Genomic DNA, 56,115 nt, shown 5'->3' with positions numbered 1-56,115 from the left:
GCATTGATCCTCGTCCATGATCAATACACCTTCCAGCCGCCCGGGGAACACTTTCAGCTGCAATCGCGCCTGCTTTTGCTCTACGCCATTGACGCTGCACAGACCGACGTGGCGCAGCGTGATCGTCCCCGAATATTCCGCACCTGGACGCTTAGCCGTTTTCCCGAGATTTCCCGTTATTTCCCATTCGTGCAGATAGCCGATTTGCCCGCTGGCGGAGTAGGATTGCGCCCGAGCGGCAGGGGCTGCAGCAAGCAACGCAAGTGTCGCCACGACGATCGCGCGCATTGTTTCCGCCCGCGGCATGATTACGGCAACTCCCGCACGACGCGAAAGCCGTTGGCGTAGTAACGCACGTCTACGTCGTAGCGAAACCTCGCCGAAGATCTGACGTCGTTGGCCTTGCTGAGGAAGTTGCCCCCGCGCAGCACTCGCAGACGGCAGTCGCCCGACGTCCAAGGCGACGCGTCCTTTGGCGCATTCCGATAGGAATCGTTCCAGCAATCCTCGACCCATTCCGCAGCATTGCCAGAAGTATCGTAGAGCCCGAAGCCATTTGGCCGGAACGAGCCCGTTGGCACGACCTGCTGCTTGATCGGACTGCCACAGCCGTCGCACTGCGCATGACCCGCGCCTGCCTCTCTGCCCCACCAGAACGGCGTTCTGGTTCCCGCGCGCGCGGCATATTCCCATTCCGCTTCGCTGGGGAGACGGTATTTCTGCCCGGTCTTCTGCGACAGCCAGGCGACGTACAGCTTGGCGTCTTCCCAGCTGATATTGATCACTGGGCGGTCGCCGCGCCCCCACCCGTGATCCTCGGGCCGCACTTTGCACGCGCCGGCATCGGCGCACGGATCCCACTCCGCGAACGTCACCTCGCGGCGCCCGATGGCGAAGGGCTTGCGAATGCTGATCAGGTGCTCGGGTTTCTCATAGGGCGTGTCATTGGATCCCATCACGAAGTCTCCCGGCGGCACAACCACGAGCTCAGCGCAGTTATCGCAGTCGCGAAACAGTTCTCCCGGATCCAGACTGGCGCCCTGTTGTTGAGCCATTCTGGTGTCGGATGGCGCGGACGGCTGGTCGACAGACGGGCCGCTGCTCAGCCCTCGCTGCGCGCTTGCCGCAGCACTTGCAAAAAGCGCTGTGAGACAAATCACAGTCAGAACGGCGAAATTCATATTGTGATCTCCGGTCGGCTCGAACGATCGGGAGTATGCACACGTCACATTCAATGCCGCATAGCATGCTTCATTCGACCGCGACCGGCAAGGTGCAGTCGCGCCGCGGGATTTTGGTTTACATTGGGCGGCAAAGGAATATCGTTTTAATCGTTTCATCCCGTCCGTTTGGACGGGCATATTATCGATGCTTGCAATTAATCAGATTCCCCCGGGCCCTCGGTCCAAGTTGTGCTCTGTGCATTGGGAAGATTGCGATGATGCAACGATTGCTGATATCCATTCTAGTTCCATTTGTCGGCGGTTTGATGCACTGCCACGCCGCACAGGCCCAAGCCCAGACGGGCGGACCGACGCCTTCGCCGCCCGGGGCGGCCGTCTATTTCATCGGCTTGAAGGATGGCGACACACTGCCAACCAAGACCACTTTACATTTCGGTCTCCATGGCATGGGCGTTGCGCCGGCAGGTTCGGACCGCGCCAACAGCGGTCACCATCATTTGATCGTCGACTCGCCACCCCCAGCACTGAACGCTGAAATTCCGAACGATTTCCAGCACCTCCATTTCGGCGCGGGGCAGACCGAGGCAGAGGTTTCGCTGACGCCCGGCGAGCACACGTTGCAGCTGGTGTTCGCTGACAAGAATCACGTTCCGCATTCGCCGCCGGTGATCTCGGAGCGGATCAGGGTCAAGGTCGCTGACCAAACTGGCCCCGCGGTAGCTCAAGCCGCTCCTGCGGCGAGCGGACGTCGTCCCGCGCCGAAGGATGCCAAGGTCTATTTCATCTATCCGAAGAACGGTTCCTATATTTCTCAGACCCCGGTTATCCGCTTTGGTTTGTTGAACATGGGCGTGGCGCCGGCGGGCTACGACAAACCCAACACCGGCCATCATCATTTGCTTGTCGATGCCGAGTTGCCTCCGCTCAACCAACCGATCCCGAACGACTTCAACCACCTGCACTTCGGCGCGGGCCAGACCGAGGCGAAAATCACACTCCCGCTCGGCCAGCACAAGCTGCGCCTGCTGTTCGCCGATTTTGCCCACGTGCCGCACGATCCAGCTGTGTTCTCCGAAGTCATCAACGTAACAGTGACGGAGAGCGGCCAGCCGCCGAGAAAACGCAAGTACCGCCAACGCACCTGGCGGAGTTACGGATATTGATGCAGCGATGAAACCGCGCCGGCATATAATCTACGTCCTCTGCCTCATCGTCAGCGCGTTGTTCGCCGATGCGGCTGCAGCAGAACGACGGGTCGCGCTGGTGGTCGGAATCTCCTCCTATACGAACGCACCGAAGCTGACCAATACTGCCAACGACTCCAAAGCAATCGCCGCGCTGTTCAAATCTATCGGTTTCGACGTCGTCATTTCGCGCAACGATCTCGGCGTCGTCGACCTCAAGCGCGCTGTGCGCGAGTTCCTCATTACTGCAGAGAACGCCGATGTGGCGGTGGTCTATTACGCCGGTCACGGCATCGAGATCGGCGGCATGAATTATCTGATACCGATGGATGCCAAGCTGAGCCACGACTACGACATCGACGATGAGGCTATCGCGCTCGATCGCATCATCTGGGCGCTGCAACCGGTACGCCGCCTGCGGTTGATACTGCTCGACGCCTGCCGCGACAACCCGTTTGCGGCCAAGCTGCGGTCCGCGAGCCGCTCGCCGACCAGAGGCGGGCTTGCGAAGCTTGATGAAATCAGTGCCGATACGCTGGTGGCTTTCGCGGCGAAGGCCGGCTCGATTTCCTATGACGGCGACGGCGTGAATAGTCCTTATGCAGCCGCTCTGCTCCGACACCTTGCCGAGCCCGGTATCGACATTCGGATCGCGCTTGGCCGCGTGCGCGATGAGGTCATCGCCATGACCGGTGGACGGCAGGAGCCTTTCATCTATGGCTCACTCGGCGGCGCGACCATCTCCTTAGTGCCGCAGCTCGGTGCAACCAATGTCGCGCCGGTACCGCCCCCTCCGCCAGTTTCGGCGCCGGCCCTGCCGAAGCCGGCCGTAGTCAATCCGACGCCGCCAAGCGTGCCGCCGGCGGTGAAGGCGGAACTCCCCAAGCCGCCGCTTCCGGCGGAGCCGGCCCCCGAAATCACGGATCCCTGTATCCGCGAGGAAGCGAGGCTGGCGCGTCTGCGCGCCAACCCAGCGCCGGACGAGATCACCAACTTCCAACGCGAGGTCGCCTGCAAGCGGCTGCGTTCGCAAGTACAGCGTCTATTTGAGAGTGTTGGCAGCAATGCCGCTCTACCTTCCGGCGGAAATGCGGCGCCGCAAGCGGCTCCGAAGCAGCAGGCACAGAACGAGTCTGTCCGTTCCGAAGATACCTGCACCCGCGACATGGCGCGGGTGCAGACCCTGCGCGCTGAACCAACGCTTGAGGCGATCACCAAGTTCGAGAGGGAATTGGGCTGCGAGCGGCTCCGGTCCCAGCTCCGGCGATTGCGCGAGAGCCTCGGTCCTTGATCTTGTCAGGACACAGCGTGATATGTCCATGACATTTCTTGATTGAAATTTGCGCCCCCACAGCCGGGAGCAGTCGACCGACGCGTCGCTGTTAAGATCAGTCGCGTTCGAAGATTTTGGCACCAGGGTAAGCTCGCCGGGCGTACGTAACGACCAGCTCCCGGTCCTGAGTCTCCAGGAAGGGAGTTCGGAGCTGGCACGCCCCGACGACAAGGTGCCACAGGCCATTAAGTCTTTTAATCACGATGTTCATGGTGTGCTCCTCGAAGAACAGCAAGCAACTGATCGACACGACAATCTTGCAGGTCACGCGTTAGCGCCGTGATCCTCATCACATATTGGAGAGCACAACTCGATGGGGCATGCTTCGATCACCGTTGGAGCGCCTGCGATGTACTCATCCAAGCTTCAAGCATCACTTCGAAGATGAAGCCTGTACGCGTCGCCGTGTGCAGCATGGACGAGCTGAGAGAGTGCGGGACCGAGAGCGCCGATCGCATCCGATGCCTTACCGGTCTAGTGCTTCATGCAATCACCATTGCAGCAAGACCGCGCCTACTTGCCGTTGTCACTGCAGGTTGGTGCCTAGCAGCCTGTGTCCAGGATCGACGCACCATCCCGAGATCGCGCGAGATGAAGAGGTAGGCGAGCCTCAGCTCGCGCTGTAGATCGACCAGAAGGTTGAGAATCCGTGCCTGCCCGACATGTCGAGCGCGGAGACCGGCTCGTCGACAACCAGCAGCTTCGGCCGCAACATCAATGCGCGCGCGACCGCGATGCGTTGACGCTGGCCGCCCGAGAATTTGTGCGGAACGGCGCATCTGGCCGGTATCAAGAACCGTCGGGGGTACGCGCTACGACAGCGGATAGGGATACGCGCTATGATGACACCGAACCTACGACGGCGGGACACAATCTGAACATGTGGTCGAAGTTCCAGTGACGCGCATCACGGTCGTTGACGTTGGGATCGGCTATCTCGGGCGTGTGTTGCAAAGCAAGTTTGCTGAGACAACCGTTACCATTCATTGAACCTGGAGGTTAAATGACTCGGATTAGAATTTCCCATAGCTGGCGGACCATTCGGGGTGCGCATATCCGTATCGTTCACCGGCGTAAGGTTGCGGTCAAGTCGGGCTCAAGCATTCTCCAATCGGCACGTCAGGGAATGGCCACTTATGGCGACGAAGGGGCCACCATAAGGGTGAAAGTATCGCCATCATCGTGATCGCCATCCTTCAGCGGGTGACGAGGGCAGTTAGGCCGCCTTGGTCGGCGGCCTCTTTTGTTTCAGTTTGCATCAACCGTCGGCGGCGTGTCGCCAGAGCCATGCCAACTATTCACCACCGAGCATCATCAACGAGCCTTGCTGGCGAAGCCCCTACACGGGCGGCTGCAAGTTTTCATTTCGACGCCTTCCGCCTCGGTCGTCTCCGCCAGACGCGACTTCGACCCCCGTCACCCGCCTCGCGTGCGCGGAAATTCGGGCGACGAAAGGTTTCAAATACAGGAGGCAGGAAATGAGTCTTCTTTCGGTTATCGGCTGGGATATTATTGGGTGGAATAACCTCACGCCACAGGGCATTCGGTTCGGCATTGCGGCCATCCTTGCGCTGTTAGCGGTAGGCCGCCCTGGGCCGTCGATCTTTGAACTCTTTACCGGACTAATCTGCGTCCTGGGTGCTGGCCTCATGGTGGCGCAGGCAATCTCGCTTGGTTGAATCCTCACTGCCGGGTTTTCACGTACGCACTGGCCGCCGGGTCGCGAAGCTCGGCCAGACTGTCCGCAGCCGCCAGCGCCACGTCCGTCTCGGGACCGACAAGAATGCCGCCGCGTTCGCGCAGAATCCTGGTGCGGCGATATCGATCGCCGGCGGCACGCTCCGCCCGCTCGACCGGGACATCGTCGGCGAGGCGGCCGTAAACATTTTCGCGGGCTTGCAGGCCGACTATGGCATCGTCGGCGTCGATCAGGATGGCTCACTCCTGGACTTTCACGTCGGCGAAGTCCAGGCGCGCCAGTCCATCGGCGCGAATTCACGGATGACCGTGCTCGTTACCGACACCACCAAGTTCGGCCGCGGCGCGACCGTGCGAGGTGGCCAACTCGAGGATTGCCGGCGCACAAGGGCCCGAACCTGAGACCCGCTGATTAAGAGCTGGTCGGTCCCACCCGTCGCGTCATTGATAAAATAGCTTGCAAGTAGCTGCGCGAGTGCAAAGAAGCTGCGCTTTCCGCGACCAATCTGCCTGCTTCAAAACGCCTGCTCACGTTGGCCTGCGCAGGATTTATCTTGATCTCCCGGTGCACACGTCGCGCACACGCCGCCTTCTAACCGGTTGAAAAACCTATACACTCGCTCCAATCCATCATGGGCCAATTTGATAGCGCCAACCAACAAGATCGAGGCTGATCAATGGTGGTCAGCTTTGCGCGCAAGGCGGGCAGTCACTCCGACTTGAGCTACTCCGACATCTGAGCAGCTCCAGCCGGACGGACAGCTTCCGATCTCGAGCTAGCGAAGACTTCCATTGCCCCTTGCATGCACAGATCGCCTACAGCAACCGTACGGTTGAGGTGGCATGGCGCCGCCGAGTTAGATGAAGCTGGCAAATGCGTCCCGTTGCGCCACCGTCAGATGCAGGCCATGTTTGGTGCGCCGATCCAGAAAGTCCTGAGGTTCCTTGGCCCACTCGGTCTCGCGTAGAAACGCAGCCTCACGTTCGTAAAAGTCTCCACCGAAATGCCAACCGAGATCGGCCGAAACGCGGGCCGAGCCAAGCAGTTCGCGCGCCCGCGTACCATACAGGCGCGCATAGTGGTGGATTAGCTTGCGCGGAAGGTCGGGATAGGCGCGCGCAAGTTCCGTGACGAAATGATCGAAGGGGCCATTGATGTCGCCGCCCGGCAGCGGCGTGCCGGCCGTCCATGCTGGCGATACCTTCGGAAACCAGGCTTCCAGGCGGCCGAGCGCCTGCTCCGCGAGCCGGCGATAAGTCGTGATCTTGCCGCCGAAGATCGACAGCAGTGGGGGCACCTTCGGCGTGCCGTGAACCTCGAAAACGTAGTCCCGTGTCACCGCCGAGGGGTTCTCGGCATTGTCGTCGTACAGCGGCCGAACCCCGGAGAAGGCATGGACGACCGCGCTCCGGTGCGGCGGGGCCCTGAAGTAGCGGCTCAAGACGCCCAGCAGATAGTCGATCTCGCCCTCGTCGATCGCGACATCTTCGGCGCGGCCGCCATAGGAAATATCCGTGGTGCCGATCAGCGCGAGATCGTCCTGGTAAGGGTTGACGAAGATGACGCGGCGATCTTCGTTCTGGAGCAGATAGGCCTGCGGCCCGCTCCAGAATTTCGGCACCACCACATGACTTCCCTTGACCAGCCGGACATTGTGCGAAGAGTTCAGCGCGGCGACGCCCTGCACGACGTCCTGCACCCAGGGGCCTGCCGCATTGACAAGAGCGCGCGCACGGACAACCTGCGTGCCGTCGTCCCCGCTCTGCATGTCAAGGCGCCAGACGTCGCCTTCCCGGCGCGCGCTCACCGCGCGGGTGCGGGGCAGGATTTTGGCGCCGTTGCTTGCGGCATCGATCAAATTGAGGATCACGAGCCGGGCATCGTCGACCCAGCAATCCGAATATTCAAAGCCGCGGCGGAATTCGGCACGCAGTGGCGCGCCCTCCGGCGCATGCGCGAGGTCGAGCCCGCGACTCGGCGGCAGGCGCTTGCGCGCGCCGAGATGATCGTAGAGCAATAGACCCGTGCGGACCAGCCAGGCCGGCCGCTGCTCTGGCGAGTGCGGCAGCACGAAGCGCATCGGCCAGATGATGTGCGGCGCCGACGCAAGCAGTACCTCGCGCTCGATCAGGGCCTCGCGGACCAGGCGAAACTCGTAATATTCAAGATAGCGCAGTCCGCCATGCACGAGCTTGCCGGAGCGCGACGAGGTGCCTTCGGCGAAATCGTCCTTCTCGCACAAGAGGACCTTCAGGCCGCGTCCCGCCGCATCGCGGGCAATACCGGCGCCATTGATGCCACCGCCGATGATGGCGATGTCGACAAGCCCGTGATCCCTGCCCGCGTCAGGCGCAGCGCCCGTCATCGCCTTCCACTGTGCTTCTTCTCGACCCGTTGCCGTGCCGCCGCCTTCGCAGTGCGCGCCTTTGCCGGCTTGGGATTCGACTTGGCCTTGGGCTGCTGCAATCCGTAAGTCGAGAATCCCTTTGCCGTGTCCGCAATCTCCGCCTCGCTGAGAATATGCGGCGCGCCGAGCGCGAGCGAGAGATAGTATTGCCGTGCGATCGTCTCGAGCTCGACCGCCAACCACATCGCCTTGTCGAGATTGGCGCCGACCGCGATCATGCCGTGATTGGCGAGCAGGCAGCCATGGCGCCCTTCGAGCGCTTGCAGGGCGAGTTCGGATAGCTCCGCAGTACCGTAGCGCGCATAGCCGGCGCATCGGATGTCGTTGCCGCCGAACGCAGCCATCATGTAATGGCAGGCGGGAATCGATTTGCGGGCGATCGCAAGCACAGTCGCGTAGGTCGAGTGCGTGTGGACAACACCACCGATATCCGGCCGCCCGCGCATGATATCGAGATGAAAGCGCCATTCGGTAGACGGGTGCAGCGGTCCTTCCCAGGAGCCGTGTTCGCCCTCGAGCGGCATTGAAGCAATCATCTCCGGCTTCATCGCGTCATAGGGCGTCGCCGACGGTGTGATCAGCATCCGGTCCTTGTAACGGGCGGAGATGTTGCCTGACGTTCCCTGGTTCAGACCCGAGGCGTTCATCCACCGGCATTTGGCGATGATCGCTTCGCGTAACTGTCGCTCCTCGCGGGTCATGTCAAAACACCTTTCGTCTTCAGCAAGGGTTGAGCGGCGGCTCGCCGGCAAGATAGCGGCGAACCTCTTCCGCTGCCTGATCGGCAGCAATGGTGACGGTGCGCAAGGAGGCGCCGGCGATGTGCGGCGTCAGCGTGACGTTCGGCAGTTGCAGTAGCGGCCAATCCAGCGGCACCGGTTCGACGGCAAACGTGTCGAGCATGGCGCCCCCAAGGCGTCCCGAGGACAACACCTCAAAGAGCGCCTTGTAGTCGACCAACGGACCGCGCGCGGTGTTGATCAGCAACGCGCCGGGCTTGACCCGCTCGAGCGCCGCGCGATCGATGAAGCCTGTAGTCTCACCGGTGACCCGCGCGTGCAGGCTGATGACGTCAGCACGCGCCAGCAGATCCGCTAGGCCGACATGCTCGACGCCGTCATTGCGGTCCTGCGCGCTGAGCTGGACGTATGGGTCGGCGACCAGGATCTTGCAGCCGAACGCCTTGAGCAGCTTGACCACGCGGGTGCCGATCGCGCCATAGCCGACGATGCCCACCGTCATCTCGCAGAGCTCGCGGCCGGTGCGATCGGCACGATAGAGATCGCCGCGCCATTCACCGCCGCGCAGAGATTCGTGCCCGCTGCGTATCAGGCGCGTCTCGGCGAGGATGGCGCCGATGGTAAACTCGGCCACCGCGCTCGCGTTGCGGCCGGGAGTGTTGACGACGATCACGCCGTGATCGCGCGTGGCCTGCATATCGATATTGACGGGACCGCCACGCGAGACCGCAATGAATTTCAGGTTCGGCAAGCGCTCCAGCATCGATCGCGAGATCGGCGCGAGGTGCGTCACGAGCAGCGCTGCGTCACCGATGAAGTCGGCGACCTCGTCCGGATCGCCCATGAACTCCTTCAGCCCATCGAGCTTCGAGCCGGCATAGCCGTGCTCCATCGGCCGGTCCGGCCAGGGCTGCTCCAGAAGGCGGAGGTCGACGCCGTTACCGCAGGCAGCTGTGATCTTCTCGGCGAACACCGACGGCAGCATGAAGCGGTCACCAACGATGGCGATGGAGCTAGCCATGACGAGCTCCCGCACGCAGTGCCGCAAGCTGCTTCCAGACCGGCCGCGCCGCGAGCCTCGCCTCCAAATAGGCCGGGAACATCTTTGCGTAGCGCGCGGCCAACGCCGGATCCGGCGTTTGTGGTTCGTTCAAATACGGTCTCACCCAGTCCTCCGCGCAGGCCGTCATATCCGGATAAAGTCCGGTTGCGACGGCCGCGATCATCGCAGCCCCTCCAGCCCCGGCTTCGCCGCGGCTACAGACGCGCACATTGCACTCGAGCGCAGCCCCAAGGATGGCCCCGAGCGCGCGGCTGCGCGCTGCGCCGCCGGTGATCCGCACCTCGCTCGGCAACGCGCCCATCGCGGCATAGCAATCGCGCGCGGCGAAGGCGAGCCCTTCCATCACGGCGCGCATCAGGTCCCAATAGCCGTGGCGCGACCGCAGACCGATGAGTTGCGCGCAAGCCTCATGCGCAACGAAGGGCCCGCGCTCGCCGGCATCGGAGATGAAGGGATGAAACAACAGCTCGCCGGCTTTTGCCTCCAGCACCTTTTCGTCGAGGCGGCGGATCAGGTCGGCCCGCGAACGCACGATGCCTTCGGCGGCAAGGAGATCGCGCGCGAGATCGAGTAGCCAGTCGATGTTGAGCGTCGCGGCCATGTTGGACTGCATCTGGGTGTAGTGACCGGCGACCGGGAACGGCATGGTGTAGCCGGTCGCCTCCGTATTCAGCGTGACCGCGTCGGCGCTGGTCGCGAGCCGCATGTGCATGCCAGTGGACCCGATGATGGTGCAGCCGACATCGGGTGAAGGATCGTAGAGGCCCGCGCCGAGCGCATTGCAGACCACGTCGACGTAGCCGAGCGAGACCGGCACACCCTGCGGCAGTCCGGTCTCCATTGCAGCGGCGGCGCTCAGCGGATGCGTCGTCGCGACCCCGTCGACGACCTCAGGAAACAGGGCCGCGCAATCGGAGATGCCGATCAGCCGCGCGGTCTCCGCGTCAAAGCGGCGCTTGCGGAAATCGCCGCAGGTAAAGGTGGATTCCGACGGATCGGTCGCACGCTGGCCGGTGAGCAGGAAGTAGAGCCAATCCTTGCAGTGAAAGGCTGTCTTTGCCCGCGACAAAGTCTCGGGCGCATGCGCCTGCAACCAGGCGAGCTGGGGCCCCTGCTGGCAGGCGTTGAGTCCGGACCCGGTGCGCCGGTAGAGTGCGGCGTTGCGCTCGCTTGAGCGGATCCCGTCGACAAGGCTGGCGGCGCGGGAATCCAACCACAGCAGCGCCGGCGAAGCCGGGCGGCCGTCATCGTCGATCAGCCAGGTGCCATCGCCCTGCCCTGTGACCGCGACGGCAGCGAGGCGCTGGGAAATATCCGGCACGGCCGACACCAGCCCGTGCAATGCGGCGACCGTGTCGCTCCAGGTCCGCGCCATGTCTTGCTCGACGTGGCCACCGGACGAAGTCGTATATGTATTGGGCAGAGAAAAATCGCCGAGCTGTCGCCCGTCGCGCGTGAACGCCACGGTCTTGATCAGAGACGTGCCGGCATCGATGCCGATAATGACGTCGCGCTGCGGCGAGGTCTGCATGGTCAGCCCCCCTCCGCATGGCGAATGCAGGTGCCGTCGGCCCCGAAGATGTGGAGGTGACGCGGCTCCAGCGCGAGCGGGATGACGTCGCCCGGCCGCGCCGCGATCCGGCTCGGTGTCACCGCGATCAGGAGGTGGCCGGCGCATTCTCCCGCGACATGCGACTGGTCGCCGAGCCATTGATTAGACACGACGCGCACGCGGACATCGCCCGTTCCGACCGCAATCTTCTGTGGGCGGATGCCGACCCGGACTCCTCTCGTCTGGCCAAGTGCCTGCCGCGCAGCCTGATCGAGCAATTGGCCTGGAATTTGGAACGCGATATCGGAGCCGACCGACAGGCGGAAACCGCCATCGGCGGGGGCAACCTCTGTCTCCAGCTGATTCATCGGCGGCTCGCCGATGAAGCTGGCGACGAAGAGATTGGCCGGGCGGTTCTTCAATTCCTTTTCGCAGGCGAATTGCTGGAGGACGCCGTCCTCCATCACCGCGATGCGATCAGCGAGCGCGCTCGCCTCGGTCTGGTCATGGGTGACGAAGATCGCCGTCATGCCGCGCTCGGCCAGCAGACCCTTGATCCGGCCACGCAGCACCGCGCGGAGTTGCGGTTCGAGCTGGCCCATGGGCTCATCGAGCAGGTAGAGGTCGGCGTCGCGCACCAACGCGCGGGCGAGCGAAACGCGCTGCTGCTGCCCGCCCGAGATGGCGCGCGGAAAGCTGTCGAGAATATCTTCGATCTCGACCAGCCGCGCGATCGCTTCGACCCGGCGCGATATCTCGCTGCGCGAGAGTTGCTGCGCCTTGAGCGCAAAGGCGATGTTTTCGCGCACCGTCAGCGGCGGATAGAGCGAATAGCCTTCGAAGGCCATCGCCACTTTGCGCCTCGCCGGCGGCAGCTCGTCGATCCGTCGCTGCGACAGCGCGATCGCGCCCGAGGTCACGCTCTCGAACCCCGCGATCATCCGCAAGGTCGAGGTCTTGCCGCAACCAGAGGAGCCTAAGAGAGCAACGATCTCGCCTTTCTTCACTTGCATGTTGAGTGCGCGGACGGCATGCACCGGCGGCTTGCCGCGGCTGCTATAGACCTTATCGACATTCTTGATTTCGAGCATGGCCATGGGTCCGCTCTCCTCACGCCGCCTGACGCCGGTGCGGCAGACCAACCCGGAGCCCGGTCGCACGATCGAACAACAGCGCCACCTCCGGCGCGAAACGGACGAAGACGCCGTCGTCAGCGCTCGCCATCGGTGAATCCGGCGGCAGCGCCGCGAGCCATTCAGAGCCATCGGCAAAGCGCAGCAGCAGCACGGCTCTTTCGTGCATCGGTGTGACCGCGACGACGCGCGCCGGGATCGCGCCCTCGCTGGCGGCACGCGCGATTGTGAGATCGTCGGGACGGACGCCCAGCCAGCATGCGCCATAATCGGCCGGCTGCCTGTCGGGGGACTCGAGACGCATACGCGTCCCGGCCACTTCGGCTGTCAGCGCGCCCTGCTCGGCCTGCGGCGTGACTTCGGCGAGATTGATGCTGGGGTCGCCGAACAAGCGCGCTACCGCAACCGATGCCGGCCGGGCGTAGATCTCTTCGGGGCGCGCGACCTGGACAAGACGGCCCTCGATCAACACCGCGATGCGGTCCGCAATCGCCATCGCTTCGCGATAGTCCTGGGTAACATAGAGCACAGCGGCGGAGCTGCGCCGCAACAGGCTCGGCAGCTCCAGCCGCATTTCATAGCGAAGTTTTGCATCGACGTTGCGCAAGGGATCATCCAGGAGCAGCACCTCCGGATTGCCGATCAGCGCACGCGCGAGCGCCGTTCGCTGCTTTTGCCCGTTGGACAATTCGCGGGGCATGTGGCTGAGCACATCCTCGATCTTCAACAACCGGCTGATCGACGTGACCCGCGAAGCCAACTCTCCGCCCTTGGCCTTCGTCCGCAGGCCGCTCGCGATATTGTCCCGCGCGCTCATATGCGGGAACAGCGCAAAGTTCTGGAAGGCCATGCCGATGCCGCGCTGCTCCGGCGGCGCGCCGACGATAGATCGGCCGCCGACCAGGATGTCGCCCTCATCGGGCTCGAACATGCCCGCGATCATGCGCAGCAGCACGGTCTTGCCGCTGCCCGAAGGCCCGAACACCGCGACGATCTCGCCGGGCTCGACAGCGAGCGAAAGGTTGTCGGCGCAACGTACCGCGCCGAACGCCTTGCCAACGGAATTGAGTTCGAGACGCGCCATCCTGTCAGCCTTTCACCGCGCCGAGCGACAGACCCTCGACCAGATAGCGCTGCGCATAGAGCGCGAGCAGCAGCGTCGGCGTGACCGAGAGCACGATCGCGGCTGCGATCTGGCCGTACTGGATGCCGGAGGCCGTGACGAAGGCTAGCGCGCCTACGGTCACCGGCTGTTTGTCGGCGGAGGCCAGGATCAGCGCGAAGACGAAGTTGTTCCAGCAGAAGATGAAGGACAGCAGACCCGCCGCCGCGATCCCGGGACCGGCAAGCGGCACCGCAATGCGTGTAAAGGCCTCGCGCCAGGAATGGCCGGCGAGCCGATAGGCGTGCTCGATGTCCGGACTGATGTCCTCGAAATAGCCGCGGACGATCCACAGGATCAACGGCAGCGCGATGAGCTGATAGACCCAGACGATGCCGAAATAGGTGTCGCTGAGCCCGAGCTGCTGATAGTAGAGCGACAGCGGCAGCAGCACGAGCAGAGGCGGAGCGAAGCGGAACGAGAGCAGCGTGAATGCGATGCTCTCGCCCAGACGGAACTTGAACCGCGCAAAGGCATAGGCCGCGGGCACGCCGAGCAGCAGTGCCAGGACCACCGCCGCACTCGACAGCACGAAGCTGTTCATGAGGTTGCGCATGAAGGAGATCTCAAGATTTCCGGCCGTGGTGCGTAGTTGGCCCGAGATCAAGGCCTGATAGTTGGAAAGCGTCGGCTCGAACAGGATGTGCGGCGGAATCCGCAGGATCTGTTCGTTCGTCTGGAACGACATCATGAGGATCCAGACGATCGGGAACATGAAGAAGACAAGCACCAGCGCCAAAGCCACGCCCCGGAAGATGCGACCTGCGAGACTGGAATGATCCATCGCCGCCTCCTCAGCCGTGACCATGGGCGCGTGCGCGCAGCCGCAGCCAGTTCTTGATGAAGATGTTTGACAGGATGTTGGTGATCAGCCACAGGATCATCAGCAGCGCCGCCGAGCGGCCGACATTGGTGTACTGGAAGAATTCGAGATAGGCCTGGACCTGGAACACCATCAGCCGGTCGCCGGGCCCGCCTTGCGTCATCGCATAGATGATGTCGAACTGCTGGATGGAATCGAGCAGGCGGAACAGCGAGGCCGTGATGATGTAGGGCGCAAGCATCGGCAGCGTGATGCGGAAGAACACGAAGCTTGCCGGAACGCCGTCGAGCGCCGCCGCCTCGAACGGCTGGCGCGGCAGCGAGCGCAGGCCCGCAAGCAGCAGAATCATGATGAAGGGCGTGTAGACCCAGACGTCGACCAGCACGACCGTGAACAGCGCGCTCGACGGGTCCGACGCCCATTTGAAATCGTGCACGCCGAACAGGCTGACCAGATAGGACAGGATGCCGAAGCTCGGATTGGTCATCAGCTTCCACATCAGCGCGGCAATCGCGGGTGCCGTCATCAGCGGCAGCAGAAGCACGATCGACACCGCATTGTGGAAGCGCGTCGGCCGCCGCAGGAGCAAGGCGATACCAAGGCCGAGCAGAAGCTCGAGTACCACGGTCAAGGCGGTATAGACGAGCGAGATGCGCAGCGTATTCCAGAATGCGGGGTCGGAGAGGAAGTCGATGTAATTGTCGACACCGATGAAGCCGCGCAAGTACGGCAGGTTCAGCCGGTAGCGCTGGAGCGAATAGACCGCGGCCGTCACGAATGGCACCAGGATTGCGATGCAGACGAGCAGAGCCGGCAGGCTCAGCAGGTAAGGCAGCATGCGCCCGCGCAGCCTCGTGGTGCGGCGCGGAAGCGCGGAGGTCTGAAGGAGTTGAACCATGCTCATGATGATACGGGATCACATACTCACTGCAACACCGCCGGCCCGGATCGGGTAGGCGTTCCGAACCGGCGGGTTGTCGTGGCGCGGAGGAATTAAGACACCACGAAAGGCGTCAACCGAGGCTAGTTCATCCAAGACCTATTCAACCAAGACCTGCCTGTTTGAGCTGACGGTTTATGCTGTCAGCGAGCTTGTCGAGGCCTTCGTCGACGCTGATCTCCTTGGCGACCATCTTCTGGAGCGAGGCCGCCCATTCGGTGGTCAGGTCGAAGAACAGCGGCTGCGCTGTGAAGTAGATCTTGGCGCCCGGGGCAGAGACGTCATGCTGCTCCAGATAGCCGGGATAGGACTTTGCGATGCGGTCGCGGAACTCCGAGTCCTTCCAGACCGAGGCGCGCACCGGGTTGACGAAGTCCATCTTGCGGGCACCGAACAGGCCGTGCTCGGTCGAGGCCGCCCATTGCATGAACACCCAGGCCGCGTCCTTCTGCTTGGAGAAGCTCGACATTGCGAGCGACCAGATCCAGACGTTCGGCGTCGGCGCCTTGGCCGCCGGGTTGGCGGCGAAGGGTGCGTAGCCAAGATGGCCCTTCTCCTTGTTATCGCCGCCGTTCATGAAGTAGCCGAGAATGTCGGCGTCGAAGATCATGCCGGACGCGCCGGCGCCGAGATCGGTGCCGACCTGGTACCAGGTGTAGGTCGACCAGTTCTTCGGACCCGAGCCCTGGATCATCTTGACCCACTTCTCGTGGAAATCTTTCGAGGCCTTGGTGTTCATCGCGGCCTTCAGCTTGCCGCCTTCCATCGCAAAGTCCTTCTGGCCGAAGTTCGAATAAGCCGAGAGGAAACCGGGATGGATAGTTGCCCAGGAGCGCGAGCCGCGCACGCCGACGCCGTAAGGCCCGCCCGCGTCCTTGGTGATCTTCGCCGCTACCTCAAGCATTTCGTCGAGGTTCTGCGGCGGCTTGACGCCGACCTTGTCGAAGATGTTGCGGTTGTAAGCGATGTTGTTGAGCTCGTAGCCCCAGGGGATGCACCACTGCTTGGCCTTGCCCGAGCCGAGCTCGGAGCCCGCAATGCCGTCCCAGGCGGTCGAGGACCGCAGACCGGGCAGCACGTCGTCCCAGGCGAAGGCCGGGTTGGTCTTGGCGGGATCCTTGATGTAGGTGTTGAGGTCCTCGATCCAGCCGGCCGGACCATAGGTCCAGGTCATGTAGGCGCCGGTCATGAAGGCGTCGTACTGATCCGACTTCGAGGACAGCGCCGCCGTCACCTTGTCGAAATAGACGTCCTCCGGGAAGATATCGTAGGTGACGTTCATGCCCGTCAGCGTCTTGAACGCTTCGAGGTCGCCGATCATCGCATCGACGTAGGGATGCTTGTTCAGCAGCAGCTTGACGGACTTGCCGCTATAGGCCTTCCAGTTGAAGTCCGCGGCCATCGCCCGCGACATCGCGGAGGCGAAGGCTGCGTTGGCCGCTGCGCCGGCGATGCCGAGCTTGGCGGCTCCGTCCAGTAAATCACGCCGGCTGATGCGTTTGGCGGCGTAGGAATCGAACAGATTCTTCTCGCGATCGTGCATTGTAACCTCCCATGGTGCGCGTTTACTTTCCCTTCCGACCTTTGTTCTTGATTTTGCCGGATGTTGCCTCCGGCTTGTCGGTAGCGAGTGCCTGCGCTGTCACCTCATCGATGATGAGGCCGTGCAGGAGGCCACTGCGCAAAACTGCGCGCAGCGCCGTGACCTTGACCAGTCCGCCGCCGATGGCGACGATGCGGTGCTTCCGCAAATCCGCCGCCTCCATCGAGGTGGCGCGCGCCGACAGATCGATGTCGAGCATCTCGCCATCGGCATTGAAGAAATGGCCGAGCAGGTCGGCGCAGGCGCCTTCCCGCTTCAGTTCCACGACCTCGTCCGGCCTGATCATGCCGCTCGAGACCAGAAAGCCCTCGGCATGGATCTGGCCGATGCCGACGAACAACAGCGAGGCCTTGCGGGCGAGCGCGAACACATCGGCTATGCCGTACTGCTGCATCAGAACGGCGCGGTCGGCGACAGAATTGGCGAACACGGGAACCGGCAGAAGATAGGCCTCCGCACCGGTCCGCTCGGCCAGGCGATGGATGACGTCGAACGGATTGGCGGCGAATTTCCGCGTCAGCCCTCCAAGCAGCGACACGAATTGCACGCCGCGCGCCGGCGTCTGCGGCAATTGTTCCACCATCGCGGCGAGCGTGCGGCCGTGGCCGACGCCGATGATCATGTGCTCGCCGCGCTCGAGGATCTGCCGCAGGAAGCTGGCACCCTCCAGTGCCAGCGCCTTCAGCGGCAGGTCGCCCTCGCCGAGATCGGGCGCGACACGGCAGAAGGAGAGCCCGTAGCGCTCGACCAGCGTGTTCTCCAGCGCGACGCATTCGGCGACCGGCCCTTCCACGAAGACCCGGATCATGCCCTCGCGACTGGCGCGCGCGATCAGCCGGTGCGCCTTGGTGCTCTGGATGTTGAGGCGGTCGGCCACCTCCGACTGGGTCAGTCCGGCGGCGAAGTAGAGCCAGGCCGCGCGTGTCGCGAGCGACGCTTCGCCGTCAATCGTCGCCAGCCTGTCCGGTTGCATCACCACGGCGAAAAAGCCCGCTTGCAAATTTCTTCATGTCTTGCAAAAAATTGCAGAGGCCTGCCGGGACGTCAATCCCCCAAACGTGCTGCACTGCAATCGCAGCGGCGATTTGCGGTCTCAGCCGTTGCGGCGTGCCAAAGGGAGGTGAGATCGAAATGACGAGCATGTTTCTCGGCATCGACATCGGAACCAGCGGGGTGCGCGCCTGCGCCGTCGATGCGCGCGGCGACATCCAGGGCATGGAATCCGCCCCCCTTGCCCCGCCGCGACAGGACGGCAATGCGATTGATCAGGATCCGGAATGCTGGTGGCATGCGACGGCGGTCACAATCAGCAAGCTCGGCCGCAGCATCGATCTCGAAGCCGTCGAACGCATCTGTGTCGACGGCACGTCAGGTACGCTGCTGCTGATCGATGCTGACGGACGGCCCTGCACGCCGGGACTGATGTACAACGATGCCCGCGCGGCGAAGGAAGCCGACCGCATCGCATCGATCGCCCCGGAGGAAAGCGGCGCGCACGGCGCGAGCAGCGCGCTTGCGAAGCTGCTGCATCTGTCGAGCAACCCCAAAGCCAGCAACGCGCGCCTTGCCGTGCATCAGGCCGACTGGATCGCCGGCCGGCTTACCGGCGAGCACGGCGTCAGCGACGAGAACAACGCCTTGAAGCTCGGCTACGATCCCGTCACGCGCACCTGGCCGGCCTGGCTCGAACAACTCGGCGTTTCCCGCACGATGCTGCCACGTGTGCTGGTGCCGGGGACGCCGTTCGCCGGGATCGACCCGAAGATTGCCGCGGAGCTTGGCCTGTCGGGCTCGGCTCGCATTGCGGCCGGCACCACCGATGGCGTCGCCGCCTTCATCGCCGCGCGCGCCGACGCGCCCGGCGATGCCGTGACCTCGCTCGGCACGACGCTGGTGGTCAAGCTGCTTGCGACGCAGCCGATCTTTGCTGCCGATCAGGGCGTCTATTCACACCGGCTCGGCGAGCGCTGGCTTGCCGGCGGCGCCTCCAATTCCGGCGGCGGCGCGCTGCTTGCGCATTTTTCGGCTGCCGACATAGAGCGGCTGACGCCGCAACTGAGGCCGAAGGAGCCGATCGGGCTGGACTACTATCCGCTGCCGAAACCCGGCGAGCGCTTTCCGATTGCCGATCCGACGTTGGCCGCACGGATCACGCCGCGCCCAGCGGAAGATCATCGCTTCTTCCAGGCTCTGCTCGAAGGCGTCGCATCGGTCGAAGCGCTCGCCTATCAACAACTCGCGCGGCTCGGCGCACCGCCATTACGTCGCGTCATCAGCATTGGCGGCGGCGCAGTGAATGAAGCCTGGACCGAGATCAGGCGCCGCGCACTCGGCGTTCCGGTGACCACGGCCGAGCAGACCGAAGCAAGCTATGGCGCGGCGCGGCTCGCCATGCAGGGCCGTCCCTCATGAGACCTGGTGCCATCGAAATCGACGCGCTCGGCCCGATCGCCGACCGGTTCGATCACGTGCTGCTCGATCAATGGGGCACGCTGCACGAGGGCGGCGCGGTGTTTGCGGCGGCGCGCGACTGCGTCGCAAGGCTGAAGGCGGCCGGCAAGCGCGTGCTGGTTCTGTCGAACTCGGGCAAGCGCGCGGGCAGCAACGAAGAGCGGCTCGCAAGACTCGGCCTGCCGCCAACGGCCTATGACGGCATCCTGACCTCGGGCGAAGTGACCTGGACGGGCTTGCGGGAACGCGCGCGCGTACCATTCAAGGATCTCGGCCAATCGTGCTTCCTCGTCACGCGCGGCGGCGATCACTCGATCATTGACGGGCTCGACCTCAGCGTCGTGGCCGATGTTGAACGGGCCGATTTCATCCTGCTCGCAGGCCTCGACGACGCTGTCGCCGAACCCGAGCGCTGGCGCGCGCACCTGACGGATGCTACGGCGCGCGGACTGCCGATGCTGTGCGCCAATCCCGACCTGGCCATGTTCGGTGTCACCGGATTGATCCCTGCGCCCGGCGCATTGGCGCGCTTCTATGAAACGCTGGGTGGTCGCGTGGCCTATGTCGGCAAGCCGCATGCGCCGATCTTTGCGGCGGCGCTCGAACGGCTGCGCCAACCGGACCCTGCGCGCGTGCTGATGATCGGCGACAGCCTCGATCACGACGTCGCCGGCGCCCGCAGGGCGGGCATGCTGACACTGCTGCTAAGATCGGGCGTGCACCGCGTTGCGACGCGGAATTCTTCGAACGGGGTCCTCACATTGCGAAGATCGGTCGGCGCGGACGTTCCGATGCCGCACTGGACGATGAACCATCTGGCCTGGTGAGAGGCGCGCGATGCAACAGCAACCTGCCTTGCTCCATGAGCTGCGCCGCACATCGGCGCGCGTCGGTCGCAACATCCTGCTGGTGCAAGGCGCCGGCGGCAACTCCTCAATCAAGCACGACGATTTGCTCTGGGTGAAGGCGTCCGGCACTTGGCTCGCAGATGCTGAGGAAAAGAACATCTTCGTGCCGGTCGCGCTTAGCGCGGCGCGCGCGGCGCTCGCGCAGGGTGATGAACGGGTGCCGCTCGCGCCCGACGCCGGCACGACATTGCGGGCCTCGATCGAGACCTCGCTCCACGCGCTCATGCCGCACACGGTCGTGCTGCATGTCCATTCGGTCAATACCATCGCCTGGGCGGTGCGGACCGATGCGCGGGAGGAGTTTGCCAGGCGACTGGAAGGACTAGCCTGGCACTGGCTCGACTATCACCATCCGGGACTGCCGCTCGCCAGCGTCGTGAATCATACGCTGGGGCAGCACAAGGCGGATGTGCTTGTCCTTGGTAATCATGGGCTGGTGGTCGGTGCCGAGACCTGCGCCGGCGCAGAGGCTCTGGTCGACGAAGTCGAGAGCCGCCTGGCGCTTGCGCCGCGCTCCGCAATTCGTCCAGATGAAGATGCGCTTCGCTCAATCTGCGCCGGCACGGCGTATCGCCTGCCAAAGGACCCGCAATGCCACAGCATTGCAATCGACCCTTTCAGCCGCGCGATTGCGACCAGCGGTTCGCTCTATCCGGATCATGTGGTCTTCCTCGGTTCGGGCTTACCCGTTCTGGAACGGGGGGAAGACTTTCGCGCCCCTGCATCACGAGTACGGGCCGACGGGCTGCCACACCCGGTCGCACTGCTCATTCCAGGCCTCGGTTGCGTCGCTCGCGAGGATGCAAGCGACGGCGCCGAAGCGATGCTGAGCTGTCTCGCCCTGGTGACCTGCCGCTTACCTCTTGCGGCACAGGTTCGCTATCTAACGCGGGAGAATGAGTACACGCTGCTGAATTGGGATGCCGAGCGATATCGCCAGCAACTGACCGCAAATCGCGGACCCGACTGAACAAGCGATCTGTACCTCCGGTTGCGAAGCCCTGCGCAGCATCGTCGGGCCCGCCCCTATTGTCCATTGCGCGCATTGGCAATTGGCGCAGAGCGGCGAATGGCGCGACGCAGGTCTCTTCGCCGCCATCGGAAATGTCGGCTTGTAGTCGTCCGCCGATCCGAGGCTGCTCACGTGTATCTCAGAAGGTCTGCTCATCTTGGCCATGATGAGATTTTCTTGGACCTCCCGGTGCACACGCCGTGCACACGCCACCTTCTAACTGCTTGAAGAACTTAGACTCTCGCTCCAATCCATCATTGGAGAGATTGCGTTTGCAGGTCGCATACGCGCCGACCGTCTCGGACAGCAATTTCGCAGTGAGGCTCTATCACCGCAAAACGACCGTTTGAAAAATCAGGTACTCAAACGGTTTTTGATAGCTAAGGCATTGATTTGGTGGGCGCACCAGGGCTCGAACCTGGGACCCGCTGATTAAGAGTCAGCTGCTCTACCAACTGAGCTATGCGCCCGAAAGGCGGTCAAATGCCTTGCGAGGCCGGTCGTTTAGCAAAGCGATCCGGGTCTGGCAAGCGATGCGGCGAAGGTTTTTCCACAGTCCCCAAAAAGCGAAAAGCCGCTGGATTCCAGCGGCTTCGCAAAGGTTAATCCCCGTAAAATCCGCGGTGGCTCAGAGCCGGCCCTCGCGGTCCCGGTCCGGACCGTCGTCGCGGTCGAAACGATCGCGGCGGAAGTGCTCCATGCCGCGCTCCATCATACGGTCCATGCCCCGTTCCATGAAGTGCCGGGGCGGGCCGTCCTCGCCGCCGCCGAACGGGCCGCGGTGGCGGGTCAGCACGGCGAGGCGCCGCTTCTGGCCCTCGTCGAGCGTCTTGTAGAGCGGATCGGCGGCATCGGCGATCTTCTTCAGGGCGGCGGAGGCCGCGCCCATGTCCTCGGCGCGCTGGCGCAGGCGGGCGACCGGATCCTCCGGCTTGTCGGCATCGCCGGGGCCAGCGTTCATCCGCGCATTGGCGCGATCGATGCGCAGCTTGGCGAAATCGCGCACCGCGGCCTCGACCGGCGGCCACAGCTTCTCCTGATCGGCGTTGAGCTTCAGCCCGGCATGGACGGCGGCGATCCGCGCGTCGACGAAGGCGGCGCGGTCTTCCGGGTTCATGCGGATGTGGCGGAAGTGCTCCATCCACGGACGATGATATTGGGCATAGACCGCGCCCGAGCCGGCGATGCTGAGCACGGCGATGGCGGCGATGGTGAACTTCCTCATGCGTACCTCCTCTGGAAGGATGGGCGTGAGGATGAGCGCCAAGCGGCTGACGCGCAACTTACAACTTGGACAGGGAGCACGTTCTTACGGAGATGTAACTACCGTGAATGTCCGTTCAGATGCACACTGAAATGATTTGCAACAAAAAGGGCTTCCGTGCCGGCACGGAAGCCCTTTGTTCATGCATGATCTATCCGTGCATGGCGCGACTTGGTTCGTCGCGCTCCTGGTTCGTCGCGCTCCTAGTTGGTCGCGCGCTTAGTTAGTCGCGCTTTTGGCTTCCTTCTGGAATTCGTCGATCAGCGGCTGGCCGACGCGGCTCGCAGCGTCCTTGTAGACCGGCTCCATCGCCTTGCGCATCGCAGCATCCTGCTCCGGCGTCAGCTTGATGATCTCGCTCTTGCCGCTCTTCTTGATCTCGGCGAGCGCGTCGTCGTTCTCCTTCTGCGACTGCGCGTTGTTGAAGTCGGTCGCCTCCTTCATCGCCTTGGACAGCTGGTCGCGGATGTCGGCCGGCAGATCGTCCCAGAACTTCTTGTTCACGATCACGACGTAGCCGATGTAGCCGTGGTTGGTCTCGGTGATGTACTTCTGCACCTCGTGCATCTTCTGGGTATAGATGTTCGACCAGGTGTTCTCCTGGCCGTCGACGACGCCGGTCTGCAGCGCCTGGTAGACTTCCGAGAACGCCATCACCTGCGGCAGCGAGCCGAGTGCCTTGAACTGGGCCTGGAGCACGCGCGAGGACTGGATGCGGAACTTCACGCCCTGGTAATCGGCGGGAGCAATCAGCTTCTTGTTGGCGCTCATCTGCTTGAAGCCGTTGTCCCAATAGGCAAGGCCGGTGATGCCCTTCGGCTCGAGCAGCTTGAGCAGCTTGGCTCCGAGCGGGCCTTCCGTCACCTTCCGCAGCGTCTTCAGGTCGGGCAGGATGTAGGGCAGATCGAACACCTCGAACTCGCGGATGCCGAGCGGACCGAACTTGGAGTTGGACGGAGCCAACATCTGCACGCTGCCGAGCTGGAGCGCCTCGAGCTCTTCCTTGTCCTTGTAGAGCGTCGAGTTCGGGTAGACTTCGATCTTGACCTTGCCGTTCGTGTACTTCTCGGCGAGCTCCTTGAACTTCTCCGACGCCTTGCCCTTCGGCGTGTCGGTCGCGACCACGTGGCTGAACTTGATGATGATCGGCGATTGAGCCGATGCCGGCCCGGTCAAGCCAAGATTCAGACCAAGTGCCAGTGCCGCAATGGACGCGGCGATCGCGAAGGTACGCATAATCTCTCCCTTGTTATTCTCTTGGGCGGCCCAACGCGGGCGCCTATTTTCGAGCCGGGAGCATCAATAGCGGCTGGGAGAGTGAGCCGCTATTGGCCGTTAGCAGGGCAGGTATTCATCATGAATGCCGCTGCGCCCCCCTCTCCCGCTTGCGGGAGAGGGTTGGGGAGAGGGTCTCTCAACAGTGGGACTTCCCTAGAGGAGAAACCCTTTCCCTAGAGGAGAAAACCCTCACCCGCCGCCCTTCGGGCGTCGGCCTCTCCCGCAAGCGGGAGAGGCGAAGTCAGCAACGTCAGCTCGCCGCCGCCGTCGTCACGGTGTCGCGCTGGCGCTTCATGACAATCTTGTTGAGGGCGCCGAGATAGGCCTTGGCCGAAGCCACCAGCGTATCCGGATCCGCCGCGCGTGCCGTCATCGAGCGGCCGTCCTGCGACAGGCGCACCGAGACTTCCGCCTGCGCGTCGGTGCCTTCGGTCACGGCGTGGACCTGATACAGCTCGAGCTTGGCCTCATGCGGCACCAGGCGCTTGATGCAGTTGAACACCGCATCGACCGGACCGTTGCCCTCGGCCTCCTCGATCTTGATCTGGCCGTCGACGTCCAGCTTCATGGTCGCGCGCTGCGGACCATGGGTGCCGGCGATCACGGTCAGCGAGGTCAGCTTGATGCGATCGTGCGAGGCCGCCATCTCTTCGTCGACCAGCGCCTCGATGTCCTCGTCGTAGATGTCCTTCTTGCGGTCGGCGAGCGCCTTCATCCGCGTGAACGCATCTTCCAGCTGGTTCGGGCCCAACTTGTAGCCCATCTCTTCCAGCTTGTGCACGAAGGCATGGCGGCCGGAGTGCTTGCCGAGCACCAGCGAGGACTGCTTCAGGCCGACCATCTCGGGCCGCATGATCTCGTAGGTCGAGGCGTCCTTCAGCACGCCGTCCTGGTGGATGCCGCTCTCATGCGCGAACGCATTCCGGCCGACGATGGCTTTGTTGTACTGGACCGGGAACGAGGTCGCCGCCGACACGACCTTGGAGGCGCGGGTCAGCTGCGTGGTGTCGATCTTGTTCCAGTACGGAAATTTGTCGTTGCGCACGTTGATCGCCATCACGATCTCTTCGAGCGCGGCATTGCCGGCGCGCTCGCCGATGCCATTGATGGTGCACTCGACCTGGCGCGCGCCGCCGACGATGCCGGCCAGCGAGTTCGCCACGGCCATGCCGAGGTCGTTATGGCAATGCACCGAGAACACCGCCTTGTCCGAGTTCGGCACGCGCTCGATCAGCGTCTTCATGAAGTGGGTGTATTCCTCCGGCACCGTGTAGCCGACGGTATCGGGGATGTTCACCGTGGTGGCGCCCGCCTTGATCACGGCCTCGACGATGCGGCAGAGAAAATCCATCTCGCTGCGGGTGCCGTCCTCGGCCGACCATTCGACGTCGTCGATCTGGTTGCGGGCGCGCGCGACCATCGCAACCGAGGTCTCGATCACCTGCTCCGGCGTCTTGTTGAGCTTCACCCGCATGTGCAGCGGCGAGGTCGCGATCACGGTGTGGACGCGGCCGCGTTTTGCAAATTTCACGGCTTCGGCACAGCGGTCGATGTCCGCGGGATGCGCGCGCGACAGGCCGGCGATGACGGAGTTCTTCGAGCGGCGCGCGATCTCGCTGACCGCCTGGAAGTCGCCTTCGGAGGTGATCGGGAAGCCGGCCTCGATGACGTCGACGCCCATATCGTCCAGCAGCTCGGCGACCTCGAGCTTCTCCTCGAAGGTCATGGTGGCGCCGGGGCACTGCTCGCCGTCGCGCAGGGTAGTGTCGAAAATGATGACGCGGTCCTTGTCGGACTTGTTCGCGGGGGCCATTTCAAATTTCCTTTTGAGCTTCGGCGCCCTTCATCTGCCTTGAGCGCCTGAGGTTGTCCGGTGATCTCGTACCAACCCCTGAGTGCCCAGGCGCGTGGCGCCCAGCCGGCCCTCAGGGGCAAGTAAGAAGAAGGCCGCCAATAAGGAGGGTGGGCAGCAGCGCGGCCGGGATCGTGGCGGCGGCCAGAGCCACCTCCCCCGAAATCCCATCGATTTGGCCGCGAATCAGCATTGCCAGACCCTTTTGAGCCCCAAATCCTCGGTCAAAACCGTTGACGGTTGGTTGCCGGGAGGCTCGATGCGTCTGTTTCTAGACGAGAAACGGGCGCAACTGCAACGCCAAAAGATGGTCAGGGGGACTGACCTGATTGCGTGTCGGCGGGCGTTGCGTTCACCGCTCGGCCCGAGCCCCGTTATCCTGAGGTGCGAGGCGCGGGGCGCAACACGCCCCGCGGAGAGCCTCGAAGGATGAACGGCCGAGCTGACGCAGCCGGGCCGTCGCCCTTCGAGGCGCGTCCAGCGTCGCAGGCGCGCCGCCGAACGCGCACCTTAGGGGTAACGGTGATGGATTGGCGCTCGCGGCAGTCTTTGCGTCATTGCGAGCAGGAGACAACGTCACACTATCCCGCGCGGCGAGCGCGAGCCCGGGTCTCCCAGCGGTTCAGCATCTGGCCGAGCTCGCCGGTGGCGACGGGTGCTGCCGGCCTGGTGCTCGCGATCTCATTGGTGTTGGCGGGCGCGGTGGCACGGTCCCAGTCCGCCTTTGCGTAGCCGCGCATGCGGCGCGCTTCCGCATGTCGCTTGCGGGAGATCTGGTCGCGCGTGAAATAGCCGGCCGCGAACGCGATCCCGAGCAATACGATCAATATGACAACGCCACCCACGACCAACTCCGACCTGCGCCCCGGGACGTTTTTGTGCGCGGCAATAAGCGCGAAATCAAGGCTTGAAATGCCGGAGGCCGGATTCGCGGAGGAGAACCAATAGTCGTTCACATTTTTCGAGCAACCATATGCAGGTTCCTGCGCAGCACTGCCCGCGTTTTGGACAGACCTGCGACGAAATCGCGACATCCCGCAATCGCGCAGAACATGCAAAGCCGGCTCTCGCAACTGACTGCGGACCGCATTAACCTCCACTCCTGCTCGGCCGGATCAACCGGCCAGCCGAACATGATCGGGAGGACGCGATGACACGCCAAGAGGCTCGTGACCACGAGCAGCGTGACCGGGATGCTGCGCTTTCACGACGAACACTTGTCCAGGGACTTGCATTCGGTGCCGTGGCCACCGCGGCTGCAACCGGCGCCGCGCTGGCGCAGACGGGACCAGCCGCACCACCAACGACCATCACCACGCCGCCCCGCGATTTCAGCCCCCGCGGTGCGCCGACCACTTATTTCTGGGACCCCGACATCCTCGCGGTCGATCCATCCTTCAACGATCTCGCCCAGCCCAACACCGCGATCAAGCGCCTCTACACCGGCCTGTTGTGGGCCGAGGGTCCGGCCTGGAGCGCGCAAGGACGGTATCTGCTGTGGAGCGACATTCCCAACAACCGGCAGATGCGCTGGAGCGAGGACGACGGCCATGTCAGCGTGTTCCGCTCGCCCTCCAACAATTCCAACGGCAACTCGTTCGACTTCCAGGGCCGCCAGCTCTCCTGCGAACACTTGACGCGCCGGGTGACGCGCTATGAGCATGACGGCACCGCGACCGTGCTCGCCGATTCCTATCAGGGCAAGCGGCTGAACTCGCCGAACGACATCGCGGCGCATCCCGACGGCAGCTACTGGTTCACCGATCCGCCCTATGGCGGCCAGCTGTACGAAGGCGAGCCCGATGGTCCGGGCGGCCCGAGCAATACGACCGGCAAGCTCAATCCGCGGATCGGACAGCCGGCCGGCTTCGCGCCGGGCAAGCGCGAGCTGCCGACCAATTGCTATCGCATCGATCCCTCGGGCCGCATCGACCTCGTCGTCACCGAGGAGCAGGTGCCCGATCCGAACGGATTGTGCTTCTCGCCCGATTTCAAGAAGCTCTACATCGCCTCGACCGGCAAGGGTCCGGGCGACACCGGCCCCGGCGGCAAGGGCGAGATCTTCGTGGCCGACGTCGGCGCGGACAACAAGCTGTCCAACGTCAAGCGGTTCAGCGATTGCGTGATCGACGGCGTGAAGTGCGGTCCAGACGGCCTGCGCTGCGACGTCAACGGCAATCTCTGGTCCTCGAGCAATGCCGGCCGCGCCGTCGGCTATAACGGCGTCACGGTGTGGTCGCCGGAGGGCAAGCTGCTCGGCCGCATCCGCCTGCCGGAAGTCTGCGGCAACATCACCTTCGGCGGCCCCAAGCGCAACCGCCTGTTCATGGCGGGGAGCCAGTCGCTCTATGCGGTGTATACGGCAACGCAAGGCGCCGGGCCGGGCTGAGGAAGCGCACGCAACTCGAAGTCGGCGCCGGCGTGCCTCGCCGGCGCCGAATTGTTTGGATAGTTCTTTCGATGCAAAAGAGATCGTCAAGGAACAAGCCATGCGCGTTGTGGTCTGCGGCGGCGGCGTGATCGGAGCCTGCACAGCGTATTTTCTTCGCCAGCTCGGCATCAACGTCATCGTCGTCGAGCGGACCGAGGTCGCGGCCGCTGCATCGGGCAAGGCCGGCGGCTTCCTCGCGCGCGACTGGTGCGCTGGGTCGCCGCTCGATGCACTGGCGCGCCGCAGTTTTGCGCTCCACGCGCAACTGCCGGACGAGATCGCCGGCGACTGGGGCTATCGCCCGATGAGCGCGTATAGCGGCTTCGTTGCGTGCGGCGGCGATGCGCGCCGGACTGCGCCATCCGCGCTGAGCTGGCTCAGCGACGGCGTCGTCATCGCGCAGCGTATCGGCACGCCGCAGACAACCGCGATCGTTCATCCCCACAAGTTCACGTCGGCTGTGATGAACGCCGCCCTCGCGCAGGGCGCCGAGCTTCGCCTTGGCCGCATCACCGGCATCGTGCGCGATGCGGCCGGCACGCGTGCGAAAGGCGTCGCGGTCGACGGCGACATTATCGCGGCCGATGCCGTCGTGATCGCGATGGGACCATGGTCGCTGCTCGCGGCACAATGGATGAGCTTGCCCGCTGTCTATGGCCAGCGCAGCCCGAGCATCGTCTACGATCTCGGCCCCAACGTGCCGGCCGATGCCTTGTTCCTGGAGCATGACGATGGTGGTGGCGCCGTCTCGATCGAGGTCTTCCCGCGCGCCGACGGCAGCACGCATATCGTCGCCCTCTCCGATATCGCGCCGCTGCCGCTCGATCCGGCAGCCGTGACGCCGGACAGTGGCGCGATCGCGCGGCTGCAAGCCATGTCCGAGCGGCTATCGCCGTTGTTCACCCCTGCGAAGATCATCGCGCAACAGGCCTGCTTTCGTCCTGTGACCCAGGACGGCTTGCCGCTGATCGGCCGGGTGCCGCAGAGCGAGGGCCTGTATGTTGCGACCGGACATAATGTCTGGGGCATCCTCAATGCGCCCGCGACGGGCGAGGCCATGGCACAGCTGATCGCCAAGGGCGCAACGCGCGATGTGGACCTTGCGCCGTTCGATCCGGCCCGGCTCCCGCCGCTCGATCCATCGCTGCTGCAAGCGCGCTGAGCGCAGCAGCATCGCAGCTTTTCGCTCGACGCCTGTTATTTGCGCGCCTTCGACGCTCACGCATGCCCATCGACGAAATCTGCATGCCTGTGCGTGCAACGGGTTGTTCGCACCGCTCCTGCCTGCAATTTACGCAGCGATAGACTTTAGTCCCCTTCTCACATTCCTGAACGCGGTTTCACTTGCCGAGAATTCCCTCGCCGTTATAGTCGCGCCCCAATAGCTCAAAGAAGCTTGGTTCAAAGGGAGAGAACAACATGAATAAAGCACTCTCTGTTGCATTGCGAATGACGCTTGGTGCCGCCGCGACGGGCGCAGTGATGGCAGCCTCAGGCGCAGCACTTGCAGCCGATCCGCTTCGGATCGGTGTGATCGCCGAAGCGCAGGCGATTGCCGGCGCCTCCATTCCGCAAGCGGCGCAGCTCGCCGCCGACGAGATCAACGCCAATGGCGGCGTCGACGGCCGCAAGATCGAGATCATCTCTTACGACAATCACTCCTCCTCGGCCGATTCCGTGCGCGCGTTCCAGCGCGCGGTGAACGAGGACAAGGTCAACGCGGTCATCGCCAGCTATATCAGCGAGGTCGTGCTGGCGCTGGAGCCCTGGGCGTCGCGGCTGAAGACGCCGTTCGTCACGCCGGGCGCCGCCTCCAACGAGATCAGCAAGAGCGTCCACGCCGACTACGAGAAGAACAAGTACACCTTCCACGGCTACCTGACCTCGGCGGCGCTCGCGCTCTCAGTCTGCGATGCCGCCAAGGACCTGCTCGTCGACAGGATGCACATGAAGTCGGCCGTCATCATGAGCGAGGACGCCGCCTGGACCAAGCCGCTCGACATCGGCTACGAGGAATGCCTGCCCAAGATCGGGCTGAAGGTGCTCGACCACATCCGCTTCTCGCCTGATACCACCGACTTCACGCCGATCTTCAACAAGATCGAAGGCTCCAAGCCCGACGTGATCATCACCGGCATCTCCCATGTCGGCGTGCAGCCGACGGTGCAGTGGAAGAACCAGCAGGTGCCGATCCCGATGTTCGGCATCTCCTCGCAGGCGACCAACGAGACCTTCGGCAAGGACACCAACCAGGCCGCCGAAGGTGTGCTCTATCAGGGCGTCTCCGGGCCCGGCGTCGCGGTGACGCCGAAGTCGGTGCCGTTCGCCGAAAACTTCAAGAAGAAGTTCGGCAACTACCCGTCCTATGCCGGCTACACCGCCTATGACGAGGTCTACTACATCGCCGACGCGGTGAAGCGTGCCGGCTCGACCGAGGCCGACAAGCTGGTCGCGGCGCTGGAGAAGACCGACTGGGAAGGCACGATCGGCCGCGTCCAGTTCTACGGCAAGGACGATCCGTTCACCCACTCGATCAAATACGGCAAGGGCCTGATCACGGGCTTGATGCTGCAATGGCAGGACGGCAAGCAGAGCGCGGTCTGGCCCAAGGACGTCGCCAAGGTCGACGTCAAGTTCCCGAGCTTCATCAAGCTCTCGAATTAGCAGGAACAGCTCCCGGGACCACCTCCCGGGAGCTTCCACATGCGGCGCCCCGCAGCACCTTTCCTCGAAGCGGCAGTTTGACTGCCACCTGGCCAATCATCAATGCGAGTTTTCCAGATTCTGATCGATGGCTTTGCCATCAGTGCTCTCTACGCTCTCGGTGCCACCGGCTTCACGCTGATCTTCGGCGTCTCCGGCGTGCTCAACCTCTCCCACGGCGCCATCATGGTGGCCGCAGCCGTCGCCGCCTGGGCCGCCGCCAGCATCCTCGGCGTCGGCACCTATGCCGGCGCGCTGATCGGCGTCGCGGTCGCGCTCGTCACCGCCTTCGCCACCTATTTCGCGGTGGTGAAGCCGATCCAGGATTCACGTCGCATCCCGAACGAGGAAAAGGAGATCTTCGTCCTCACCGGCACGCTGCTCTGGGGCATCATGATCCAGGAGCTGATCGCCTATTTCTTCACCAACAACGCCAAGACCGTGCTGCCGATCGTCGAAGGCGTGGTCGAGATCCTCGGCGTGCGCACCCCGCGCAACGAGATCTTCACCGCCATCGTGTGCTGCCTCGTCATCGCGCTGCTGTGGCTCTTGGTGAACCGCACCCGCACCGGCAAGGCGGTGCTGGCGGCCTCGATGAACCCGCGCGGCGTCACCCTGCTCGGGCTCGAGCTCACCAACATCTACATCGTGGTCTGGGCGATCTACGGCATCCTCGCCGGCATCGCCGGCGTACTGCTCGGCATGTTCTTAGGGGTCAGCTCCTACAGCGTCGGACCGCTGACCGCGAGCGCGTTCTCGATCGTCGTGCTCGGCGGCCTCGGCAGCGTCTCCGGCTCGCTGATCGCGGCCTTCGTGGTCGGCTATCTCGAGACCATCACGGCCTATCTGATCTCACCGGCCTACCGCACCATCCCGGCGCTGCTGCTGCTTGTGTTCGTGATGTACATCCGGCCCCAGGGCCTCTTGGGGAGGCGCTGAGATGTCCACCTTCTTCACCTCGCGCCTGTTCTTCATCTCGCTGGCGCTCGTCGTCATCGCAGCGACGCTGCCGCTCTACGTCTCCGGCTATGTGCTCGGGCTGCTCACCGTCGCGTTCTATTTCGGCGTGTTCGCGATGGCCTGGGACCTGCTTTTCGGCTTCGCCGGCGAGGTCAATTTCGGTCCGACCTTCCTGATCGGCGTCGGTGCCTACACCGCCGGCATCCTCAACAACCAGTTCGGCTGGTCAGTCTATCTCTGCATCGTGCTCGGGGCGCTGGCCTCGGTCATCGCCGGCCTCGTGCTGGCGCTGCCGGCGCTGCGCGTGCGCGGGCCGTATTTTGGCCTGACCACGCTGGTCGCGGTGTTGATGCTGCAGAACTTCATCGTGGTGTTCGCCGATCTCACCGGCGGCGAGATCGGCCTCACCATCCCCGACGTCATCACCATCAATGCCGGCGCCAATTACTGGATCGCACTCGGCTTCATGACGATCTCGGCCGCAATCCTCTATGGCCTGTCGCAATCGCCGATCGGCCTCGTGCTCCAAGCCAGCGGCCAGGATCCGGTGCAGGCCGGCGCGCTCGGCTTCAACATCGTCAAGCACAAGCTCGCCGCCTTCATCGTCTCGGCGTTCTTCTCGGGTCTGTCAGGAGCGCTGCTGGTGTTCTACTTCGGCACCGCCTCGGTCGGCACCGTCGTCGACGTCGCGGTCGGCGTCAACGTCATCGTCTCGGCCGTGCTCGGCGGCCGGCGCACCGTGCTCGGCGCGGCGCTGGGCGCGATCTTCCTGATCGTCGCCGGCGAATTCCTGCGGCCCACGGGAGAGCTTGCGACCTTCATCGTCTCGGCGGTCGCCCTGCTCGTCGTGCTGTTCTTCCCCGGCGGCTTCCTCGGAGCGGCCCTCTCGCGCGAGGCTCGTTCGTGATGGATATGAGGCTTTCAAACCGGGCCGTGCTCGAAGTCCGCGGCCTGACCAAACGCTTCGGCGGATTGACGGCGGTGAAGAATCTCGGCTTCGAGGTCAACGCCGGCGAGATCTTTGGCCTGATCGGGCCGAACGGCTCGGGCAAGTCGACCGCGATGAAGAGCGTGATGGGTATCGAGCGCCCGACCGCGGGCGAAGTCGTCTTCGAAGGCGAGAACGTCGCCGGCCTGCCCGCGCACAAGATCGCGCGCAAGGGCTTTGGCATGGTGTTCCAGCACTCGCGGCCGCTGAACCGGCAGACGGTGCTGGAGAACATCATGGTGGCGCTGCTGCCGGACAGCCTGTTCATGCTGTTTCCGGACAAGGCGCTGGTCGAGCGCGCCAAATGGATCGCCGAGCGCGTCGGGCTCGGCAGCGTGATGAACCGCCGTCCGCCGACGCTGCCGTTCGCCGACCTGCGCAGGCTCGAGCTTGCGAAAGCGATCGCGCGCGATCCCAAGGTCGTGCTGGTGGACGAGCCCTTCGCCGGCCTGACGCGGGCCGAGGTCGACATCTTCTCCGACCTGATCCGCAGCTTCCGCGACGAGGGCCGCGCCGTGATGCTGGTCGACCACAACGTCAAGAGCGTCGCAGCGCTCGTCGACCGCGTGCTCGCGATGTATCTCGGCGAGGAGATCGTCACCGGCAAGGCCGAGGACGTCATGCGAAACGAGACCGTGCGCCGGGTCTATCTCGGCGGCGCGATCGAGACCCATGCGCGTCCCGAGACCAGCTTCAAGGACAGGGTGCCGCTGCTCCAGGTCGACAATGTCAGCGTGTTCTACGGCAAGGCCCAGGCGCTGGAGAACGTCTCGATCCACGTCCACGAGGGCGAGTTCGTCTCCGTGGTCGGCCTCAACGGCGCCGGCAAGACCACGCTGTTCAACACCATCTCCGGCTTCCTGCCCTACACCGGCGAGATCGTGCGCGGCGGCGACAAGCTGCGCGGCACGTCTCCTGCGAAGATCGCGCGCAGCGGTCTCGTGCAATGCCCGGAATCGCGCGAGCTGTTCGGCGAGATGAGCGTGCGGGAGAATCTCGACCTCGGCGGCCAGCATCTTTCCGACGACAAGCGCGCCGCGCAGCTCGCGTGGCTGTTCGAGCTGTTCCCTATCCTCAAGGAACGTCAGGGCCAGATGGCGCAGACGCTCTCCGGCGGCGAGCAGCAGATGCTGGCGATCGGCCGCGCGCTGATGATGCAGCCGCAGATCCTGATCCTGGACGAGCCGACGCTGGGCCTTGCGCCGGTCATCCTCGAGCAATTGTCCAAGGCGCTGACCAAGCTGCGTCAGACCACCTCGATCACGGTGCTGCTCGGCGAGCAGAACGTGACTTTCGCGCTGCCGCACGCCGATCGCGTCTATGTGCTGGAGCATGCGCGAATCGTCTGGGAAGGTGATCCCGGCCGCTTCGCGGCGGAGGCCGGCGCCGATTTTCTGTAAGTCCTCGACATCAACAAAAAGCATAGAAAGGGAAACGACCATGCGATCTTCAGTTCTCAGCGGCAGCTTCATCGCCTCGGCGCTGGCGCTGTGCCTTGCCGCCCCCGCCTACGCGCAATCGAACGATCCGATCAAGATCGGCGTCATCGCCGAGGTGCAGTCGATCGCGGGCGCTGCGACGCCGGGCGGCGCGCAGATCGCCGCCGACGAGATCAACGCCAAGGGCGGCATCCTCGGCCGCAAGGTCGAGATCGTCACCTATGACAACAAGAGCTCCTCGGCCGACTCCGTTCGCGCGTTCCAGCGCGCGGTGAGCGAGGACAAGGTCTCCGCCGTGATCGCGAGCTACATCTCCGAGGTCGTTCTCGCGCTCGAGCCGTGGGCGGCGCGGCTGAAGATGCCGCTGATCACTCCAGGTGCCGCCTCGAACGAGATCACCAAGGCGATCCACAACGACTACGAGAAGAACAAGTACACCTTCCACGGCTACCTGACCTCGGCGGCCCAGGCCCAGCTCGTCTGCGACGCAGCCAAGGACCTCCTGGTCGACAAGCTCAAGTTCAAGACCGTCGCGATCATGAGCGAGGACGCGGCCTGGACCAAGCCGCTCGACGTCGGCTACGAGGCCTGCCTGCCCAAGGCCGGCCTGAAGGTCGTCGAGCATGTCCGCTTCTCGCCCGACACCACCGACTTCACGCCGATCTTCAATAATATCGAGAGCAAGAAGCCCGACGTGATCGTGACCGGCATCTCGCATGTCGGCGTGCAGCCGACCGTGCAGTGGAAGAACCAGCAGGTGCCGATCCCGATGTTCGGCATCAGCGCGCAGGCGCTGAGCCCGACCTTCTGGAAGGACACCAATGGCGCCGCCGACGGCGTGCCGTCGCTCGCAGTGGCCACCCCCGACGTCGCCGTGACCTCAAAGACAAAACCGTTCGCGGCCGCCTTCAAGGCCAAGTTCGGCACGCCGCCGGCCTATACCGGCTACACCGCCTATGACGAGGTCTACATCATCACCGACGCGATCAAGCGCGCCGGCTCGACCGATCCCGACAAGATGGTGGCCGAGCTCGAGAAGACCAATTTCGAGGGCACGATCGGCCAGATCCAGTTCTACGGCAAGGACGACGAGTTCACCCACGGCATCAAGTCCGGCCCGGGCGCAGTGACCGGCCTCGTCTTCCAGTGGCAGGATCAGAAGCAGGTCGTGGTCTGGCCCGAGAAGATCGCCGAAGGCAAGCTGAAGTTTCCGAACTTCGTGAAGCTGTCCCAATAAGCTGACGAGTGGCGCTTCTCGGCGCCCAACTCCCCTCACCAACCTTGCAAGGCCCGCCGCTGTCACCGCGGCGGGCCTTCTGTTGTGTTAAGAACGGAACTGGTGCGCTGGCGTCCCAGGACCCATCCTGCGATCTTGCCGTTAATCCCGACGCTGGGCTGGAGGAGCCAGATGGACGATCGACCGAGACAATCCGAGAGCCTGATGCAGGATGACGGCTTCGTTCGGGTCCGGGGTGCGCGCGAGCACAACCTCAGGAATGTCGACGTCAAGATTCCGCGCAACGCCCTCGTCGTGTTCACGGGCGTGTCGGGCTCCGGTAAATCCTCGCTCGCCTTTGGAACGATCTACGCCGAGGCGCAGCGGCGCTATCTGGAGTCGGTGTCGCCCTACGCGCGCCGCCTCTTCCACCAGATGCAGATTCCTGAAGTCGACGATATCGAAGGGCTGCCGCCTGCCGTCGCGCTCCAGCAGCAGCGCGGCGCGCCGACGACGCGATCGTCCGTCGGCAGCGTCACGACCATCTCCAACCTGCTCAGGATGCTTTACTCTCGCGCCGGCGATTACCCGCGCGGGCAGCCGATGCTCTATGCGGAGGCGTTCTCGCCGAACACGCCGGAGGGCGCCTGCCCGACCTGCCACGGCATCGGCCGGATGCTCGACGTCACCGAAAAATCCATGGTGCCCGACGACACCAAGACGATCCGCGAGCGCGCCGTCGCGGCCTGGCCGAGCGCCTGGCAGGGACAGAACCTCCGGGACATCCTGACGACGCTGGGCTACGACGTCGACAAGCCCTGGCGCGAGCTGCCCAGGAAGGACCGCGACTGGATCCTGTTCACCGAGGAGCAGCCGACCGTTCCGGTCTATGCCGGCTACGACGCCGCCGAGGTCAAGCGGGCGCTGCGCCGCAAGGAGGAGCCGAGCTACCAGGGCACGTTCACCGGCGCGAAGCGCTACGTGATGCAGACCTACGCCAAGTCCGAGAGCGCGATGATGAAGCGTCGCGTCGCGCAGTTCATGATCACGCAGGACTGCCCGACCTGTCATGGCACGCGGCTGAAGCCGGAGGCGCTCAAGGTCAAGTTCGCAGGGCTCAACATCGCAGAGATCTCGCATTTGCCGCTCAAGCAGCTGCACGAGCTGATCAAGCCGTTCGCACGACCATCGCCGGACAGGTCGGAGAAGGCCGTCGTCGCCCGGCGCATCTGCGAGGACCTGTCGGCGCGCCTCGCCGTCCTGCTCGACCTTGGCCTCGGTTATCTCGCCTGCGAACGCAGCACGCCCACGCTGTCGCCGGGCGAGCTGCAGCGTCTGCGGCTGGCAACACAAGTCCGCTCCAACCTGTTCGGCGTCGTCTACGTGCTCGACGAGCCGTCCGCAGGCCTGCATCCCGCCGACACCGAGGCGCTGCTGCGCGCACTGGACCGGCTGAAGCACGCGGGCAACTCGATCTTCGTGGTCGAGCACGAGATCGAGGTGATCCGGCATGCCGACTGGCTGGTGGACGTCGGGCCCGACGCCGGCGAAGGCGGCGGACGCATCCTCTATAGCGGGCCGCCGGCGGGGCTCGGCGACATCGAGCAATCGCGAACCGCGACCTATCTCGCGCATCCGCGCAAGAAGCTGCCGACGACCCGTCGCGCGCCGAAAGGGCATTTGAAGATCAGGGGTGTGGTCCGCAACAATCTCCGTGGCCTCGACGTCGATATCCCGCTGGGCGTGATCACCGGCATCACCGGCGTATCGGGCTCCGGCAAATCGAGCCTGATCAGCCAGTTCCTGGTCGATGCCGTGGCCGATCATCTCGGCCACACGCTTGCCGCCGACACCGAGGATGACAGCCTGGCACCAACGGTCGAAACCTTGGGAGGCAAGATCATTGCCGGCCTCGACCAGATCGATCGCCTCGTCGTCGTCGACCAGAAGCCGATCGGCCGCACGCCGCGATCGAACCTTGCAACCTATACCGGCCTGTTCGACCACGTGCGGAAGCTGTTCGCGGCAACGCCGCAGGCCAAAGCTCGCCGCTACGATGCCGGGCGTTTCTCGTTCAATGTCGCGAAGGGGCGCTGTGCGACCTGCGAGGGCGAAGGGTTCGTTTGCGTCGAGCTGCTGTTCCTGCCCAGCGTCTATGCGCCCTGCCCGACCTGCAAGGGCGCCCGCTACAACGACAAGACGCTGGAGGTGAAGATCCGCGAAAAGTCCATCGCGGACGTGCTGGCGATGCGCGTCGACGAGGCCTTCGATTTCTTCGAGGGCGATGCCACGCTGAACCGGTCGCTGTCGGTCGTCCGCGAGGTCGGCCTCGGCTATATCCGCCTCGGCCAGTCCGCGACCGAATTGTCCGGCGGTGAAGCGCAGCGCATCAAGCTGGCGACCGAGCTGATGCGTCCGCAACGCGGGCACACGCTCTATGTCCTGGACGAGCCGACCACCGGTCTTCATCCCCGCGATGTCGAGCGCCTGATCGCCCAGCTCGACCGGATCGTGGATGCCGGCAACAGCGTGGTCGTGGTCGAGCATGACATGGATGTCGTCTCCCACAGCGACTGGATCATCGATCTCGGCCCCGGCGCCGGCGACGAGGGCGGCACTATCGTCGCATCGGGCACACCGCATCAGGTGGCCAAGAACAGCGGAAAGAACGGCGCAAAGGCCGGCGGGAAGACGGCGCGCTATCTTGCCCGCCGCCTGGAGCAGTGACCAAACGCGTTCCGCAGCGTCATCCCGGCCCATTTCGCAATTGCGTTCCGGTCCGCGGAGGATAGACCGCGACTTTCGCCTTGTTGACTTTCAGCCTCCCGGTTCCCCATACTTCGTAAAAAGATAACAAGACCGATCAACAGACGGGTTTTGAGGGAGGATAGGATGCCGACTTCACGCAGACAGCTGCTGAAGAGCTCGGCGGCTGCCGCCGCCGCACTCAGCCTCGATTGGACGAGGGCCCAGGCGCAGGCCGAGACATTGCGCATCGGCCTGATCTACGACCTCACCGGCCCCTTCGCCGCCGGCGGTTCGGTCGCCTCCTCGGTTGGCGCGCAGATCGCGATCGATCTCGTCAACGAGAAGGGCGGCGTCGGCGGCAAGTACAAGATTGCTCCGGTCGCCGCGGACTCCCAGAGCAAGCCCGACGTTGCGATCAACGAGGCTGAACGTCTGATCAGCCAGGAGAAGATCGACATCCTCAACGGCGTCTATGCGAGCTCGCACGCGGTGCCACTCGCGGCCAAGGTCGAGCAGCAGAAGAAGATCCTCTGGATCACGACCGCGGTCTCGACCGCCGTGTTCAAGGACAAGAACCTGCAATACGTGTTTCGTGCGCAGATCCATTCGGATCAATACGGGCAGGCCTTCGCCGCCTTCCTCGCCGAACACGCGCAAGGCAAGCTCGGCATGGACCCAAAGGACGTCAAGGTCGCGCTGATCCACGAGGACGGTCCTTACGGCGTCGGCGTCGCCACCGCCGACGAGGCCTATGCCAAGCAGGCCGGCATCCAGGTCGTGCTGCGCGAGGGCTACTCGGCTTCCGCGCCCGATCTCTCGGTGCTGGTCACCAAGATCAAGCGCGCCAAGGCCGACGTGATCTCGCATGCCGGCTACAACCCCGATATCACCCTGTTCCTGCGCCAGGCGCGCGAGAGCGGGTTGCGCTTCAAGATGCTGTTCGGCGCCGGCGCCGGCTACAGCCAGCTCGACAAGCTGCGCGCGACCTTCGGTGCCGACATCGACAATTTCTGCAACATCGATCCGGTGCCGGCCCAGCTGCTCGATCCCGCAAAGCTGGCCCCCGGCATGGGCGACCTGATCAACGCGATGGTCACGCGCTACAAGGCCAAGACCGGCGCCACCGACGTGCCGCCGCACTGCTCGATGGGGTTCAACCAGACCTGGGTGCTGCTCAACAACGTGCTGCCAGTCGCCAAGGAGAAATACGGCAGCTTCGAGCCGGAGGCGATCCGCAAGGCCGCGCTCGACGTCGACATCCCCGCCGGCGGCACCATCCAGGGCTATGGCGTCAAATTCTTCCCGCCGGGCACGCCGCTCTCAGGGCAGAACGAGCGCTCGACGCCGGTGGTGATGCAGAATGCCGGCGAGCACATCTCCGTGGTGTGGCCGACCAACATCCGCACGCAGGATCCGGTGTTCCCGCTGCCGAAGGGCTCGACTTACGGGGCGTGAGGCGGTGGGCCCTCTCCCTTTGGAGTGAATAACTCGCCAGACCGGCGAAGTGCTGAGAGGTTCACGTCACGCGCGAACCTCTCACGGATTAACTTGGGGCGACAGCCCCTTCATCCGGCGCTGCCCCCTCATTTCGTTTCACGCTGCTTTCACGCCTTAATTCGATTTAAGGCCGAGGATCATCACGCGCAGGACCGGCTCGCATAGCGGCCTGTCCGGCCGGAATCAGAAATTTCTCAGGTCGTGAAATCCAGCGATGGGGGTGAAGATGCCCGCCATTTTCGAATTGCTCTACAAGGAATACTGCCGCGCCCGCCTGGCGGAAATGCGCAAACAGCTTCTGCTCACCGGCAAGCGTGATGAACTCGTTCTGCCGGGCGACGACTTTGCCGATCCGGATGCCGAGACGGACGCGGAGCACGAAGCGGAGTTGAACCGCACCAGAAAATAGCCGCCTCTCCTCGCGTCAGCAGCCTTTGAGAAAGGCCGCACTTTTCAGGAGGCAACAATGAACACGCCCGAATTCTATACTGCGTCGATTGCCTGTCTCTCGTGCATGACCATCGCGATCATGATCGCGGTCGGGGCCTGGTAAGCGACAGCCCCCGACGAGCAGCGGGCGCGTGGCAACGGCCTACAGCACCACGCGTTTCCCCTCTTCCGCGGCCCAATAGCCGGCGTAGTTCACCTTGATCGTCTCATAGGCCAGCGCGAGATCCGACAGCGGCTGCCGTCCGCTCGCGGCGCATTCCATGAAATCCTGGATCTCCTGCAAATAGCCGCGCGTCCATTCCTCCTCCAGGCACACATATTGCCAACCGGTTTTGCGGTCGACCTTCTCGGTGATATAGACGCTGGCGAGCTTCTCCTCGGAGGTCTGGTAGCTCATCAGATGGGTGTTCGGCGTGATATTGGCGAACAGCGACCCGCCGGAGGTGTAGGTCTCGATCAGATTGCGCACGCCGCCCATGATCATGTCGCCGGAGAACACGGTGGCCTTGGTGCCGTCGGAGAAGGTCGCGGTGAGCGTGCCCCAATCCTCGACATCGACGGGATTGGCCTTGATATAGGTGCGCTCCTCCGGCTTCAGGACGGCCGTGACATTGCCGACATCGCAGGTGACGCTGGCGACACGGATGCTCTCGCCGCGCGCTTTGGCCTCGACCTGCTTCAGATACAGCACCGCCGAGAGCGGATGGCAGCCCATGCGGATCAGCGAGCCGCCGCCAGTCATCGCCCATTGCGCCGCATGCGCCGCGTGCGAGCCGGAATGGCTCTCCTCGCCCTTCATGAACAGGATCTTGTCCTTGGTCGCCTTGATGATCTCCGCGATCTTGGTCACCGCCGGCGCGTAGATCCAGTCCTCGGCATACATGAAGAGTTTGCCGGTCCGCTCGATCGCGGCGCATGTCGCGTCCATCTCCTCCAGCACGCGCTGATACATCAGCGCCTTCGGCACATGTTTGCCGATCGGCTGCTTGTCGCTCTCGCGGCCGAAATAGCCCGCGAACGGCTTTTCGCAGATCACGTGCTTGCCGGCCTGCATGCTGGCGACGATCATCCGGGCATGGAGGTTGGGCGGGGTGCAGATGTCGATGACATCGAGCTCGCGGTCCGCGATCAATTCGGCAAAGCTGCGATAAACGCGCGGAATATTGTGATGCTGGGCGAACGCGACAACTTTGTCGCCGCGCGCGGCCACCGCCGCGACCTCGACATCAACGCCATAGACGCGCCGGAACGCATACATATGCAGCTCCGACACGAAGCCGCAGCCGACGAGCCCAACCCTGATCTTGGCCATACGAATTCCCCCACTTGTCGCTGAGGGCATTATAGCCAATTCGACGCAGTTTCTACGGTGATTAAACTGCGATGCGAGCTCTCGCCCCCTCATCCTGAGGAGCGCGGAACGCGCGTCTCGAAGGATGAAGGGCCCCCGCTGTGGCCTCGCCCTTCGAGACGCCGCGCAAGAGCGCTGCTCCTCAGGGTGAGGAGCAGCAGGGTCGCTTGCCGCAATAATGATGGACGCGCTATTCCACCGAGACCCGCACCACGCCGGCGCTCATCATGCCGAGCGCGCGGGCGGCCGGCACCGAGAGATCGACGATCCGGCCGCGGATGAAGGGGCCGCGATCGTTGACGCGGCACTGGATCGTGCGTCCGCTGTAGGACACCTTGAGCACGCTGCCGAACGGACGCGTACGGTGGGCGCAGGTCAATTCGCCCCGGCCGGCTTTTGCATAGCTGTAATAGGAGGCCAGTCCACTTTCGGCCTGTGCAACTGAAATAACGGCGAGAAATGAGGTTAAACAAAGCAAAAATGTCGTTTGCGCTCGCACGGCACCGCTCCCGGTTTGCCCTGCCCGGCGCTGCAAACGTCGCTTTGTTCCCTTAAGTTCCCAAAACACTGCCGCGCAATGCGCGGCAGTGCCATCACACATTGTTACGATTTGTGAAAGACTAGCGTGCGCACCTCGATGCTCTCGCGCGGCGCCGCATCCCGGGGCGTGTTCGGATCGGCGAAGGCAGTGTGGGGCCCGAAGCGCGTGCGGCCGTCGGTTGCGGAATCATAGCATTTGAGCAGCAGCGCCTCGTCCGGCGTCATCTCGGGGAAATAGAACCAGCGATGGTTCGGATTGTATTTCACCGAATAGGTCTCGCCGCGACGGTTGGGATAGATCAGGTCGGAGGCGACGAGATCATCCGGCGCGACCGTCGTGCCGTCAGCCATCGCCAGCGGTGAATCGCGTAGAGGTCCGCGGATCGGCCGCCACAGATTGATCACCTGCACGCGGCCCTTCAGCAGCTCCTCGGCCTCGTCGGGCAGATGCTCGCGCACGCGGTTGGCGCCGGAGACAATGGTCTGGTCGACATGGACGCGCGTTGCAGGCTGGGCGCGGCCCGCCGCCGCGAATGTCGGCCGCGCCCTCGACACGCTTGCGCACGGTGTGATCGAAGATCACGACGCGATCCGCCTTCAGCGTCGCGCGCAGGAAGGCTTCGACGGCGGGATAATAGACGGTGCGGATTTCCTCGTCGTTGTAAAAGTCCTTCACGCGGGTCGGATGCCGCACCAGTGCAAAGCCCTCGCGGTCGAGCGAGAAATTGTCGGCGATCAGGCGCGCATCGAAGATCGGCACCTGGTGCGGCTCCGGCAGCGAGGTGCTCTTGGGCTCGCCGGGCGGCGGATCGAAGGCATAGGTGCGCGGCTTGCCTGATGTCGGCGCGAGATAGTTGAGTTCAGCGGTGACGAAGGGAAGCGACTCGATTTTTGTTTCTTGCAGGCCCATGGCCGGTCTCCCGATGTGGTCGTCGTATTAATTTTTGAGGAGACGCAACGTGGCGCAAGGGAGGTGGTGCAAATAGCAATGGCGATGTCGGCGCGGGCCGGGAATGGAGAAGGAATATTTCGAAGAAGGCGACTGGGTGGGAAACCTGCTCCTTTCTCACGAGTCCTTGAAATGCCTGTGAGAGCGCTTCTTCCTTCTCCCCTTGTGGGAGAAGGTGGCGCGAAACGCCGGATCCGGGGTATCTATTCGCGAACGCAGTCTCGTAGGGTGGGCAAAGCGAAGCGTGCCCACGGCTTCTGTCATCGAGGAGAGATGGTGGGCACGGCGCAAGTGCGCCTTTGCCCACCTTACGCTTCCGAACTCGCGGAGAGAGACCCCTCACCCGTCTCGCCGCTACGCCATGGCCGATGCAAAGCATCGGCGTTCTTGAGACACGGCGGCCAAAGGCCGCCTATGCCACCCTCTCCCACAAGGGGAGAGGGAAGGTACCGCGTCCAGGAACATGAAAGTGCGCTTACAATCCTGCCTTCGCGATCGCATCCGCAAACGAGCGGTCCACGATATCCGCCGCATCGAGCTTCTGCTTGATCAAGCCCCAGCGGAAATAGAGGTCGATCGTACTCTGCTCATCGGCGACCACGCCGTCGTCGATCGGAGCGATCCGGATCTTTGCGCGCGAGAGCCAGTTTTGCGGCACGGCGCTCGGGATGTTCATCAGCCTGCCCCAGGTCGCGGCATAGCTGTCGATATTGTTCAGCGACCACGCCCGCGCCGCAGTAAGCCGCCGGACGAAGTCCGTGAGCTCCGCCCGCTTGTCGCGGATCGCGTCGGGCCGCGCCACCTGGAAGCTGAGACCCGGCGTCAGGCCTTCGGAGGTGATGATGCGGCGCGATTTGAACAGCACCTCCTCCTGGCTCACATAAGGCTCCCAGGTCGACCAGGCATCGACCGAGCCTTGCGTGTAGGCGATCTTGGCATCGGAGGGCGCGAGGAACGCGATCTGCACGTCGCTCGCACTCCAGCCGTTCTTCTCGAGCGCGGCCAGGATGAGTTGATGGCCGATCGAGCCGCGGCCGGTCGCGATCTTCTTGCCGCGCAGATCGGCGAAGCTCCTGATCGGCGAATTCTCGGGTACCAGGATGGCAAGCCCCTCGCGCGTCTGCCGGATCGCGGCGATCGCTTTCACCGGCGCGCCGGAGGCGGCGGCGAAAGTGAAGGGCGCATCGCCCACAAGCCCGGTCTCGATGGCCCCGGCGCTGAGCGCCTCCAGCAGCGGGGCTGCCGCCGGAAACTCCCTCCACTCGATCTTGTACGGCACGTCCTTGAGCACGCCGGCCGCTTCCATCACGGCCTGCGAATTGCCCTTCTGGTCGCCGACGCGAAGCGTCGTTTGCGCGCCGGCAAGGTCAGCGCCCGCAAACGCGAGCGCTACAGCAACAATGAACCGGATCATTCCGCCGCGATCCCCCGCTGCTGGTCGCGTGCAGCGATCAGCTTGCGCGTCAGCGGGATCAGCTCGCGGCCATACTCGATGGCATCGGGAAGCGGATCGAAGCCGCGGATCAGGAAATGGCCGACGCCGAGATCGTAGTAATCGGCGAACACCTCCGCGACCTGCTCGGGGGTGCCGACCAGCGCGGTGGTGTTGCTGTTGGCGCCGGTGAGCTTTGCGATCCCGGTCCACAGCCGCTTGTCGATGCGCGCGCCCTGATCGGCGAGCGCCAGCAGCCGCTTGGCGCCGTCGGTGGCGTGATTGGGCCGGCGGTAGCCGGTCTGGTCCTGGAGCGCGGTGGCACGTTCCAGGATCTCCTCCGCCTTCTTCCAGGCGGCCTGCTCGGTGTCGGCGAGGATCGGCCGCACCGACAGGCTGAAGCGCGGCGTCGGCCGCCCGTACCTGACGGCTGCATTATGAACGCGCGCCGTGACGTCGCGCACCTGCGCATAGGATTCGCCCCACAGCGCGAACGTATCGGCATGCTTGCCCGCGACCTCGATCGCGGCATCCGAGCCGCCGCCGACGAAGGTGTAGATGCCGCCCGTCTGAACCGGCTTCACCTGCGAGAAGCCATTCTCGACAGTGTAGTATTTTCCGCTGTAGTTGAACGGCCTCTCGCTGGTCCATTCCAGCCGCACCACGTCGAGGAACTCACTGGTGCGGGCGTAGCGCTCGTCCTTGTCGTCGAGCGTGTTGCCGTCCTGCCTGAGCTCGATGGCGTTGCCGCCGGTGATGACGTGCAGCGAGACGCGGCCGCCATAGAGCTGGTCGAGCGTGGCAAGCTGGCGCGCCAGCAGCGTCGGCGCGGTGAAGCCCGGCCGCTGCGCGATCATCACCTTGAGCTTCTTCGTGATAGTCAGCACATGCTGAGCGACCTGCAATGCATCGGGCGTCGTCGAATGGAACGCCAGCAGCGCGCGGTCGAAGCCGGCGAGCTCATGCGCCTTCGCTACGGTCTCGATATAGTTCGGATCGAGCACCGGGCCTTGGCGCACGATGGTCTCGGAAGCATTGCTGTTGGCGATAAAGCCGATGAACTCGACGGACATCAGTGAAACTCCATTCGGGATTGGTCAGATGCCCAGCGCGACGCGCCCGGCGGAGATTTTGGTGGCATCGTCCTGGGGGGTGTGGACGCGGCCGCAGAGCACGTCGCGATAATGCCGCTCCAGCGGATTTTTTCGCGAAAGACCGTGATTGCTGGTCAGCGACAGGGCGTCCTCCACCGCGGCCACGGCGTTGTTGGTCACCGTCAACTTGACGATGTTGGACTCGATCGCGCTGAGCTGCAAGCCATCGTCGAAATCGGACGCAAAGCCGTCGATCAAACGTGCGTTGACTGCGAGCTTCGCCTCGATGCCGCCGAGAATTTCCTGGGCGCGCGGCAGGCTCGCCAGCGGCGCGCCGAGATTGGCCGGCACCCGCGTCTTCAGGAAATTGATCAGCCAGTCCCGCGCCGCACGCGCGATGCCGTCATAGATCGCCGCGACGAAGATGGTATGTACGGTGGCCTGCGCGACGTCGGGCGCGCGCCAGTTGGCGGCCTTGCGGACATCGACTTCGGCATCGAGCGGGATCACGACGTCGTCGAAGATGACGTCATGGCTGCCGCTGGCGCGCAGGCCGTAATGATCCCAGGTCTCGACGATGCGCGTGCCCGGAAGGCCTGCCGGCACCAGGAATTGGCCGACGCGCGGCTCGGCCTCGTCGGTGCGGGCCCAGACCAGATACCATTTCAGGATCGGCGATCCCGTCGAATAGATCTTGTGACCGGAGAGACGCCAGCCGGTTTCGGTCCGCCGCGCGATCGTCGCCGGCAGGCCGCCGCGCGCGGGCGAGCCGAGCTCGGGCTCGACGCGCAGCGCGTTGATCAGCGCAAGGCCCTCGACACTCTCGCGCGCGAGCTTGCGCGACAGTCGCGCCGGCCAGGTCGGGCTCCGCGCCATCACGAGATGGTTGATGTAATGCATCGACAGCACCAGTGCGGTCGACGCATCGGCCTTGCCGATGATACCGAGGATTTTCGCGGCGTATCGTGCGCCCGCACCGCCGCCGCCATGGGCCGCCGGCACGGTCAACGACAACAGCCCCGCCTCGGACAGCTCGCGAAAATTCTCGAACGGGAAGCTGCCGGTGCGATCGTGCTCGGCGGCGCGCGCGGCAAAACCTTCGGCAAGCGTCTCGGCGCGCGCAATGAAGTCGGGCTCGTTATGGGCTGCCCGGCCCTGGACTGCGGTTGTCACCATGTGGCGTCCAACCCCAGCAAGCCAAGGATCTGGCGGCGCAGATCGGCCAGATACGGGTCGCCGCGATGGCGCGGATAGGGCCGGTCGACACGGATGTCGGCCTTCACCCGCGCGGGCCGCTCGCTGAAGACGATGACACGGTTGGCGAGCACCAGCGCTTCCTCGGCATCGTGCGTGACGAGGAGCGTGGTAAAGCCCTTGCGCTGCCACAGCGAGACCAGCTCGGCCTGCATCGTGATGCGGGTCAGCGAGTCCAGTTTGCCGAGCGGCTCGTCGAGGATGAGGATCTTGGGATCATTGACCAGCGCCCGCGCCAGTGCGACGCGCTGCGCCATGCCGCCGGAGAGCTGGTGCGGATAGGCATTGCGGAACGATGCCAAGCCAACCAGATCGAGCGCGTCGTCGACGCGCTGCCGCTGGCTCTTCAAAATGCCCTGGGCCTCGAGGCCCAGGGCGACGTTGTCCCAGACCGACCGCCAGGGAAATAGCGTCGGATCCTGGAACACGACCACGCGCGAGGGATGCGGCCGGGTGATGCGGGCCTCGTCCTCGCGCAGCGTACCCGTCTTGGGCTTGTCGAGGCCGGCGACGAGCCGCAGCAAGGTCGACTTGCCGCAGCCGGATGGCCCGAGCAGCGCGACGAACTCGCCGGGCTCGACCGCGATGCTGACGTCGCTGAGGACAGGCAATTCAGTGCCATCGATGTCGAAGGCGTGGCTGACCTGCTCGATGTCGAGCGCGGCGCCGGCGGCCGGATGGGTGATCGCTTCGGCGAGAGCAGCTGCGGCTACCATTTCACGGTCCCCTTCTGCCAGACCAGCAGGCGGTCGCGGATCGCAAACAGCAGCGTGATCGCGCCGGAACAGAGCAGCGACATCACGATCAGCGCCGCATACATGTTGGCGTAGGCCGCCCAGCCCTGCACCCATTGCAGGTACCAGCCGAGGCCCGCCTTGACGCCGATCATCTCGGCGACGACGAGCACCGCGAAGGACGAGCCAAGCCCCATGAACAGGCCGACGAAGACGTGCGGTAGCGCCGCGGGGATCGCGACCTTCAGCACCAGGAAGGACGGTCTTGCCCCCAGCGTGCGCGCGACATCGTAATAGGCGTTACTGACGCTTGCGACGCCCGACCAGGTCAGCACCGTGACTGGGAAGCCGGTTGCGAGCGCGATCAGAAAGGTCGAGGCGCTCCAGCTCGATGGGAACGTGAAGAAGGCGATCGGCAGCCAGGCCGTCGCCGGCAGCGGGCCGATGAAGCGCAGCACCGGATGCACCCAATAGCCGACCGCGCGCGACCAGCCGATCGAGACGCCGGTGAGAAAGCCGATGGTCGCGCCGATCAGATAACCGCCGAGCTGGAGCCCGACCGAGGCGAACACGCTGTCGAGCAGCTTTGGCAGATCGTCGGTATAGACCTCGATGATCGACTGCGGCGGCGGAAAGAACGGCAGCGGCAGCCAGGCGAACTTTGCGGTGGCAACTTCCCAGAGCGTCAGGAATGCGCCGAGCGCGACCAGCCAGGGCGCGCGCGTGTTCAGCGCTTTTCCAGCCGATCCCAGATAATCGGCGCCGACGGTGCCGAACAGCGCGACGGCCGCGATGACGAAGGCGGCGATGCCGAGCGAATGCGTGCGCGACCAGTCGCCGACATCCGGCCACCACAGGCAGGAAACGCCGAAGCCGATCCAGGCGAGGCTGGCGAGAATGCCGACGCCGGAGTCCCGCAACCAGGTCGCCAGCAGCGGCGCGCGCGACACACGCGGCGCGCCGGAGGCGAGGCCATCAGACAGCGAATACGTCGACATAGATGCGCTCCGCGAATTTGGCCGTGTCGGTGCTCTGCTTGAACACCTGCACGCTCTTGAGGTCGTCGGCATAGGCCTTGAGCTCGCGCTTCAGGATGTCGCCGACGGGATGATGATGGTGGGTGTGATAGCGCACCATGCCCTCGATATCGGCGAGCGTGGCCGCCTTCGGCGCATAGGGCTGGAACGATTTCGCAGCGACGGTCGGGTTCTGCGCGGTGAACATGGCCGCATCGAGCAGCGCCTGCGTGATCGCGCGCGCGACCTGCGGCTCCTCGCGCACGAGGCTGCCGCGCAGGCCGACGATGCAGCAGCTCTTGTCGCGGTACTCGCCGTCGAGATTGGAGGCGACCTCCTTGTACTGGCTGTCCTTCAGCCAGAGATAGGCCAGCGGGTCGGACGACAGGAACGCCTGCACCTCGCCCTTCTCCACGGCGACGTTGAGCAAATTGCCGGGATAGGCGCGCCAGTCGACGTCCTTGTTCGGGTCGATGCCGAGTTTTGCCAGCTGGATCGAGAAGAAGTTCTTGTCGGGCCCGCCGAGATCGCCGACGGCGACGATCTTGCCCTTGAGGTCGGCAAGCTTGGCGACGCTCGAGTCGGCGCGCGTCAGAACGCGCATACAGCCGCCATGGGTGCCGGCGGCGATCTTGACGTCAAAGCCCTGCTCCAGCGGCTTCAGCCAGCGCAGCGCCATGCCGAGACCGGCATCGCTTTTTCCCGTTGCGATCGCCTCGAGCAGCTGGTCGGTCGAGCCGGAATAATTGACGAGCTCGACGTCGAGATTCTGCTTCTGGAAGAAGCCGTGCTCGATCGCGACCGGCAATGGCGCGAGGCACACCGCGCCGGCATTCCACGACAGCTTCAGCTTACGCGGGGCACCCATCAGCGCGGGCGCATCAGATGCCGTCCGGCACAGCGGGAATTCCGAGAAGTCGATTGCAGGCGCGATGGCGCGCGGCGCAAAGGCCTGCGCTGCCCCGAAGGCACCGAGCGGCGCGGCGCAGGCCGCAGCCAGCCCGGCCTGGAGCAGGTGGCGGCGGTCGAGCCCCGAACCGCCGCGCTTGTTGTCGTTATCCATCAGTCCCCACTCCTGCGCTGGCACGGCTCCGCCATGCGCGCAACGGTTCGCGTTGCGCATGTTCCGTGCGGAGCTGCGTTGAGAGAAATTTGTTCCGTCGGCGTTTTCGCGCCGCGTTGATACGATGCGCAAATCATGCGGCGCACACGCGGCATCGTCAATGAAATGGAATTTCGAATGTAGCGCGAAGCGAAGTCATTCTCTCCATCAGCGCGCGCAGCCACGATGAAACGATTTCTGCCGATGTATCGGCCGGCAGAACGCGACGCGGCCCCTCGCCTGCTTCATTCCCGCGCATCTTGACGCTGCACGCACGACACGTTCTCGAAAGCTGCGCTGCGCAGAAACGTCCTTGCCCGATGCGTGCACAATACGAATGGCCATTTCATTGACTGCGTATCGCGCGATCATAGACTTGATCGTCTCGCTGCATCGCTCGCTCACGCGTCGTGAGCAAAGCAACAAGACAGGCCACATGAGCATCAACTCCGACGATCATTCCATCACCCGCCGGCTCGCCGCATCGCTGCTTGCCGCCGCCATCACGCTGTCGACCGCCGCGGCTGCATTCGCCGCCGACACGGTGGTGCTGCGCGTCGGCGACCAGAAGGGCGGCAATCGCTCGCTGCTCGACATCTCCGGCTATGCGAAGGACCTGCCCTACAAGATCGAATGGTCGGAATTCCCGGCGGCGGCTCCCATCCTGGAAGCGCTCAACGCCGGCGCGCTCGATGTCGGCTACACCGGCGATCTCTCGTTCCTGTCGGTCTACGCGGCCGGCGCGCCGATCAAGGCGATCGGCGGCACGCGTTCGGATGCGAAGACGCAAGCAATCCTGGTGCGCCAGGATTCGCCGATCAAGTCGGCGGCCGACCTCAAGGGCAAGCGCCTGGCCGGCACGCGCGGCGGCTGGGGCCAGTTCCTGATCGACGCGACCTTGGAGAAGGCGCAGATCAAGCTGGAGGATGCGACCTTCGCGCCGCTCGGCCCTGTCGACGCCAAGATCGCGCTGGTCGCCGGCTCGATCGATGCCTGGGCGGTGTGGGAGCCCTATGTCTCGTTCGCGACCTTGAAGGACAAGGCGCGCGTGATCGCCGACGGCGAGGGCCTGACGCCGACCATCACCTTCATCGTCGCCTCCGATAACGCCATCGCCACCAAGCGTGCGGCAGTGCAGGATCTCGTGCAGCGGCTGAACAAGGCGCGGCTGTGGTCGCTCGACCATCTCGGCGAATATGCCAAGAACACCGCCGAGCTGACCAGGCTGCCGGAGGACGTGCTGCTCTCCGCCTACACCGCCCAGCGCACCAGCCCGATCGTGATCGACGAGAACGTGGTGAAGGAAATCCAGCAAGCGTCCGACCGCTCGACGCGCTACGGCATCCTGCCGAAGACGTTAGACGTCAGCAAAGCCGTCGACCGCAGCTTCACCGCCGCGGCGGCGGGATCGAACTAGGCGGAAGCAGCGGGATGCGCGGACCTCGCTTCAAAGCCGGCCCGCTGCATCTCGCCGCGATCGTGCTCATGCATTTCGCCTGCATGAGCCTGATCGTGTGGCTGTCGCTCTAACTTACCAATATCCGTAGGACCGGTAGTAGCCGTAGCGATAGCCGTAATACGGACGGTAGGGCCGATAATATCTGGGGTAAGCGTAGGCCGGTCCGTAGCCGTAATAGGCCGGCGCATAACCATAACCAGAGCCATAGCCATAGCCGTAGCCCGGATAGCCGTAGCCGCCGTAATACGGACCGCCACCATAATAGCCATAGCCGTAAGGCGCGGTGCTGGCGGCGATAGCGCCACCGATGATTGCGCCGGCCGCGAGACCGCCGAGGCCCCAGCCCCAGCCGCCGCGCCAATACACCTGCGTGACGTCATCGCCGGCCGCGGCCTTCATGGTCGCGACATTGGTCGGCATCGGCGCCGCATTGGCCTGACCGATTTGACCGGCCATGACCGCGCCCGCCAGCGAACAGGCAATTGCCGTTTTCCAGATCCTCATCGTCGTGCTCCCTGTCTGACGTTTGCTTGGAAATGGGATCGCGCAGGCATGATCGGGCATCCTTGCGCCAAGTCAAAGCCTGTTTCTCAAAGCCTGGATTTTGCGTGCGGCGCACAAGACGCGGCCGACCGGCGCGCGATGCCGCGTCCGGCCGCACCGATATGACACCGGGACGACGGCGCGACGGGCCCGGCCTCCGCGGCAAAGCATTAAGCTTCCCGTGTGTTCGCAACCAACAACCACCTTCCCGATTTACTATTCGTACCGTTACTATCGGTTCCAATGCGCGCGGCGGGGAAGCCTCTCGCGAAGCGCCAGAGCTGTGGGAGGATCACATGAGTGCCGCGAGACCCGAGCCGCTTGCCCGTCAGGCGCTGGCGTTCGTCCTGGCCGGCGGACGCGGCAGCCGGCTCCTGGAGCTGACCGACCGGCGCGCCAAGCCCGCGGTCTATTTCGGCGGCAAGTCCCGCATCATCGATTTCGCGCTGTCCAACGCGGTGAACTCCGGCATCCGCCGCCTCGCGGTCGCCACCCAGTACAAGGCGCACAGCCTGATCCGGCATCTTCAGATGGGCTGGAACTTCTTCCGACCCGAGCGTAACGAGAGTTTCGACATCCTCCCGGCCAGCCAGCGCGTGTCGGAGAGCATGTGGTATGTCGGCACGGCGGATGCCGTGTACCAGAACATCGACATCATCGAGTCGCACAACGCCCGCTTCATCGTGGTGCTCGCCGGCGACCACATCTACAAGATGGATTACGAGGTGATGCTGCGCCAGCACGTCGACAGCGGCGCAGACGTCACCGTCGGCTGTCTCGAAATGCCGCGTGTGGAATCCTCGGGCTTTGGCATCATGCATATCGACGAGAACGGCTGGATCCAGGAGTTCCTGGAGAAGCCCAAGGATCCACCGCCGATGCCGGGCAAGCCTGATGTCTCGCTCGCCAGCATGGGCATCTACGTGTTCGACGCGAAATTCCTCTACGAGGAGCTCAAGCGCGACGCTGCAGATCCGAACTCCAACCACGATTTCGGCAAGGACATCATTCCCTACATCGTCAAGAACGGCCGCGCCATCGCGCACCAGTTCTCGAGCTCCTGCGTCCGCTCCGGCGACGACCCGCGCGCCTATTGGCGCGATGTCGGCACGGTCGATGCCTACTGGGCTGCCAATATCGACCTGACCGACGTGGTGCCCGAGCTCGACCTGTTCGACCGCGCCTGGCCGATCTGGTCCTATGCCGAGATCACCCCGCCCGCGAAATTCGTCCATGACGAGGAGAGCCGGCGCGGCCAGGCCGTGAGCTCGCTGGTGTCGGGCGGCTGCATCATCTCCGGCGCCTCGCTGCGCCGCTCGCTGCTGTTCACCGGCGTGCGCGTCAACTCTTACGCCAATGTCGAGAACGCCGTGATCATGCCTTACGTCCATGTCGGGCGCGGCGCTCGCTTAAAGAACGTCGTGATCGATCGCGGCGTCGAGATTCCCGAAGGCCTCGTCGTCGGCGAGGACCCGGAATTCGACGCCAAGCGCTTCCGCACCACCGAGCAGGGCATCTCGCTGATCACCCAGCCGATGATCGACAGGCTCAATACATGACGCCTGTTCGCGTCCTCGCGGTCGCCTCCGAAGTCTATCCCATCGTCAAGACCGGCGGCCTCGCCGATGTCGCCGGCGCGTTGCCGATCGCGCTCAAGGCGCACGGCGTCGAGATGCGCACCTTGATGCCGGGCTATCCCGACGTGATGCGGCTGCTCGCGGGCGCGGATGAGATCCGGCGCTGGCCGGATTATTTCGGCGGTCCCGGACGCCTGCTCGCCGGCTCCCATGACGGGCTCGACCTGTTCGTGCTCGACGTGCCGCATCTCTATGCGCGGCCCGGCAATCCCTACGTCACCACCGACGGCGTCGACTGGGCCGACAACGGCATCCGCTTCGCCGCGCTGTCGCGCATCGCGGCCGATATCGGCCACGGCCTCGTCCCCGCTTTCGTGCCCGACGTCGTCCATGCCCACGACTGGCAGGCCGGACTCGCGCCGGCCTATCTGCACTACGACAACCGTCCGCGGCCCGGCACCGTGATGACGATCCACAACATGGCCTATCAGGGCAAGTTCGACCGCGCACTGATCGGCGCGATCGGCCTGCCCTGGGCGTCCTCGTTCGACGTCCATGGCCTCGAATATTTCGGCGGCATCAGCTTTCTGAAAGCCGGCCTCCAACTCGCCGATCGCATCACCACGGTGTCGCCGACCTACGCGCGGGAGATCCAGAGCGACGAAGGCGGCATGGGTCTCGGCGGCCTGTTGCGCGAACGCGCCGACGTGCTCAGCGGCATCCTCAACGGCATCGACACCGAGGTATGGAATCCGCAAACCGATCCGCACATCGCCTATCGTTTCGGCGCCGGAGACCTGACGTTCCGGGCCGCGAACAAGGCGGTGCTTCAGCAGCAGTTCAATCTGGATTCCTCGGACGAAGCGCCGCTGCTCGGCGTCATCAGCCGCCTGTCCTGGCAGAAGGGGCTCGATCTGCTGCTGGAGGCCATTCCCACCATCCTGGGCGAAGGCATGCAGCTCGCGCTGCTCGGCAGCGGCGACCGCGATCTCCAGGAGAGCTATCAGGCCGCCGCCCGCACCAATCCCGGGCGGATCGGCGTCATGATCGGCTATGACGAGGTTTTGGCGCATCTGGTCCAGGCCGGCTCGGATGCGCTGATCGTGCCCTCGCGTTTCGAGCCGTGCGGCCTGACCCAGCTCTGCGCGCTGCGCTATGGCGCTGTGCCGATCGTCTCCCGCGTCGGTGGTCTCGAAGACACCATCGTCGATATCGGCGAGGCCGATGCGTCGGACCGCGATGCCACCGGATTCAAGTTCGGCCCCGTGACCACCAATGCCCTCGTCGGCACGCTGCGCAAGGCCAACACCGTCTTCCACGACAAGCTGACCTGGCGCCGGCTGCAACTGAGCGGCCTTGCCACCGACGTTTCCTGGCGCAACCGCGCCGGCGACTATGCCGCGCTGTATCGCGATCTCATGGTGTCGCGCACCTGAGTCATGACCGCCGTCGAATCCATGCTATAGAGCGCGCATGGAACCATTCGTGATCAAGCTGATCGGCTTTGCCGCCGCCACCTGCACCACCGTGGCCTACGCGCCGCAGGCCATCAAGGTGTGGAAGACCCGCTCCACCGGCGACATCTCGCTCGGCATGTTCCTGGTCATGGTGCTGGGCCTCGCGCTCTGGCTGATCTACGGCCTGCTCAGCGGCGACGGCCCACTGATCGCCTCGAACGCCGTCACCATGCTGCTCGCCGGCGGCATTCTCGTGATGAAGCTTCGCTACGGGTGAAGCTGTCTTCGCCGCTCCCCGCAAGCGGGGAGAGCAAGAAGAAGTCATTACCCAAACACGTACGACGCCATCGCGACGTTCGCGACCTCGTCGACGAAGACGCGCTTGCCGACATCGCTGCCGGCGGCACCGGCGGCCACCATCAACGGCAGCAGATGGTCCTCGCGGGGATGTGCAAGGCGTGCGCTCGGCGCGCTCTCCCAGTCGACCAGCATCGCGTTGCGGCGCGCCGCATCCGGGTTGCTGATAGCCTCGTTCAGATAGGCCTCGAAATCATACGAGACCGGCTTGGACTCCGCACGGCCGAAGCCGCGCATGTTGTGATAGGTCAGCCCGCTGCCGACGATCAGAACGCCCTCGTCGCGGAGCGATGCGATCGCCTGTCCGACCTTGATGTGCTCGGCCGCGTCGTAAGTCGATTTCAGCGACAGCAGCACGATCGGCATGTCGGCGTTCGGATACATCAGGCCGAGCGGCACGAAGGTGCCGTGATCGAAGCCCTGGTTGGGATCCTCCCGGCAATCGAGGCCCGCATGCTTGAGCAGCGCCCTCACCCTGGCTGCAAGCTCGGGCTTGCCCGGCGCCGGATATTTCAGGTGATAGGTATGCTCGGGGAAACCGTAATAGTCGTAGACCATCGGCGGATGCGCCGAGGTCGACACGGTGAAGGCGTCGGCCTCCCAATGTCCGGTGATGACGAGCACGGCCTTGGGCCTTTCCGGCAGCAGCTGCGGCAACCGGCCGAACGCTTCGGCGGTCTTCGCATATTGCACCCGTCTGTCCTCCATGAACGGCCAGGGGCCGCCGCCGTGCGACAGGAACAGGGTCGGAAATCGCGTCATGGGTAAAGGCCCGGCTCAAAGACAACATGCGCGTGTAGCAGCTGCGCATCGGCGGCGAGCATAGGCAAACCGGCATGGTTAGCAAGTCGTTAACGATTTGCCTCGCAGAATCCCGGCTGTGTGGCCGAAGCAGTCGGCCGGTTGCCAGGGACGTGAGATGAGGAAGTTTGCGCTGGGGGACGTCGTTAACAGTGACAAGGGCCGCCGCGGCGTCGTTCGCGCCGCGTTCAAGTCGCGGGAAGGCCAGCAGTTCTATGCCGTCGAGAAGGACGGCGCGGTGGACTATCTGGAGGAAGACCGGCTGAGCCCGGCGCCGCGCGTCGAGCTCGCGGCCTAATTCCAACTCATTTTCTGCCCTCACCTGCGAGCCGGTCGAGACGCTCTGACAAGGGGTCGTCTCCGCTCGCGATGCGGTCGTTCGTGATCAGGAGCAGGCGATCGCGGTCTGCGGCCGCGTCCCAGCGTGGC

Annotated in this window: 50 protein-coding genes, 1 tRNA gene and 2 pseudogenes (2 of these 53 only partly in view); 22 read left to right on the top strand and 31 right to left on the bottom strand. The window is 64.2% G+C overall.

What is annotated here, in order from left to right; translation table 11 throughout:
• A protein-coding gene (locus tag BRAGE_RS0103530; RefSeq protein WP_028146187.1) for a hypothetical protein crosses the window boundary here: on the bottom strand, positions 1-288 show its 5' portion. 126 nt of this gene lie to the left of the window's left edge; 288 of the gene's 414 nt are visible here — the first part of the coding sequence; its start codon is at positions 286-288; its stop codon lies off the left edge, out of view.
• Between the two features lie 20 nt (positions 289-308).
• On the bottom strand, positions 309-1,181 hold the full coding sequence (locus BRAGE_RS0103525) for a formylglycine-generating enzyme family protein (RefSeq protein ID WP_027560425.1): 873 nt from the start codon (positions 1,179-1,181) through the stop codon (positions 309-311).
• Positions 1,182-1,438: 257 nt separating this feature from the next.
• Between BRAGE_RS0103525 and BRAGE_RS0103520 the strand changes: the two genes are divergently transcribed.
• Together BRAGE_RS0103520 and BRAGE_RS47660 are read left to right on the top strand one after the other, a co-directional pair.
• A complete protein-coding gene (locus BRAGE_RS0103520) occupies positions 1,439-2,347 on the top strand; it encodes a DUF4399 domain-containing protein (RefSeq protein WP_027560426.1) in 909 nt (302 codons plus the stop codon).
• A 7-nt stretch (positions 2,348-2,354) separates the two neighbouring features.
• Positions 2,355-3,659 carry a caspase family protein gene (locus BRAGE_RS47660; protein ID WP_035729337.1) on the top strand — a complete coding sequence of 435 codons (1,305 nt, stop codon included), beginning with the start codon at positions 2,355-2,357 and terminating at the stop codon, positions 3,657-3,659.
• A gap of 97 nt (positions 3,660-3,756) precedes the next feature.
• On the opposite strand, the gene BRAGE_RS55670 is transcribed toward BRAGE_RS47660, so the two are convergent.
• Both BRAGE_RS55670 and BRAGE_RS52365 read right to left on the bottom strand, forming a co-directional pair.
• Positions 3,757-3,912: a hypothetical protein gene (locus tag BRAGE_RS55670; RefSeq protein ID WP_167336479.1), complete on the bottom strand. Its 156-nt coding sequence runs from the start codon at positions 3,910-3,912 to the stop codon at positions 3,757-3,759.
• A 355-nt stretch (positions 3,913-4,267) separates the two neighbouring features.
• Positions 4,268-4,470: pseudogene (locus tag BRAGE_RS52365) on the bottom strand (ATP-binding cassette domain-containing protein); the annotation flags it as partial.
• 709 nt (positions 4,471-5,179) lie between these two features.
• On the opposite strand from BRAGE_RS52365, the gene BRAGE_RS54175 reads away from it, so the two are divergent.
• Both BRAGE_RS54175 and BRAGE_RS47650 read left to right on the top strand, forming a co-directional pair.
• Positions 5,180-5,380, top strand: a complete 201-nt coding sequence (locus BRAGE_RS54175; RefSeq protein ID WP_027560427.1) for a hypothetical protein — start codon at positions 5,180-5,182, stop codon at positions 5,378-5,380.
• A complete protein-coding gene (locus BRAGE_RS47650; protein WP_051377667.1) occupies positions 5,373-5,801 on the top strand; it encodes a hypothetical protein in 429 nt (142 codons plus the stop codon). The genes BRAGE_RS54175 and BRAGE_RS47650 overlap by 8 nt, the downstream gene beginning before the upstream one ends.
• A gap of 455 nt (positions 5,802-6,256) precedes the next feature.
• On the opposite strand, the gene BRAGE_RS0103490 is transcribed toward BRAGE_RS47650, so the two are convergent.
• The 10 genes from BRAGE_RS0103490 to BRAGE_RS0103445 form a co-directional block, all read right to left on the bottom strand.
• Positions 6,257-7,765, bottom strand: a complete 1,509-nt coding sequence (locus tag BRAGE_RS0103490; RefSeq protein ID WP_027560428.1) for a glycerol-3-phosphate dehydrogenase — start codon at positions 7,763-7,765, stop codon at positions 6,257-6,259.
• Positions 7,762-8,508: a class II aldolase/adducin family protein gene (locus tag BRAGE_RS0103485; protein WP_027560429.1), complete on the bottom strand. Its 747-nt coding sequence runs from the start codon at positions 8,506-8,508 to the stop codon at positions 7,762-7,764. The genes BRAGE_RS0103490 and BRAGE_RS0103485 overlap by 4 nt, the downstream gene beginning before the upstream one ends.
• A 19-nt stretch (positions 8,509-8,527) precedes the next feature.
• A complete protein-coding gene (locus BRAGE_RS0103480; RefSeq protein ID WP_027560430.1) occupies positions 8,528-9,568 on the bottom strand; it encodes a 2-hydroxyacid dehydrogenase in 1,041 nt (346 codons plus the stop codon).
• Positions 9,561-11,141 carry an FGGY-family carbohydrate kinase gene (locus BRAGE_RS0103475; protein WP_027560431.1) on the bottom strand — a complete coding sequence of 527 codons (1,581 nt, stop codon included), beginning with the start codon at positions 11,139-11,141 and terminating at the stop codon, positions 9,561-9,563. The genes BRAGE_RS0103480 and BRAGE_RS0103475 overlap by 8 nt, the downstream gene beginning before the upstream one ends.
• 2 nt (positions 11,142-11,143) lie before the next feature.
• A complete protein-coding gene (locus tag BRAGE_RS0103470; protein WP_027560432.1) occupies positions 11,144-12,253 on the bottom strand; it encodes an ABC transporter ATP-binding protein in 1,110 nt (369 codons plus the stop codon).
• A gap of 19 nt (positions 12,254-12,272) precedes the next feature.
• On the bottom strand, positions 12,273-13,379 hold the full coding sequence (locus BRAGE_RS0103465) for an ABC transporter ATP-binding protein (RefSeq protein WP_027560433.1): 1,107 nt from the start codon (positions 13,377-13,379) through the stop codon (positions 12,273-12,275).
• 4 nt (positions 13,380-13,383) lie between these two features.
• Entirely contained in the window at positions 13,384-14,241 is an 858-nt protein-coding gene (locus BRAGE_RS0103460) for a carbohydrate ABC transporter permease (RefSeq protein WP_027560434.1), read from the bottom strand.
• Positions 14,242-14,251: 10 nt separating this feature from the next.
• Positions 14,252-15,178 carry a carbohydrate ABC transporter permease gene (locus tag BRAGE_RS0103455; protein ID WP_181411702.1) on the bottom strand — a complete coding sequence of 309 codons (927 nt, stop codon included), beginning with the start codon at positions 15,176-15,178 and terminating at the stop codon, positions 14,252-14,254.
• 145 nt (positions 15,179-15,323) lie between these two features.
• Positions 15,324-16,763, bottom strand: a complete 1,440-nt coding sequence (locus BRAGE_RS0103450; protein WP_027560436.1) for an extracellular solute-binding protein — start codon at positions 16,761-16,763, stop codon at positions 15,324-15,326.
• 22 nt (positions 16,764-16,785) lie between these two features.
• Positions 16,786-17,796 carry a sugar-binding transcriptional regulator gene (locus BRAGE_RS0103445; protein WP_027560437.1) on the bottom strand — a complete coding sequence of 337 codons (1,011 nt, stop codon included), beginning with the start codon at positions 17,794-17,796 and terminating at the stop codon, positions 16,786-16,788.
• A gap of 158 nt (positions 17,797-17,954) precedes the next feature.
• Between BRAGE_RS0103445 and BRAGE_RS0103440 the strand changes: the two genes are divergently transcribed.
• Genes BRAGE_RS0103440 through BRAGE_RS0103430 form a run of 3 tightly spaced genes read left to right on the top strand, consistent with a single transcriptional unit; the run spans position 17,955 to position 21,152 of the window.
• Complete coding sequence (locus BRAGE_RS0103440) at positions 17,955-19,235, top strand: FGGY-family carbohydrate kinase (RefSeq protein WP_027560438.1); 1,281 nt, start codon at positions 17,955-17,957, stop codon at positions 19,233-19,235.
• Entirely contained in the window at positions 19,232-20,101 is an 870-nt protein-coding gene (locus BRAGE_RS0103435) for a TIGR01459 family HAD-type hydrolase (protein WP_027560439.1), read from the top strand. Before BRAGE_RS0103440 ends, BRAGE_RS0103435 begins: the two co-directional genes overlap by 4 nt.
• 10 nt (positions 20,102-20,111) lie before the next feature.
• Positions 20,112-21,152, top strand: coding sequence for a class II aldolase/adducin family protein (locus BRAGE_RS0103430; protein WP_035729329.1), 1,041 nt, complete (start codon positions 20,112-20,114; stop codon positions 21,150-21,152).
• A gap of 436 nt (positions 21,153-21,588) precedes the next feature.
• Here BRAGE_RS0103430 and BRAGE_RS0103425 read toward each other — a convergent pair.
• The 5 genes from BRAGE_RS0103425 to BRAGE_RS0103400 form a co-directional block, all read right to left on the bottom strand.
• Positions 21,589-21,664 (bottom strand) — tRNA-Lys (locus BRAGE_RS0103425).
• A 158-nt stretch (positions 21,665-21,822) separates the two neighbouring features.
• Positions 21,823-22,419: a Spy/CpxP family protein refolding chaperone gene (locus BRAGE_RS0103420; protein WP_027560441.1), complete on the bottom strand. Its 597-nt coding sequence runs from the start codon at positions 22,417-22,419 to the stop codon at positions 21,823-21,825.
• A gap of 258 nt (positions 22,420-22,677) precedes the next feature.
• Positions 22,678-23,694, bottom strand: coding sequence for a TRAP transporter substrate-binding protein (locus BRAGE_RS0103415; RefSeq protein WP_027560442.1), 1,017 nt, complete (start codon positions 23,692-23,694; stop codon positions 22,678-22,680).
• A 292-nt stretch (positions 23,695-23,986) separates the two neighbouring features.
• Positions 23,987-25,549, bottom strand: coding sequence for a 2-isopropylmalate synthase (locus tag BRAGE_RS0103410; protein WP_027560443.1), 1,563 nt, complete (start codon positions 25,547-25,549; stop codon positions 23,987-23,989).
• 620 nt (positions 25,550-26,169) lie between these two features.
• Positions 26,170-26,433, bottom strand: a complete 264-nt coding sequence (locus BRAGE_RS0103400; RefSeq protein WP_035730901.1) for a hypothetical protein — start codon at positions 26,431-26,433, stop codon at positions 26,170-26,172.
• A gap of 305 nt (positions 26,434-26,738) precedes the next feature.
• On the opposite strand from BRAGE_RS0103400, the gene BRAGE_RS0103395 reads away from it, so the two are divergent.
• From BRAGE_RS0103395 to BRAGE_RS0103350, 10 genes are all read left to right on the top strand, one after another.
• Positions 26,739-27,977, top strand: coding sequence for an SMP-30/gluconolactonase/LRE family protein (locus BRAGE_RS0103395; RefSeq protein WP_028146186.1), 1,239 nt, complete (start codon positions 26,739-26,741; stop codon positions 27,975-27,977).
• Between the two features lie 100 nt (positions 27,978-28,077).
• Positions 28,078-29,181, top strand: a complete 1,104-nt coding sequence (locus BRAGE_RS0103390) for an NAD(P)/FAD-dependent oxidoreductase (protein ID WP_027560446.1) — start codon at positions 28,078-28,080, stop codon at positions 29,179-29,181.
• Between the two features lie 257 nt (positions 29,182-29,438).
• A complete protein-coding gene (locus BRAGE_RS0103385; RefSeq protein WP_027560447.1) occupies positions 29,439-30,683 on the top strand; it encodes an ABC transporter substrate-binding protein in 1,245 nt (414 codons plus the stop codon).
• Between the two features lie 102 nt (positions 30,684-30,785).
• Positions 30,786-31,661 carry a branched-chain amino acid ABC transporter permease gene (locus BRAGE_RS0103380; protein WP_027560448.1) on the top strand — a complete coding sequence of 292 codons (876 nt, stop codon included), beginning with the start codon at positions 30,786-30,788 and terminating at the stop codon, positions 31,659-31,661.
• Position 31,662: 1 nt separating this feature from the next.
• Positions 31,663-32,589, top strand: coding sequence for a branched-chain amino acid ABC transporter permease (locus BRAGE_RS0103375; RefSeq protein ID WP_027560449.1), 927 nt, complete (start codon positions 31,663-31,665; stop codon positions 32,587-32,589).
• A complete protein-coding gene (locus BRAGE_RS0103370) occupies positions 32,589-34,070 on the top strand; it encodes an ATP-binding cassette domain-containing protein (protein ID WP_027560450.1) in 1,482 nt (493 codons plus the stop codon). Before BRAGE_RS0103375 ends, BRAGE_RS0103370 begins: the two co-directional genes overlap by 1 nt.
• 40 nt (positions 34,071-34,110) lie before the next feature.
• Positions 34,111-35,346 carry an ABC transporter substrate-binding protein gene (locus tag BRAGE_RS0103365; protein ID WP_027560451.1) on the top strand — a complete coding sequence of 412 codons (1,236 nt, stop codon included), beginning with the start codon at positions 34,111-34,113 and terminating at the stop codon, positions 35,344-35,346.
• A gap of 171 nt (positions 35,347-35,517) precedes the next feature.
• The gene (gene uvrA / locus BRAGE_RS0103360; protein ID WP_027560452.1) at positions 35,518-38,052 is read left to right on the top strand and encodes an excinuclease ABC subunit UvrA; all 2,535 of its coding nucleotides are present in this window, start codon (positions 35,518-35,520) and stop codon (positions 38,050-38,052) included.
• A gap of 165 nt (positions 38,053-38,217) precedes the next feature.
• On the top strand, positions 38,218-39,528 hold the full coding sequence (locus tag BRAGE_RS0103355) for an ABC transporter substrate-binding protein (protein ID WP_027560453.1): 1,311 nt from the start codon (positions 38,218-38,220) through the stop codon (positions 39,526-39,528).
• Positions 39,529-39,796: 268 nt separating this feature from the next.
• A complete protein-coding gene (locus tag BRAGE_RS0103350; protein WP_027560454.1) occupies positions 39,797-39,979 on the top strand; it encodes a hypothetical protein in 183 nt (60 codons plus the stop codon).
• Between the two features lie 183 nt (positions 39,980-40,162).
• Here the strand turns inward: BRAGE_RS0103350 and BRAGE_RS0103340 are convergent, their stop codons facing one another.
• From BRAGE_RS0103340 to BRAGE_RS0103300, 9 genes and pseudogenes are all read right to left on the bottom strand, one after another.
• Positions 40,163-41,332 carry a Gfo/Idh/MocA family protein gene (locus tag BRAGE_RS0103340; RefSeq protein WP_027560455.1) on the bottom strand — a complete coding sequence of 390 codons (1,170 nt, stop codon included), beginning with the start codon at positions 41,330-41,332 and terminating at the stop codon, positions 40,163-40,165.
• A 229-nt stretch (positions 41,333-41,561) separates the two neighbouring features.
• The gene (locus tag BRAGE_RS0103335) at positions 41,562-41,870 is read right to left on the bottom strand and encodes a septal ring lytic transglycosylase RlpA family protein (RefSeq protein ID WP_027560456.1); all 309 of its coding nucleotides are present in this window, start codon (positions 41,868-41,870) and stop codon (positions 41,562-41,564) included.
• Positions 41,871-41,974: 104 nt separating this feature from the next.
• Positions 41,975-42,821 (bottom strand): annotated as a pseudogene (locus BRAGE_RS47645) (CmcJ/NvfI family oxidoreductase).
• A gap of 514 nt (positions 42,822-43,335) precedes the next feature.
• Positions 43,336-44,274 carry an ABC transporter substrate-binding protein gene (locus BRAGE_RS0103325; RefSeq protein WP_027560458.1) on the bottom strand — a complete coding sequence of 313 codons (939 nt, stop codon included), beginning with the start codon at positions 44,272-44,274 and terminating at the stop codon, positions 43,336-43,338.
• Complete coding sequence (locus tag BRAGE_RS0103320; protein WP_027560459.1) at positions 44,271-45,365, bottom strand: LLM class flavin-dependent oxidoreductase; 1,095 nt, start codon at positions 45,363-45,365, stop codon at positions 44,271-44,273. The genes BRAGE_RS0103325 and BRAGE_RS0103320 overlap by 4 nt, the downstream gene beginning before the upstream one ends.
• Before the next feature lie 24 nt (positions 45,366-45,389).
• On the bottom strand, positions 45,390-46,562 hold the full coding sequence (locus tag BRAGE_RS0103315) for an acyl-CoA dehydrogenase family protein (protein ID WP_027560460.1): 1,173 nt from the start codon (positions 46,560-46,562) through the stop codon (positions 45,390-45,392).
• Complete coding sequence (locus BRAGE_RS0103310; RefSeq protein ID WP_027560461.1) at positions 46,556-47,356, bottom strand: ABC transporter ATP-binding protein; 801 nt, start codon at positions 47,354-47,356, stop codon at positions 46,556-46,558. The genes BRAGE_RS0103315 and BRAGE_RS0103310 overlap by 7 nt, the downstream gene beginning before the upstream one ends.
• On the bottom strand, positions 47,350-48,372 hold the full coding sequence (locus tag BRAGE_RS0103305; protein ID WP_027560462.1) for an ABC transporter permease: 1,023 nt from the start codon (positions 48,370-48,372) through the stop codon (positions 47,350-47,352). The genes BRAGE_RS0103310 and BRAGE_RS0103305 overlap by 7 nt, the downstream gene beginning before the upstream one ends.
• The gene (locus tag BRAGE_RS0103300) at positions 48,350-49,453 is read right to left on the bottom strand and encodes an ABC transporter substrate-binding protein (protein ID WP_027560463.1); all 1,104 of its coding nucleotides are present in this window, start codon (positions 49,451-49,453) and stop codon (positions 48,350-48,352) included. The genes BRAGE_RS0103305 and BRAGE_RS0103300 overlap by 23 nt, the downstream gene beginning before the upstream one ends.
• Positions 49,454-49,928: 475 nt before the next feature.
• Between BRAGE_RS0103300 and BRAGE_RS0103295 the strand changes: the two genes are divergently transcribed.
• The gene (locus tag BRAGE_RS0103295; protein ID WP_027560464.1) at positions 49,929-50,909 is read left to right on the top strand and encodes an ABC transporter substrate-binding protein; all 981 of its coding nucleotides are present in this window, start codon (positions 49,929-49,931) and stop codon (positions 50,907-50,909) included.
• A gap of 114 nt (positions 50,910-51,023) precedes the next feature.
• Here BRAGE_RS0103295 and BRAGE_RS0103285 read toward each other — a convergent pair whose 3' ends face one another.
• Complete coding sequence (locus BRAGE_RS0103285; protein WP_027560465.1) at positions 51,024-51,455, bottom strand: hypothetical protein; 432 nt, start codon at positions 51,453-51,455, stop codon at positions 51,024-51,026.
• A 335-nt stretch (positions 51,456-51,790) separates the two neighbouring features.
• Between BRAGE_RS0103285 and glgC the strand changes: the two genes are divergently transcribed.
• Genes glgC through BRAGE_RS0103270 form a run of 3 tightly spaced genes read left to right on the top strand, consistent with a single transcriptional unit; the run spans position 51,791 to position 54,805 of the window.
• Positions 51,791-53,053, top strand: a complete 1,263-nt coding sequence (gene glgC, locus BRAGE_RS0103280; RefSeq protein ID WP_027560466.1) for a glucose-1-phosphate adenylyltransferase — start codon at positions 51,791-51,793, stop codon at positions 53,051-53,053.
• The gene (glgA, locus tag BRAGE_RS0103275; RefSeq protein WP_027560467.1) at positions 53,050-54,507 is read left to right on the top strand and encodes a glycogen synthase GlgA; all 1,458 of its coding nucleotides are present in this window, start codon (positions 53,050-53,052) and stop codon (positions 54,505-54,507) included. Before glgC ends, glgA begins: the two co-directional genes overlap by 4 nt.
• Before the next feature lie 37 nt (positions 54,508-54,544).
• On the top strand, positions 54,545-54,805 hold the full coding sequence (locus BRAGE_RS0103270) for a SemiSWEET transporter (protein WP_027560468.1): 261 nt from the start codon (positions 54,545-54,547) through the stop codon (positions 54,803-54,805).
• Positions 54,806-54,852: 47 nt separating this feature from the next.
• On the opposite strand, the gene BRAGE_RS0103265 is transcribed toward BRAGE_RS0103270, so the two are convergent.
• Entirely contained in the window at positions 54,853-55,647 is a 795-nt protein-coding gene (locus BRAGE_RS0103265; protein ID WP_027560469.1) for a DODA-type extradiol aromatic ring-opening family dioxygenase, read from the bottom strand.
• 157 nt (positions 55,648-55,804) lie between these two features.
• Here BRAGE_RS0103265 and BRAGE_RS0103260 point away from each other — a divergent pair, with 157 nt between their 5' ends.
• Positions 55,805-55,984 (top strand): hypothetical protein, encoded by a 180-nt coding sequence (locus BRAGE_RS0103260; RefSeq protein ID WP_027560470.1) that lies wholly within the window; start codon positions 55,805-55,807, stop codon positions 55,982-55,984.
• 7 nt (positions 55,985-55,991) lie between these two features.
• On the opposite strand, the gene BRAGE_RS0103255 is transcribed toward BRAGE_RS0103260, so the two are convergent.
• Positions 55,992-56,115, bottom strand: the 3' end of a protein-coding gene (locus BRAGE_RS0103255) for a carboxylesterase/lipase family protein (RefSeq protein WP_027560471.1). 1,349 nt of this gene lie beyond the right edge of the window; only the last 124 of its 1,473 coding nucleotides appear in the window; its start codon lies beyond the right edge, outside the window; it ends in the stop codon at positions 55,992-55,994.

Origin of the sequence: Bradyrhizobium genosp. SA-4 str. CB756 (assembly GCF_000473125.1) — a bacterium.
In the GTDB taxonomy this organism is placed as follows: Bacteria; Pseudomonadota; Alphaproteobacteria; order Rhizobiales; family Xanthobacteraceae; genus Bradyrhizobium; species Bradyrhizobium arachidis.
This window is presented reverse-complemented; position numbering and strand designations above follow the sequence as displayed.

Bases quoted from the DNA above. Each gene is read 5' to 3' on its own strand.
- BRAGE_RS0103525 (WP_027560425.1), bottom strand. From the start codon at position 1,181: ATGAATTTCGCCGTTCTGACTGTGATTTGTCTCACAGCGCTTTTTGCA.
- BRAGE_RS0103520 (WP_027560426.1), top strand. From the start codon at position 1,439: ATGATGCAACGATTGCTGATATCCATTCTAGTTCCATTTGTCGGCGGT.
- BRAGE_RS47660 (WP_035729337.1), top strand. From the start codon at position 2,355: ATGAAACCGCGCCGGCATATAATCTACGTCCTCTGCCTCATCGTCAGC.
- BRAGE_RS55670 (WP_167336479.1), bottom strand. From the start codon at position 3,912: ATGAACATCGTGATTAAAAGACTTAATGGCCTGTGGCACCTTGTCGTC.
- BRAGE_RS54175 (WP_027560427.1), top strand. From the start codon at position 5,180: ATGAGTCTTCTTTCGGTTATCGGCTGGGATATTATTGGGTGGAATAAC.
- BRAGE_RS0103490 (WP_027560428.1), bottom strand. From the start codon at position 7,765: ATGACGGGCGCTGCGCCTGACGCGGGCAGGGATCACGGGCTTGTCGAC.
- BRAGE_RS0103485 (WP_027560429.1), bottom strand. From the start codon at position 8,508: ATGACCCGCGAGGAGCGACAGTTACGCGAAGCGATCATCGCCAAATGC.
- BRAGE_RS0103480 (WP_027560430.1), bottom strand. From the start codon at position 9,568: ATGGCTAGCTCCATCGCCATCGTTGGTGACCGCTTCATGCTGCCGTCG.
- BRAGE_RS0103475 (WP_027560431.1), bottom strand. From the start codon at position 11,141: ATGCAGACCTCGCCGCAGCGCGACGTCATTATCGGCATCGATGCCGGC.
- BRAGE_RS0103470 (WP_027560432.1), bottom strand. From the start codon at position 12,253: ATGCTCGAAATCAAGAATGTCGATAAGGTCTATAGCAGCCGCGGCAAG.
- BRAGE_RS0103465 (WP_027560433.1), bottom strand. From the start codon at position 13,379: ATGGCGCGTCTCGAACTCAATTCCGTTGGCAAGGCGTTCGGCGCGGTA.
- BRAGE_RS0103460 (WP_027560434.1), bottom strand. From the start codon at position 14,241: ATGGATCATTCCAGTCTCGCAGGTCGCATCTTCCGGGGCGTGGCTTTG.
- BRAGE_RS0103455 (WP_181411702.1), bottom strand. From the start codon at position 15,178: ATGGTTCAACTCCTTCAGACCTCCGCGCTTCCGCGCCGCACCACGAGG.
- BRAGE_RS0103450 (WP_027560436.1), bottom strand. From the start codon at position 16,763: ATGCACGATCGCGAGAAGAATCTGTTCGATTCCTACGCCGCCAAACGC.
- BRAGE_RS0103445 (WP_027560437.1), bottom strand. From the start codon at position 17,796: ATGCAACCGGACAGGCTGGCGACGATTGACGGCGAAGCGTCGCTCGCG.
- BRAGE_RS0103440 (WP_027560438.1), top strand. From the start codon at position 17,955: ATGACGAGCATGTTTCTCGGCATCGACATCGGAACCAGCGGGGTGCGC.
- BRAGE_RS0103435 (WP_027560439.1), top strand. From the start codon at position 19,232: ATGAGACCTGGTGCCATCGAAATCGACGCGCTCGGCCCGATCGCCGAC.
- BRAGE_RS0103430 (WP_035729329.1), top strand. From the start codon at position 20,112: ATGCAACAGCAACCTGCCTTGCTCCATGAGCTGCGCCGCACATCGGCG.
- BRAGE_RS0103420 (WP_027560441.1), bottom strand. From the start codon at position 22,419: ATGAGGAAGTTCACCATCGCCGCCATCGCCGTGCTCAGCATCGCCGGC.
- BRAGE_RS0103415 (WP_027560442.1), bottom strand. From the start codon at position 23,694: ATGCGTACCTTCGCGATCGCCGCGTCCATTGCGGCACTGGCACTTGGT.
- BRAGE_RS0103410 (WP_027560443.1), bottom strand. From the start codon at position 25,549: ATGGCCCCCGCGAACAAGTCCGACAAGGACCGCGTCATCATTTTCGAC.
- BRAGE_RS0103395 (WP_028146186.1), top strand. From the start codon at position 26,739: ATGACACGCCAAGAGGCTCGTGACCACGAGCAGCGTGACCGGGATGCT.
- BRAGE_RS0103390 (WP_027560446.1), top strand. From the start codon at position 28,078: ATGCGCGTTGTGGTCTGCGGCGGCGGCGTGATCGGAGCCTGCACAGCG.
- BRAGE_RS0103385 (WP_027560447.1), top strand. From the start codon at position 29,439: ATGAATAAAGCACTCTCTGTTGCATTGCGAATGACGCTTGGTGCCGCC.
- BRAGE_RS0103380 (WP_027560448.1), top strand. From the start codon at position 30,786: ATGCGAGTTTTCCAGATTCTGATCGATGGCTTTGCCATCAGTGCTCTC.
- BRAGE_RS0103375 (WP_027560449.1), top strand. From the start codon at position 31,663: ATGTCCACCTTCTTCACCTCGCGCCTGTTCTTCATCTCGCTGGCGCTC.
- BRAGE_RS0103370 (WP_027560450.1), top strand. From the start codon at position 32,589: ATGGATATGAGGCTTTCAAACCGGGCCGTGCTCGAAGTCCGCGGCCTG.
- BRAGE_RS0103365 (WP_027560451.1), top strand. From the start codon at position 34,111: ATGCGATCTTCAGTTCTCAGCGGCAGCTTCATCGCCTCGGCGCTGGCG.
- uvrA (WP_027560452.1), top strand. From the start codon at position 35,518: ATGGACGATCGACCGAGACAATCCGAGAGCCTGATGCAGGATGACGGC.
- BRAGE_RS0103355 (WP_027560453.1), top strand. From the start codon at position 38,218: ATGCCGACTTCACGCAGACAGCTGCTGAAGAGCTCGGCGGCTGCCGCC.
- BRAGE_RS0103350 (WP_027560454.1), top strand. From the start codon at position 39,797: ATGCCCGCCATTTTCGAATTGCTCTACAAGGAATACTGCCGCGCCCGC.
- BRAGE_RS0103340 (WP_027560455.1), bottom strand. From the start codon at position 41,332: ATGGCCAAGATCAGGGTTGGGCTCGTCGGCTGCGGCTTCGTGTCGGAG.
- BRAGE_RS0103325 (WP_027560458.1), bottom strand. From the start codon at position 44,274: ATGATCCGGTTCATTGTTGCTGTAGCGCTCGCGTTTGCGGGCGCTGAC.
- BRAGE_RS0103320 (WP_027560459.1), bottom strand. From the start codon at position 45,365: ATGTCCGTCGAGTTCATCGGCTTTATCGCCAACAGCAATGCTTCCGAG.
- BRAGE_RS0103315 (WP_027560460.1), bottom strand. From the start codon at position 46,562: ATGGTGACAACCGCAGTCCAGGGCCGGGCAGCCCATAACGAGCCCGAC.
- BRAGE_RS0103310 (WP_027560461.1), bottom strand. From the start codon at position 47,356: ATGGTAGCCGCAGCTGCTCTCGCCGAAGCGATCACCCATCCGGCCGCC.
- BRAGE_RS0103305 (WP_027560462.1), bottom strand. From the start codon at position 48,372: ATGTCGACGTATTCGCTGTCTGATGGCCTCGCCTCCGGCGCGCCGCGT.
- BRAGE_RS0103300 (WP_027560463.1), bottom strand. From the start codon at position 49,453: ATGGATAACGACAACAAGCGCGGCGGTTCGGGGCTCGACCGCCGCCAC.
- BRAGE_RS0103295 (WP_027560464.1), top strand. From the start codon at position 49,929: ATGAGCATCAACTCCGACGATCATTCCATCACCCGCCGGCTCGCCGCA.
- BRAGE_RS0103285 (WP_027560465.1), bottom strand. From the start codon at position 51,455: ATGAGGATCTGGAAAACGGCAATTGCCTGTTCGCTGGCGGGCGCGGTC.
- glgC (WP_027560466.1), top strand. From the start codon at position 51,791: ATGAGTGCCGCGAGACCCGAGCCGCTTGCCCGTCAGGCGCTGGCGTTC.
- glgA (WP_027560467.1), top strand. From the start codon at position 53,050: ATGACGCCTGTTCGCGTCCTCGCGGTCGCCTCCGAAGTCTATCCCATC.
- BRAGE_RS0103270 (WP_027560468.1), top strand. From the start codon at position 54,545: ATGGAACCATTCGTGATCAAGCTGATCGGCTTTGCCGCCGCCACCTGC.
- BRAGE_RS0103265 (WP_027560469.1), bottom strand. From the start codon at position 55,647: ATGACGCGATTTCCGACCCTGTTCCTGTCGCACGGCGGCGGCCCCTGG.
- BRAGE_RS0103260 (WP_027560470.1), top strand. From the start codon at position 55,805: ATGAGGAAGTTTGCGCTGGGGGACGTCGTTAACAGTGACAAGGGCCGC.